This window comes from Kineothrix sp. IPX-CK, from assembly GCF_039134705.1.
GTDB lineage: Bacteria > Bacillota > Clostridia > Lachnospirales > Lachnospiraceae > Kineothrix > Kineothrix sedimenti.
Genome location: NZ_CP146256.1, coordinates 3114261 through 3171931, shown reverse-complemented (window position 1 = coordinate 3171931; position 57671 = coordinate 3114261). Strand labels below are relative to the sequence as shown.

Annotated in this window: 57 protein-coding genes, 2 tRNA genes and 1 pseudogene (2 of these 60 cut by a window edge); 42 read left to right on the top strand and 18 right to left on the bottom strand. The window is 40.7% G+C overall.

Annotated features, from left to right (window positions below; translation table 11 throughout):
* From V6984_RS15240 to V6984_RS15215, 6 genes are all read left to right on the top strand, one after another.
* A protein-coding gene (locus V6984_RS15240; RefSeq protein ID WP_342756464.1) for a TIM-barrel domain-containing protein crosses the window boundary here: on the top strand, window positions 1-877 show its 3' portion. Its footprint begins 995 nt before the window's first position; 877 of the gene's 1872 nt are visible here — the last part of the coding sequence; its start codon lies beyond the left edge, outside the window; it ends in the stop codon at window positions 875-877.
* Window positions 878-898: 21 nt separating this feature from the next.
* Entirely contained in the window at window positions 899-1912 is a 1014-nt protein-coding gene (locus V6984_RS15235; protein ID WP_342756463.1) for a LacI family DNA-binding transcriptional regulator, read from the top strand.
* Window positions 1913-1973: 61 nt separating this feature from the next.
* Complete coding sequence (locus V6984_RS15230; protein WP_342756462.1) at window positions 1974-3575, top strand: alpha-glucosidase; 1602 nt, start codon at window positions 1974-1976, stop codon at window positions 3573-3575.
* 371 nt (window positions 3576-3946) lie between these two features.
* Window positions 3947-4486 carry a PadR family transcriptional regulator gene (locus V6984_RS15225; protein ID WP_342756461.1) on the top strand — a complete coding sequence of 180 codons (540 nt, stop codon included), beginning with the start codon at window positions 3947-3949 and terminating at the stop codon, window positions 4484-4486.
* A gap of 86 nt (window positions 4487-4572) precedes the next feature.
* Window positions 4573-5289 (top strand): ABC transporter ATP-binding protein, encoded by a 717-nt coding sequence (locus V6984_RS15220; protein WP_342756460.1) that lies wholly within the window; start codon window positions 4573-4575, stop codon window positions 5287-5289.
* 60 nt (window positions 5290-5349) lie between these two features.
* A complete protein-coding gene (locus V6984_RS15215; protein ID WP_342756459.1) occupies window positions 5350-6129 on the top strand; it encodes an ABC transporter permease in 780 nt (259 codons plus the stop codon).
* A gap of 18 nt (window positions 6130-6147) precedes the next feature.
* On the opposite strand, the gene V6984_RS15210 is transcribed toward V6984_RS15215, so the two are convergent.
* A complete protein-coding gene (locus tag V6984_RS15210) occupies window positions 6148-6666 on the bottom strand; it encodes a ClbS/DfsB family four-helix bundle protein (protein ID WP_342756458.1) in 519 nt (172 codons plus the stop codon).
* 258 nt (window positions 6667-6924) lie between these two features.
* Here V6984_RS15210 and V6984_RS15205 point away from each other — a divergent pair, with 258 nt between their 5' ends.
* From V6984_RS15205 to V6984_RS15140, 14 genes are all read left to right on the top strand, one after another.
* Window positions 6925-7287: a VOC family protein gene (locus tag V6984_RS15205; protein WP_342756457.1), complete on the top strand. Its 363-nt coding sequence runs from the start codon at window positions 6925-6927 to the stop codon at window positions 7285-7287.
* 24 nt (window positions 7288-7311) lie between these two features.
* A complete protein-coding gene (locus V6984_RS15200; RefSeq protein WP_342756456.1) occupies window positions 7312-8163 on the top strand; it encodes an SDR family oxidoreductase in 852 nt (283 codons plus the stop codon).
* Window positions 8164-8341: 178 nt separating this feature from the next.
* Window positions 8342-8719: a PilZ domain-containing protein gene (locus tag V6984_RS15195; protein WP_342756455.1), complete on the top strand. Its 378-nt coding sequence runs from the start codon at window positions 8342-8344 to the stop codon at window positions 8717-8719.
* Window positions 8719-9522 carry a GNAT family N-acetyltransferase gene (locus V6984_RS15190; protein ID WP_342756454.1) on the top strand — a complete coding sequence of 268 codons (804 nt, stop codon included), beginning with the start codon at window positions 8719-8721 and terminating at the stop codon, window positions 9520-9522. Before V6984_RS15195 ends, V6984_RS15190 begins: the two co-directional genes overlap by 1 nt.
* Complete coding sequence (locus V6984_RS15185) at window positions 9519-9989, top strand: GNAT family N-acetyltransferase (RefSeq protein ID WP_342756453.1); 471 nt, start codon at window positions 9519-9521, stop codon at window positions 9987-9989. The genes V6984_RS15190 and V6984_RS15185 overlap by 4 nt, the downstream gene beginning before the upstream one ends.
* A 58-nt stretch (window positions 9990-10047) precedes the next feature.
* On the top strand, window positions 10048-10482 hold the full coding sequence (locus V6984_RS15180; protein WP_342756452.1) for a GNAT family N-acetyltransferase: 435 nt from the start codon (window positions 10048-10050) through the stop codon (window positions 10480-10482).
* 32 nt (window positions 10483-10514) lie between these two features.
* On the top strand, window positions 10515-11138 hold the full coding sequence (gene nth, locus V6984_RS15175; protein ID WP_342756451.1) for an endonuclease III: 624 nt from the start codon (window positions 10515-10517) through the stop codon (window positions 11136-11138).
* 231 nt (window positions 11139-11369) lie between these two features.
* On the top strand, window positions 11370-12311 hold the full coding sequence (locus V6984_RS15170) for a phosphate ABC transporter substrate-binding protein (protein ID WP_342756450.1): 942 nt from the start codon (window positions 11370-11372) through the stop codon (window positions 12309-12311).
* 121 nt (window positions 12312-12432) lie between these two features.
* Window positions 12433-13371 carry a phosphate ABC transporter permease subunit PstC gene (gene pstC, locus V6984_RS15165; protein WP_342756449.1) on the top strand — a complete coding sequence of 313 codons (939 nt, stop codon included), beginning with the start codon at window positions 12433-12435 and terminating at the stop codon, window positions 13369-13371.
* Window positions 13364-14233, top strand: coding sequence for a phosphate ABC transporter permease PstA (gene pstA, locus V6984_RS15160; RefSeq protein ID WP_342756448.1), 870 nt, complete (start codon window positions 13364-13366; stop codon window positions 14231-14233). Before pstC ends, pstA begins: the two co-directional genes overlap by 8 nt.
* Before the next feature lie 51 nt (window positions 14234-14284).
* On the top strand, window positions 14285-15043 hold the full coding sequence (gene pstB, locus V6984_RS15155) for a phosphate ABC transporter ATP-binding protein PstB (protein ID WP_342760023.1): 759 nt from the start codon (window positions 14285-14287) through the stop codon (window positions 15041-15043).
* Between the two features lie 36 nt (window positions 15044-15079).
* Window positions 15080-15742, top strand: coding sequence for a phosphate signaling complex protein PhoU (phoU, locus tag V6984_RS15150; RefSeq protein ID WP_342756447.1), 663 nt, complete (start codon window positions 15080-15082; stop codon window positions 15740-15742).
* A gap of 117 nt (window positions 15743-15859) precedes the next feature.
* Window positions 15860-16531: a response regulator transcription factor gene (locus tag V6984_RS15145; protein WP_342760022.1), complete on the top strand. Its 672-nt coding sequence runs from the start codon at window positions 15860-15862 to the stop codon at window positions 16529-16531.
* Between the two features lie 28 nt (window positions 16532-16559).
* On the top strand, window positions 16560-17897 hold the full coding sequence (locus V6984_RS15140; RefSeq protein WP_342756446.1) for a sensor histidine kinase: 1338 nt from the start codon (window positions 16560-16562) through the stop codon (window positions 17895-17897).
* Window positions 17898-17965: 68 nt separating this feature from the next.
* Here the strand turns inward: V6984_RS15140 and V6984_RS15135 are convergent, their stop codons facing one another.
* A complete protein-coding gene (locus V6984_RS15135; RefSeq protein ID WP_342756445.1) occupies window positions 17966-19213 on the bottom strand; it encodes an amino acid carrier protein in 1248 nt (415 codons plus the stop codon).
* A 256-nt stretch (window positions 19214-19469) separates the two neighbouring features.
* Between V6984_RS15135 and V6984_RS15130 the strand changes: the two genes are divergently transcribed.
* The 5 genes from V6984_RS15130 to V6984_RS15110 are packed head-to-tail and all read left to right on the top strand — an operon-like array spanning window position 19470 to window position 25788.
* Complete coding sequence (locus tag V6984_RS15130; protein ID WP_342756444.1) at window positions 19470-20729, top strand: HD-GYP domain-containing protein; 1260 nt, start codon at window positions 19470-19472, stop codon at window positions 20727-20729.
* A 12-nt stretch (window positions 20730-20741) separates the two neighbouring features.
* The gene (gene trkA / locus V6984_RS15125) at window positions 20742-22097 is read left to right on the top strand and encodes a Trk system potassium transporter TrkA (protein ID WP_342756443.1); all 1356 of its coding nucleotides are present in this window, start codon (window positions 20742-20744) and stop codon (window positions 22095-22097) included.
* Window positions 22094-23530: a TrkH family potassium uptake protein gene (locus tag V6984_RS15120; protein WP_342756442.1), complete on the top strand. Its 1437-nt coding sequence runs from the start codon at window positions 22094-22096 to the stop codon at window positions 23528-23530. The genes trkA and V6984_RS15120 overlap by 4 nt, the downstream gene beginning before the upstream one ends.
* Window positions 23531-23583: 53 nt before the next feature.
* Window positions 23584-24609 (top strand): nucleoid-associated protein, encoded by a 1026-nt coding sequence (locus V6984_RS15115; RefSeq protein ID WP_342756441.1) that lies wholly within the window; start codon window positions 23584-23586, stop codon window positions 24607-24609.
* A 12-nt stretch (window positions 24610-24621) separates the two neighbouring features.
* Window positions 24622-25788 carry an Mbeg1-like protein gene (locus V6984_RS15110; protein WP_342756440.1) on the top strand — a complete coding sequence of 389 codons (1167 nt, stop codon included), beginning with the start codon at window positions 24622-24624 and terminating at the stop codon, window positions 25786-25788.
* Here the strand turns inward: V6984_RS15110 and V6984_RS15105 are convergent.
* Together V6984_RS15105 and V6984_RS15100 are read right to left on the bottom strand one after the other, a co-directional pair.
* A complete protein-coding gene (locus tag V6984_RS15105) occupies window positions 25752-26441 on the bottom strand; it encodes a gamma-glutamyl-gamma-aminobutyrate hydrolase family protein (protein WP_342756439.1) in 690 nt (229 codons plus the stop codon). The genes V6984_RS15110 and V6984_RS15105 overlap by 37 nt on opposite strands.
* Before the next feature lie 212 nt (window positions 26442-26653).
* Window positions 26654-29191, bottom strand: coding sequence for a hypothetical protein (locus tag V6984_RS15100; protein ID WP_342756438.1), 2538 nt, complete (start codon window positions 29189-29191; stop codon window positions 26654-26656).
* Between the two features lie 306 nt (window positions 29192-29497).
* Here V6984_RS15100 and V6984_RS15095 point away from each other — a divergent pair.
* A pseudogene (locus V6984_RS15095) lies at window positions 29498-30740 on the top strand (IS256 family transposase).
* A 275-nt stretch (window positions 30741-31015) separates the two neighbouring features.
* Here the strand turns inward: V6984_RS15095 and V6984_RS15090 are convergent.
* Window positions 31016-32221 carry an ATP-binding protein gene (locus V6984_RS15090; RefSeq protein WP_342756437.1) on the bottom strand — a complete coding sequence of 402 codons (1206 nt, stop codon included), beginning with the start codon at window positions 32219-32221 and terminating at the stop codon, window positions 31016-31018.
* A gap of 214 nt (window positions 32222-32435) precedes the next feature.
* Here V6984_RS15090 and V6984_RS15085 point away from each other — a divergent pair, with 214 nt between their 5' ends.
* Window positions 32436-32885, top strand: a complete 450-nt coding sequence (locus tag V6984_RS15085) for a hypothetical protein (RefSeq protein ID WP_342756436.1) — start codon at window positions 32436-32438, stop codon at window positions 32883-32885.
* An 848-nt stretch (window positions 32886-33733) separates the two neighbouring features.
* On the opposite strand, the gene V6984_RS15080 is transcribed toward V6984_RS15085, so the two are convergent.
* From V6984_RS15080 to V6984_RS15035, 10 genes are all read right to left on the bottom strand, one after another.
* The gene (locus V6984_RS15080; protein WP_342756435.1) at window positions 33734-35020 is read right to left on the bottom strand and encodes a phage tail tape measure protein; all 1287 of its coding nucleotides are present in this window, start codon (window positions 35018-35020) and stop codon (window positions 33734-33736) included.
* A 50-nt stretch (window positions 35021-35070) separates the two neighbouring features.
* Entirely contained in the window at window positions 35071-35277 is a 207-nt protein-coding gene (locus V6984_RS15075; protein WP_342756434.1) for a hypothetical protein, read from the bottom strand.
* A gap of 343 nt (window positions 35278-35620) precedes the next feature.
* A complete protein-coding gene (locus tag V6984_RS15070) occupies window positions 35621-36400 on the bottom strand; it encodes a hypothetical protein (RefSeq protein ID WP_342756433.1) in 780 nt (259 codons plus the stop codon).
* A gap of 25 nt (window positions 36401-36425) precedes the next feature.
* On the bottom strand, window positions 36426-37148 hold the full coding sequence (locus tag V6984_RS15065) for a hypothetical protein (protein WP_342756432.1): 723 nt from the start codon (window positions 37146-37148) through the stop codon (window positions 36426-36428).
* Window positions 37138-37614 (bottom strand): hypothetical protein, encoded by a 477-nt coding sequence (locus tag V6984_RS15060; protein ID WP_342756431.1) that lies wholly within the window; start codon window positions 37612-37614, stop codon window positions 37138-37140. The genes V6984_RS15065 and V6984_RS15060 overlap by 11 nt, the downstream gene beginning before the upstream one ends.
* A 203-nt stretch (window positions 37615-37817) precedes the next feature.
* Complete coding sequence (locus V6984_RS15055) at window positions 37818-38702, bottom strand: hypothetical protein (RefSeq protein WP_342756430.1); 885 nt, start codon at window positions 38700-38702, stop codon at window positions 37818-37820.
* Complete coding sequence (locus tag V6984_RS15050) at window positions 38644-39258, bottom strand: hypothetical protein (protein ID WP_342756429.1); 615 nt, start codon at window positions 39256-39258, stop codon at window positions 38644-38646. The genes V6984_RS15055 and V6984_RS15050 overlap by 59 nt, the downstream gene beginning before the upstream one ends.
* A 52-nt stretch (window positions 39259-39310) precedes the next feature.
* Window positions 39311-39466: a hypothetical protein gene (locus V6984_RS15045; RefSeq protein ID WP_342756428.1), complete on the bottom strand. Its 156-nt coding sequence runs from the start codon at window positions 39464-39466 to the stop codon at window positions 39311-39313.
* A gap of 132 nt (window positions 39467-39598) precedes the next feature.
* A complete protein-coding gene (locus V6984_RS15040; protein WP_342756427.1) occupies window positions 39599-41539 on the bottom strand; it encodes an RNA dependent RNA polymerase in 1941 nt (646 codons plus the stop codon).
* Between the two features lie 72 nt (window positions 41540-41611).
* Window positions 41612-41932, bottom strand: coding sequence for a hypothetical protein (locus tag V6984_RS15035; protein ID WP_342756426.1), 321 nt, complete (start codon window positions 41930-41932; stop codon window positions 41612-41614).
* Between the two features lie 503 nt (window positions 41933-42435).
* Here V6984_RS15035 and V6984_RS15030 point away from each other — a divergent pair.
* Window positions 42436-43434 carry a hypothetical protein gene (locus V6984_RS15030; protein ID WP_342756425.1) on the top strand — a complete coding sequence of 333 codons (999 nt, stop codon included), beginning with the start codon at window positions 42436-42438 and terminating at the stop codon, window positions 43432-43434.
* A 278-nt stretch (window positions 43435-43712) separates the two neighbouring features.
* Here the strand turns inward: V6984_RS15030 and V6984_RS15025 are convergent, their stop codons facing one another.
* Window positions 43713-44936, bottom strand: coding sequence for a transposase (locus V6984_RS15025; RefSeq protein ID WP_342756217.1), 1224 nt, complete (start codon window positions 44934-44936; stop codon window positions 43713-43715).
* 264 nt (window positions 44937-45200) lie between these two features.
* Between V6984_RS15025 and V6984_RS15020 the strand changes: the two genes are divergently transcribed.
* From V6984_RS15020 to tnpA, 4 genes are all read left to right on the top strand, one after another.
* Window positions 45201-45512, top strand: coding sequence for a hypothetical protein (locus V6984_RS15020; RefSeq protein ID WP_342756424.1), 312 nt, complete (start codon window positions 45201-45203; stop codon window positions 45510-45512).
* A gap of 162 nt (window positions 45513-45674) precedes the next feature.
* Entirely contained in the window at window positions 45675-45944 is a 270-nt protein-coding gene (locus tag V6984_RS15015) for a hypothetical protein (protein ID WP_342756423.1), read from the top strand.
* A 134-nt stretch (window positions 45945-46078) separates the two neighbouring features.
* Window positions 46079-46162 (top strand) — tRNA-Leu (locus tag V6984_RS15010).
* Window positions 46163-46383: 221 nt separating this feature from the next.
* Entirely contained in the window at window positions 46384-46839 is a 456-nt protein-coding gene (gene tnpA / locus V6984_RS15005) for an IS200/IS605 family transposase (protein ID WP_342756422.1), read from the top strand.
* Between the two features lie 297 nt (window positions 46840-47136).
* Here the strand turns inward: tnpA and V6984_RS15000 are convergent, their stop codons facing one another.
* Complete coding sequence (locus V6984_RS15000) at window positions 47137-47913, bottom strand: hypothetical protein (protein WP_342756421.1); 777 nt, start codon at window positions 47911-47913, stop codon at window positions 47137-47139.
* A gap of 245 nt (window positions 47914-48158) precedes the next feature.
* On the opposite strand from V6984_RS15000, the gene mscL reads away from it, so the two are divergent.
* Window positions 48159-48566: a large conductance mechanosensitive channel protein MscL gene (gene mscL / locus V6984_RS14995; protein ID WP_342756420.1), complete on the top strand. Its 408-nt coding sequence runs from the start codon at window positions 48159-48161 to the stop codon at window positions 48564-48566.
* Window positions 48567-48631: 65 nt separating this feature from the next.
* Here mscL and V6984_RS14990 read toward each other — a convergent pair whose 3' ends face one another.
* Window positions 48632-48964, bottom strand: a complete 333-nt coding sequence (locus tag V6984_RS14990; protein ID WP_342756419.1) for a sporulation initiation factor Spo0A C-terminal domain-containing protein — start codon at window positions 48962-48964, stop codon at window positions 48632-48634.
* Window positions 48965-49270: 306 nt separating this feature from the next.
* Here V6984_RS14990 and V6984_RS14985 point away from each other — a divergent pair.
* From V6984_RS14985 to V6984_RS14945, 9 genes are all read left to right on the top strand, one after another.
* Window positions 49271-49354 (top strand) — tRNA-Leu (locus V6984_RS14985).
* 368 nt (window positions 49355-49722) lie between these two features.
* Window positions 49723-51393, top strand: a complete 1671-nt coding sequence (locus V6984_RS14980) for a 2-oxoacid:acceptor oxidoreductase subunit alpha (protein ID WP_342756418.1) — start codon at window positions 49723-49725, stop codon at window positions 51391-51393.
* Window positions 51393-52244: a thiamine pyrophosphate-dependent enzyme gene (locus V6984_RS14975; RefSeq protein WP_342756417.1), complete on the top strand. Its 852-nt coding sequence runs from the start codon at window positions 51393-51395 to the stop codon at window positions 52242-52244. Before V6984_RS14980 ends, V6984_RS14975 begins: the two co-directional genes overlap by 1 nt.
* A 540-nt stretch (window positions 52245-52784) precedes the next feature.
* A complete protein-coding gene (locus V6984_RS14970; protein ID WP_342756416.1) occupies window positions 52785-53888 on the top strand; it encodes a hypothetical protein in 1104 nt (367 codons plus the stop codon).
* A 27-nt stretch (window positions 53889-53915) separates the two neighbouring features.
* Entirely contained in the window at window positions 53916-54836 is a 921-nt protein-coding gene (locus V6984_RS14965; RefSeq protein ID WP_342756415.1) for a transporter substrate-binding domain-containing protein, read from the top strand.
* A 41-nt stretch (window positions 54837-54877) separates the two neighbouring features.
* Window positions 54878-55600, top strand: a complete 723-nt coding sequence (locus V6984_RS14960; RefSeq protein ID WP_342756414.1) for an amino acid ABC transporter permease — start codon at window positions 54878-54880, stop codon at window positions 55598-55600.
* The gene (locus V6984_RS14955) at window positions 55545-56294 is read left to right on the top strand and encodes an amino acid ABC transporter permease (RefSeq protein WP_342756413.1); all 750 of its coding nucleotides are present in this window, start codon (window positions 55545-55547) and stop codon (window positions 56292-56294) included. The genes V6984_RS14960 and V6984_RS14955 overlap by 56 nt, the downstream gene beginning before the upstream one ends.
* Before the next feature lie 13 nt (window positions 56295-56307).
* Entirely contained in the window at window positions 56308-57060 is a 753-nt protein-coding gene (locus tag V6984_RS14950) for an amino acid ABC transporter ATP-binding protein (RefSeq protein WP_342756412.1), read from the top strand.
* A gap of 18 nt (window positions 57061-57078) precedes the next feature.
* Window positions 57079-57671, top strand: partial view of an MmgE/PrpD family protein gene (locus tag V6984_RS14945; protein WP_342756411.1) — the 5' portion only. It continues 793 nt past the right edge of the window; only the first 593 of its 1386 coding nucleotides appear in the window; it begins with the start codon at window positions 57079-57081; the stop codon falls past the right edge of the window.

Here is a 57671-nt window from a genome sequence, read left to right as displayed (position 1 = left end):
AAAAGAAGTGAAGAATCTTTATCCTGCTCAGTATGAAAAAGCATATGCGGAATTTATCGGTAAAGATCGTATTTTGTTCAGCCGTGCCGGATATGTAGGAGCACAGACAACGCCTATGCACTGGGCAGGTGACCAGATGTCTAAGTTCTCCGAACTGCAGGCTGTCCTACGTGCGGGACTTTCGCTTTCTCTTTGCGGCGTGCCTTTTTGGAGCTTTGACATTGGAGGATTTGCAGGACCGATGCCCACTAAAGAGCTATATCTGCGGGCAACGGCACTTGGAGCCTTTGTACCCGCGATGCAGTGGCATAGTGAACCTGCAAGCGGGCAATTTGCTGAAGTCATGAAAGGAACAGTAGCAGTGAACGACAGAAGTCCGTGGAATATGGCGGCTTTTTATGGAGACGATGAGGAGATTTTACAAACCTCTTGTTATTTTGCAAACCTGCATATGAATTTTTTACCTTATTTTTATGCAGAAGCAGAAAAATGTGCGAAAAACCGGGAGCCCTTCTTAAAGCATCTGTATCTGGAATATCCCGGGGATAAAAACGTACTGGATATTGATGATGCCTACATGATAGGAGATCTTTTGGTGGCTCCGGTTGTAGAGGAAGGTGCTGCAGGAAGAAGTGTATATTTACCGGAGGGAATATGGTATGATTTCTGGGACGGCAGCAGAATGGAAGGAGGAAGAGAGATTTATCAGGAAGTTCCGTTTGGGAAAATAATGCTTTTCGTCCGCGGGAACGCTGCGATCACTTTGAATCTCGGCCCAAATGAGGAAATTGGACAGAAGGTAGGAAATGACGTGAAAAATAATACAAATCTGTGTATAATTAAATTCGGAGACAGTGAGAATCTTCACAGGAAATAAGTAGATGGGGCAGTGGCTGGGATGAGAAAAATAACGATTAAAGATGTTGCGACAGAAACAGGATTGTCTATCGCAACAGTATCTTACGCGATGAGCGGAAAAAAAGTACTTCCGCCGGAAACAGTACAACAGGTAAAAGATGCTATTAAGAAGCTGGGATATGTGAAAAACATATCTGCAAGCAGTCTGGCGAGCAATAAAAGCAGTCTGATAGGAGTCGTTATTCCACAAACAGAGCCGGGTAGTATGATGGTATTCCAGAATCCATTCTATAGTGAAATACTGTCCAGTATTGAATATAATGCCAGAATAAGGGGATATCACGTAATTGTGTCCGGGACGAACGCGGATGAGACATATTTTCATTTGGCACAGCAGAGAAATCTCGATGGCATTATTGTTATTGGTGCGTATTCCGAGGATTTCTACGAAGGTTTGAATGAAAGCAATATACCGGTGGTATTGGTAGATTCCTATATGGACAACCATGCCTATAAGGAAGTGAAGCTGGATGATATTTATGGCGGATACGCGGCAACGAAATATCTGCTGGAGCATGGGCACAAAAAGATTGCTTTTTTGTCGGGCAAATTAAAAACAGGGGGTGTCAGCGCAAAGCGGTATGAAGGTTATAGAAGCGCTTTGGAAGAAGGCGGAGTGCCAGTCAATCCCTCTTATCTTTTTCATGCGAACGTCGATTTTGAAAAGGCCAGAAAAATGGCGAGAAGAATTGTGACTGAGACAGATTGCACAGCGATCTTCTGTACGGCGGATGTGATTGCCATGGGCGCTATTAAGGAACTGAATATAATGCAGATTAAGATTCCTCAGCAGATATCTATCATTGGCTTTGATAATCTTGATATTGCAAACTATTGTACGCCTGGTCTTACAACAATCGGACAGGATATATTTGAGAAGGGAAAAAAAGCGGTGGAAATGCTGTGCTATACAATGGATGAAAAAGTAAAGGAGCCTGAAGAGTATGTGGTTCCCATCCAAATTGTAGAGCGTGAATCCGTTGCTTATATATAAGGTTATGGAACGAAAATGGTGGAAAGAATGTGTTATTTATCAACTGTATCCAAGAAGCTTTATGGACAGTAATCACGATGGAATCGGTGACTTAAACGGGATAATAGGAAAGCTTGATTATTTGAAGGAGCTGGGGGTCGGTGCTGTCTGGCTCAATCCTGTTTATGAATCTCCAAATGATGATATGGGTTATGATATCAGCGACTATCGGCAGATAATGAGAGAATTTGGTACAATGGAAGATTTCGATGTGCTTCTTAGGGAGGCACACGGCCGCGGTATCCGCATCATTATGGATTTGGTGGTGAACCATTCGTCCGACGAGCATTCATGGTTTGCCAAGTCACGTAAAGATAAGGACAATCCATATCGTGATTATTATATTTGGCGCAAAGGGGAAAACGGCAAAGAACCAAATAATTGGGGATCTTTTTTTACACCCTCCGCATGGAAATATGATGAAATCACAGATGAATATTATCTGCACCTGTTCTCAGAAAAACAGCCTGATTTAAACTGGGAGAACAGAAAGCTTCGGGAAGAGATCTATGACATGATTAATTGGTGGCTCGATAAGGGAGTGGATGGTTTCCGCATGGATGTCATTAATCTGATAGCCAAGAAACCGGGGCTTCCCGATGGAACAGGAGAAAAGACGATTTCCGGATACACCTTCTGCCCTGAGAATTTTGCGAATCAGCCGGAGCTCCATGATTACCTTAAGGAAATGCGCGCCGCTTGTTTTGACGGCAGAGATAGCATGTGTGTGGGAGAGACGCCCTTTGTAACGCCGGAAATCGGCAGGCAGCTAATGAACAAAGAGAACCGTGAACTAGACATGATCTTCCAGTTTGAGCTTATGGATATAGATAGCGGGAGAAGCGGAAAGTGGGAGATTGTTCCATATACTCTTGCAGATTTTAAACGTGTTATCAGTCGTTGGCAGGAAGCGACAAAGGAAGGCTGGGGAAGTTTGTTTTGGTCGAATCACGACCAGCCGAGGCCGCTTTCCAGATTCGTGTCACCGGATACGGAAGAGGAGAGAGTACGGGCGGCTAAGATGCTTGCCGCAGCAATGCACTTGTTAAGAGGAACCTCTTTTATTTATCAAGGGGAAGAAATAGGAATGACCAATGCGCCCTTCACCTCGATTATGGAACTGCGGGATATTGAGAGCATCAGGTATTATGAAGAAGCCGAAAAAGCAGGGGTAAAGGAAAAAGCATGGGATGCCATACTGAAAAAAGGAAGAGATAATGCCAGAACCCCTATGCAGTGGGAGGATAGCGTAAATGCAGGATTCTCGGATGCCGCTCCATGGCTGGCGGTTAATGAAAATTATCATAAGATTAACGTGGAAAAGGCACTGGCGGATACCGATTCAATCTGGTACTTCTATCAGAAGCTGATAGCTTTCAAATCCGGAAATGATACGGCTATTTACGGGGATTATAAGGAGCTTTACTCTGAAACGGAAGCCGTGTTTGCATACCGTAGAGAACTGGAGGAAGAAGCCTTTGACGTCATCTGCAATTTCACAAAAAAAGAAGTAGCATTTGACTGGAAGCAGTATAGTGGGAAGGAAATTTATTTCCATAATTATGACAATAGAAGTGAGTCCGTTCTGCGCCCTTATGAGGTTCGTGTAATCAGGATAAAGTGACTTATTTCTTTGCGCAGTCTGCTATAATGATTAGGGTGTCAAAAGGTCCTTTTGCGAACGTCTCTAGGCAATATGCTCAAAACAAAAAGACTCCTGCGCCGAATTCCAATATATAAGAAGTTCTAATTCTCAGTCTATTCGCGCCAAACATACCAGAAAAAAAATATCCAGAGAAAGAACTTCTAAATATTTACATAGGCGCAGTCGTTTTTTTTGTTTTGGTCATATTGACCAGAATGTATTTATAAAGGACCCTTTGACACCCTAATCCTATAATGTAATTGCGTGGAGTCTTTATAGAAGATAGCCTTGACAAAGTCCGTTATTCAATGATATAATATTCAACGTTGAGTAAGTGAGGTGAAATAAAATTGACACGGTTACTTGTACTTGGAATATTAGATGTTCAGCCAATGTCCGGCTACGATATTCAACAGACATTGCAGATGACGGATGCAGAACGGTGGGGCGGTGTTTTGATTGGCTCTATCTACCACGCGCTGAAAAAAATGGAGCAGGAAGGATATGTCATAGTTACCAGTATAGAACAGACAGGACACCGACAAAAAGCGGTTTACTCAATTACAGACACTGGAAGAGCTTATCTCCAAACGTTAATTAAAGACTCGCTAAAGGTTTCTTCTGTACTATATCCCTCCACATTATATTCCGGCTTATCATTTTATGAGAAGTTATCAGTTGATGAATGCCGCAAGGCACTTGAACAACAGCGCATTGCTCTAAAAGATGAATATAATGCTGTGAAATCCGGATTTGAAGCCAAAGACACTGCGATGCAACATAAAATCCCTTCAATGGTTAATCTTATCATGGATAATATGTTTTCCATAATAAAGCAGCAACAGGATTTTGTTGATAATGCTTTGGCACTTTTGGAGAAAGAGCACTAAAAAATCTCCCTCTATCATGAGGGAGAAAAAATAAACCGAATACTCAACATTGAATAAACAATATTAATTATAAGGAGAATTTGAGAATGATTTTAATGGAGGCTAAAGGCATACACAAGCAATTTCATAACCGCGAAGTTGTGAAAGGAATTGATGTAGAAATTCGGCAAAGTGAAATTCTCGCTTTGATAGGAACGAACGGAGCCGGGAAATCAACCACTATGGGAATGCTCTTAGGAATATTACCACCAGATGCAGGAGCAATTACACGATGGAGAGAAGATTATAAAGCACATATTGGAGTTCAATTGCAGTCTACTCCCTTTTTTGAAGGCTACACCACGGAAGAGAATTTACAACTGTTTGCGGCGCTTTACAATTTACGAATGGGTAAAGAGCAAATTCAGAAGAAACTGGAGGAATGCAACTTACAGGAAGCAAGAAAAACTCTTGCATCACGTTTATCTGGCGGACAGCAAAAAAGACTTGCGATTGCCGTTACCACTCTGCATAATCCGGATTTGATTATACTTGACGAACCGGCAGCAGGACTTGACCCCCGTGGCCGGCACGAAGTAAGAACTATGATAAAGCGATTAGCACAAAATAAGGTAACAGTGCTCTTTTCATCACATGATATGGAAGAAGTATCCCGTATTGCTGACCGTATTATTTTAATGCACGAGGGACTTATTGTTGCCCAAGGGGAACCGGAGAGTCTTTTACAGCAATATCATACCGAAAATCTTGAAAGTTTGTATCTTGAATTGACCGACAACACACAAGCGGAAGCGAATAGGTGAAGAAAAAGAGCTTTCAACTATTGATTTTTAGTCCGCCGAAGCGGACATGGAGGTATAAGGTTGAATAAAAATGCGTATTCAACTATTGATTTGAGTGCGCGACGCAACGCGCAGATGGGTATAAAAATGAAAATAATATTCAGTCTTACATTTAAATCTGCAAGCCGGGATCCTTTTTTAATACTATGGTCTATTGTACTGCCAATCGGTGGTGCAATTGGATTAGGAATTTTTATAAAATCTCCGGATTATCCGCAGCATATATTAACTGGGATGATGGCTATCAGTATCTTGTTCTACTCATTTATGACCACTTCTTTTGCTATCTTGATACAACGTCGGAGAGGTGTATATAATCTGCTTCGGGTAACACCTATGCCCCTTTGGAAATATATATGCAGCATATCAGGAGCCTGGACGTTGATTTCGTTTCTATGTGCCATGCTCGTATTACTGTCAGGAGTTTTTGTACTTAAGATAAATATTTCGTTGATGTCCTTCCTTGCATTAATACCTATCATTATTATTGCAACTGCTGGTTATATTTTCTTTAGTTTCTTTATAGCAAGTTTGAGCCGGACAGATAATAACGTAAGCATTTTAACCAATATTATCACTATGCCCCTAATGTTTTGCAGCAGCGCATTTTATTCCCTGAATAACACCCCGGAATTCATTAAAACAGTTAGTTGTTTTAATCCTTTTCAATGGTTTGTCAGTGGCTTGCGCAATGCGCTGGAATTGTCATGGCTTAGTTATTTAATACATCTGGGACTTGTATTATTGGTGGCGATCGTTGCTCTGATATTGGCGTTGAAAACATTTCGATATTCTGAATAAATCGAACAAATTACAAACCTATGTTAACGAACGAAGTTTTTTCCATTTCCGAATTTTACTGCGGAAAGACTTAAACGGTGCAACAGTGTTAATGTGCGTCCATTTCCATATAGGCCAGTTAGATGGGGTAGATGCGGCCCACTTTCTGCCGCCGGGGCGAAAAAGTTCCTCTTCGCTGAAGCCGCTGAGCCATTGGATCAGTTCATCAACGGTAGAAACAAATAATCCGGTTAACTGAGACAGCGATTCGTCTTGATACTGGTCATAAAAACTTTGGTATAACCCTCCTAATTGATTCCATTTATATCCGGGGGACGGTGTGACGACTTCTTTTCCAGCCAGCTCATTACTGTCCCAGCTGAGGAGCAGTTTCATCCAGCCAAGCTGATAGGCAATTATTTCCTGCGGTGTGCGGTCGACTTCTTCAAGACGTACCGCCTTGTCGGATTCGGGTATTCCATCAAATTCGGATATAAACATATTGGCTGTCTTTTTAATTTCAGTTATTAAAGCATCTTTGTCAGCATATTCCTGCATAATTTTATATTCCTCCAGATTTACTGTTTATTTTTATTATAATACACAGAACATGACAACATTATGTCGTATTATAACAGGTTCACTCATTCTTGTTACTGTTCACTCCGTTCCCGGTAACCATCCTTTTATCTCTATAATGATTTGTTACAGTAAACGGTTGTACATAATTGTAAAGATATGGTACAATGTCTGCACTATAATTCTTTTTCTTAGGCAGACAAAAATACAATTCCAGGGTGGATGTAGGAGGAAGTCATGAAATTAGGAGAGGTAGGGTTTTTAACAAATGATGTGATCCGACTGGCAGACTTTTACAAATTTTTGCTGGGAACTGATAACGGAAGTGGTGATGGCGTGCACCAGACTATCATTGCGGAAGAAACGATGCTGACTATCTATAACGATGGGACTGTCAAAAACAACCAGAATCAGAATATTTGTATTGCATTTACAGTAGATAACGTGGATGAGGAATACGAAAGATTGCTGGAAAAAGGTATGAAAATAATAGATAAGCCGATCACCCGTCCTTGGGGAGCAAGAAATATGAGTTTATTGGATCCTGATGGAAATACGGTGTATTTAAGAAGTTTCCCTGAGAATGTGAAAGAAGGATAAGGTTTAAAGGAGCATGGTTGTATAATGAGGATATTGTTAACCGGCGCTAACGGCTTTCTGGCTTCAAGGCTGTGTATAGCATTAAAAAAACATGAGGTTAGGGGACTGACTCGCGGGCAGATGGATTTTACAGATGGTAATGAAGTCGGGAATATAGTAAGTGAGTTTCGTCCGGATATTATGATTCACTGCGGAGCGGTGTCTGATATAGGTGCTTGCGAAAAGGAGCCTGAGCTGTCATATAAGGTAAATGTGCTGGGAACGGAGAACATAGCTAAGGTATGCGGAAGATTCGGTGTAAAATTGATATTCTGCAGCTCGGATCAGGTTTATTTGGGACATGCAGGGACTAGCCCGCATTCAGAAGAAGAAAATCTGTGTCCGCCTCATGTTTATGGTAAGCAGAAGCTTCAGGCGGAGAGGAAATGCCTGGAGTTTAATAAAGACAGCGTAATCTTGCGGCTCAGCTGGATGTATGATAAGGAAATGAGGATAGGAACAGAGCATGGTAGTTTGGTAACAAATGTCCTGCAAGCGGTACAGGAAGGGAAGGAAATCAGATATCCGGTGTTTGATTTCAGAAGCATTACCAATGTTTGGGAGGTTGCCGCTAATATGGAAAAGGCATTTAGTCTTTCTCCCGGGGTATATAATTTTGGAAGCGAAAATGACCTTTGTACCTGCGACGTGGTAAGGCACATGTTAAAGCTGAAAAATATTTCAGGGGTAAGCGTAGTGGAAGACAGGGAGTCGTTTGCGGACAAACACAGAAACCTACGGATGGATTTAAGCAAGATAAGAGAGTCGGGAATCAATTTTCTGAGTACGGCAGAGGGCTTGAAGGAAGCTTTGTCACATAATGCAAGCAGACTATAGCCATCACTTTATATAAAAAATAATTTATATATAGAACACCGTAATAAATGGCAGGCGGTCATTGCTTCTTTTCGGTGTTTTATTATTTATATTCAATGCAGAAGTCTTGTAATACCCCATTTCTTGATATAAAATCAGAATAAGGGATAGCGTTAAGTATAAGAAAGGGAGAATATAAATGAGTGAGAAGAGAAAAGACCGCAGAATGGAGTTGGAATCCAAGCTGATTATGAAACGCCTCGATAAAGACAGAGGAGATAAGGAGGTCGCAATCGACGTGGTGAATGTATCCAAGTCGGGAGTTGGCTTTCGGTGCGGCGAAGAACTGGAGATAGGGGCAGTTTATGAAGGCTTTTTGAGAATATGGACGAAGGAGACTATTCATGCTTTCATTGAAATCATTCGTATGGAAAGAAGCGGAGATAGCATAAATTACGGCGGACTGTTCATAGGAATGCCGGAAATGGAAAGCCATAGAATTGATGTTTACGATGTGGTGACTTCCGTACAGGAGAAGATGAAAAACGAATCCGAAAGCGGCTTGGAGGATAAATAGTGGAATTAGAAGAGATTACAATAGAAGAAGCATGCAGGGACGCTTTCTGGAAGAAGCATGAAGAATATTTAATAAGGGATATTTTCCCTAATGAGTCGATCGGTAGTCCGATTACGCAGGAGGATAAGGAGTATTTTCTTTCGGAGAAATACCGGAATGCGTTAATCGCCATATGCGACAGGACAATCGACAGGGCACATATGATATTTTTTAATAAAGGAGAAGTTCAAATTGGCTTTTGTTCCTATTGTGTTTATGCTTCAGAGGACGGAAAATGTTTTATTTTAGATTTTTGCATTTATCCGGAGTATAGAAGTGCAGGGTATGGAAAAGCCTGTTTTAGGCAGCTCCGGAAGGAAGTACATGATGCGAAATATTTTGAACTGAATTTATCCAATGAGGGAAATCGAAGATTTTGGATGTCCTTGGGATTTGAATATAACGGATATGACGAAGATGGAAGTATTTTATATACGTTAATGCAGGAAGGTACGGAAGCGGTCTTATGCGAGGAATTGAAAAAAGAGGATTATTGGCAGATTCTAAAGCTTCATAACGGATACATGGCCGAAGGAGAGATGGCTTTATTAACCGATGACAAACAGAATGAACTGATAAACAAAATAGAACGGGGTGAGCTTTGTTTCTTTGTGGGAAAGTGCGCGACGAGAGCTGTGGGAATGTATTGTGCGGAAACAAAAATGTTGTTTGTTGAGCCTCTGTTCAGAGATAGAGGAATTGAAAAGCAGCTGATGGATTTTGCGGCGGCTTTCCTGAAAGGAGCGGAGGAGAAGAAACGATGATAATAAGAAGTGCACAGGAAAAAGATGTGGAGGGTATTAAAAGACTTCTTTTGCAGGTGGCCGCGGTACATCACAAGGGACGTCCTGATTTATTCAAGGGTAACAGCAGAAAATATACGGACGAGGAAATCAGGGAGATCATTTGTGACGAAGGAAAGCCGATATTGGTGGCGGCCGACGAAGAGGAATATCTTATGGGTTACGCTTTTTGCGTATTCCAGCAGCATATAGAGGACAATATTCTTACGGATGTAAAAACGCTGTATATCGACGATCTTTGTGTGGATGAGAACATCAGGGGACTCCATGTGGGAAAGCATCTTTATGATGCGGTCATCGAATTTGCAAAAGAAGCGGGATGCTACAACGTTACATTAAATGTATGGAGCTGTAACGAATCAGCAATGAGATTTTATGAAAAATGTGGTTTGAAGCCGCAGAAAATCGGCATGGAGACTATACTTTAGAGAACATTACCAGAGAGTACATAGATGTATACAACTGCTAAAATAGAAAGGCGTTCAAATGAAACAGATAGAATACCGCGAGGAACTGGCGGCTGAAGATTATAACAGACTGCGGGAAATAGTAGGTTGGAAAAGGCTGACAGAGAAGCAGGCGGTAAGAGGTCTTGCAAATACGACTTTTCTTACATCCGCATGGTCTGATGGGAAGGCAGTAGGTATGGGGAGGGCATTGTTCGATTATGGATATACGGTATATATCGGAGATGTTATCATATTGCCGGAATACCAGGGCTGCGGAATCGGCGCTCACATTGTCCAGGACCTTATAAATAAAGTTAAAGAAGCAGCAGAAGAAGGCGACGACCTTATGTTTTGCCTCGTTGCTGCGGAGGGGAAGGAAGAGTTCTATGAACGGCTGGGCTTCCAAAGAAGACCTTGTGAAGGGCTTGGGGCCGGGATGTCTATGAGGGTGGAAGTACACAAGGAGTTATAAAACATCTTGAAACCGGACGGGAGACGAATAAAATGACAAAACAAAAGACAAAACAAATATTAGAAGCCTTGGACAAAGAGTATGGAGTGACTAAGGAGGGTTTTGTTCATGAAGCGGACTGGCAGCTGTTAATAGCGATTATGCTCAGTGCCCAGAGCACGGATAAGCAGGTGGACGAAGCGCTTCCGGGTTTGTGGAAGAATTTTCCGGATATGAAAAAGATTGTGGACGCACCAATTGAAGAAATTGAGAATTCGATAAAGAGTGTCGGATTATATAAGGTAAAGGCGAGAAATATGAAAAAGTGCTGTGAGCAATTGCTGGAGCGGCATGCAGGGAAGGTTCCGGTAACTATTGAAGAGCTTACGGCTCTGGCAGGAGTCGGACGAAAGACGGCGACCTTATTTCTGGCGGATGCTTATGAGATACCGGGGGTAACGGTGGACACACATGTGTTCCGTATTTCCAGGCGAATAGGATGGGCTAAAGGGAAAAATCCGGTTCAGGTAGAGCAGGAATTGATGGAAGCATTGCCGAAGGAGCATTGGAACCGCATTAATTTTCAGCTCATATATCATGGAAGAAGTATATGTACGGCGCGAAAAAGTCATTGTGACAACTGCATTTTAGTAAAATGGTGTGAAAAGCATCTTTAATAAAAACAGGATTATGTTCTTAGTAACATAGTCCTGTTTTTTTGAAAAATAATTTTACATAAAACTTACATATAAATTACCAAAGTATGATATTTGATATTTTTCGTGTGTGTTATGCTCGTATTACAGACATGAGGAAAGGCTTACATACGCCTAAAACGACCTCAAAAGCCATTTTGAAAATAAAAATGGTCTCAACTGTAAAAAATATATAAAGAGGAGAATGAGAAAATGAAGAACAGGACAATGAAGACTTTGGCCCTCATCGGAGCGGCAATATTGACAGTAGGTGCTCTTACAGCTTGCGGCAGTCAGTCAGTTGAGTCCACAGCACCGGAAGCAGACGTACAGACAGAAGCTGCGCCGGCAGAGGAAGCACAGACAGAAGAAGCAGCTCCTGCAGAAGAAGCAGCACCGGCGGAAGAGACAGCAGATTTGAGCGGTACGATTTCCATGTCGGGAAGTACCTCTATGGAGAAACTTGCAAATGCAGTGGCTGAAAGCTTTATGGCTAAATATCCCGGCGTAACGGTAACGCCTGAATTTACAGGTTCATCCGCGGGCATCGAAGCAGTAACCGCAGGCAGCGTAGATATTGGAAATTCTTCCAGAGCATTAAAAGACAGCGAAAAAGAGGCGGGTGTAATTGAAAATATTGTTGCTATTGATGGTATCGCAGTAGTAGTTGATCCTGCAAATACGGTAGCGGGTGTTACCAAGGATCAGTTGATCAGCATCTACAAAGGCGAAACAAAGAATTGGAGTGACGTAGGCGGAGCAGATGCACCTATCGTAGTTGTGGGACGTGAAGCTGGTTCCGGAACGAGAGGAGCTTTCGAAGAACTTCTTGAAATTGAAGATGCTTGTGCATATGCAAGTGAGTTGGACAGCACGGGAGCTGTAATGGCAAAAGTAGCATCAACCCCCGGAGCAATTGGTTATGTGTCTTTGGATGTACTGGATGACACGGTAATCGCACTGGCACTGGACGATGTAGCAGCTACGCCGGAAAATATCAAAGCAGGCAATTATTTACTTAGCAGACCTTTCGTAATGGCTACAAAAGGTGAGATTTCTGAGCAGAATGAACTGGTTCAGGCGCTGTTTGACTTCTTAGGTTCTGACGAAGGTAAAGAGGTAATTACCGGTGCGGGTCTTATCTTACCGGACTAATAATTAACAAAAGATAAAAAGTGATTTATATAATGGGTACGGGGTTTTCCTCGTACCCACAATCCGGTAGAAGATATATAGATCCGACATGCCGGAAAGTCATATAAAATAGGGAGAAGTTATGAGCAATCAGAAATCCTTCACAATTATTGGAAACAATGCAAACAAATCTAAGGTGGAAAAAACAGCGCAAATTATATTTACTATTTGCGCTTTTGTGGCAGTATTGGCCGTGGTGTCCATTACTGCTTATATGATTTTCAACGGAACTCCTGCGCTGTTTAAGGTGGGACTTACGGATATTTTATTCGGAACGGTATGGAAGCCAACGGCCGCAGAAGCGTCATTCGGCATTTTTTATATTATCCTTACTTCCATAGTGGGTACGGCTCTGGCAGTTTTAATCGGAGTTCCTATCGGTGTTTTTACGGCTATTTTTTTGGCAGAAATCGCGCCTAAGAAGTTAGCGGCGACGGTAAAGCCTGCAGTGGAGCTGCTGGCAGGTATTCCTTCGGTAATATATGGACTTTTGGGCCTGATGATTTTGAATCCTCTCATGTATAAATTAGAGCTGAAGCTATTTCAAGGTTCGGATACGCACCAGTTTACCGGTGGCGCTAATCTGGTATCGGCAGTGATAGTTTTAGCGATTATGATTCTTCCTACCGTCATTAACATAAGCGAATCGGCAATTAAATCGGTGCCGGACTATCTGAAAGCAGCATCGCTTGCGGTAGGGGCATCTCAAATACAGACGATATTCAAGGTAATATTGCCCGCAGCAAAATCAGGAATTATTACAGCTATAGTGCTCGGCGTAGGCCGGGCAATCGGTGAAGCGATGGCGATAAGTCTCGTATCGGGAAGCTCGGTAAATATACCCCTTCCGTTCAACTCCGTACGTTTTCTTACTACGGCAATCGTAAGCGAGATGGGATATGCGGCAGATGTACACAGACAAGTATTGTTTACGATAGGCCTGGTACTGTTCGTATTCATTATGCTGATTAACGTAACCCTGACGAGAATCTTGAAAAAGGGAGAGAAAAATAATGAATAGCCTTACGATAAAAAGAAAGAGAATTTCAGATACAGTTCTGCGCATACTAATTTATATTTCCGCATTTTTTTCTGTTCTGCTTTTAATAGGAATCATCGGCTATGTGTTTTTTAAAGGGATAAGGACGGTCAATTGGAGCTTTTTGACATCTGTGACCAGCAGCCTGAAAGGAACGGTGGGCATAGCGGGAAATATCGTAAATACTTTATACATTATCGTGATTACCCTGCTTATTGCAACGCCGCTTGGAATCGGTTCCGCAATCTATCTGAACGAATATGCTAAGCCGGGACGTCTTGTTAGAGCCATAGAATTTACAACAGAAACCCTTTCAGGAATCCCTTCCATTATATTCGGTCTGTTCGGTATGGTATTTTTTGGGAATGCGTTAGGACTGGGGTATTCCGTTTTAACGGGAGCACTTACGCTTACACTGATGATATTGCCTTTGATAACAAGAAATACGCAGGAAGCGTTAAAGACGGTGCCTGACAGCTACCGAAGCGGCGCGCTTGCTATGGGCGCAGCCAAATGGTACATGATAAGAACGATTTTATTGCCATCCGCAATGCCGGGAATTATTACCGGTATCATTTTGGCAATCGGCAGAATCGTAGGAGAATCTGCGGCATTGCTTTTTACGGCGGGAAGCGGGTACTTGCTGCCGAAGGCGGGTATGGGACTGATAGATAAGATCATGCAGTCGGGAGGTACCCTTACGATCCAGTTGTATTTAAGCATGTCCAAAGCCCAATACGATGTGGCGTTCGGCATTGCGGCAGTGCTTTTGATTATTGTGTTAGGCATTAATTTCCTGACCAAATATCTGGCGAAGAGATTCGATGTAAATACCGTTCGATGAGCGTAAGATAAGATTTTGAAAGGATAAAAGGAAGAAATTATGGAGAAAAGTATGGAAAACAGCAAAATCAGTACGAGAAAGCTGAATTTATATTACAGCGATAACCATGCTCTTAAGGACGTAGATATGGATATCAAAGCGAATGCGGTTACCGCTTTTATCGGTCCGTCGGGCTGCGGTAAATCCACATTTTTAAAGAGCCTGAACAGAATGAATGATTTGATAGATAACGTGCGCATTGAAGGGACAGTGACTCTGGACGGAGAGAATATCTATGATCCGAAGGTGGATACAACGCTGCTTCGTAAAAAAATCGGCATGGTATTCCAGCAGCCTAATCCGTTTCCAATGAGTATTTATGATAACATCGCTTACGGGCCGAGAGTACATGGCATTAAGAATAAAGCCAAATTAGATGAAATTGTGGAAAATAGTTTGCGCGGAGCTGCAATTTTTGATGAAGTGAAGGATCGCCTGAAGAAATCAGCACTGGGCTTGTCCGGCGGACAGCAGCAGAGGCTGTGTATTGCGAGGGCATTGGCCGTAGAGCCGGAGATTCTTCTTATGGATGAGCCGACTTCTGCGCTGGACCCTATTTCCACGCTGAAGGTGGAAGAACTGATGGAGGAGCTCAAGAAAAAATATACGGTGGTAGTAGTTACTCATAATATGCAGCAGGCAGCCAGAGTATCGGATTATACCGCGTTTTTTCTTGTAGGAGAAGTGGTGGAATTCGATACAACGGATAATATTTTTTCCAGACCCTCGGATAAGAGGACGGAGGATTATATTACCGGAAGATTCGGTTGATGATAAAGAAGTGAAAAGAAAAGAGAGGATAGCGATATGTCACCTAGAACAGTATTTGAGCATGAGTTAAAGGAATTAAAGGATAATGTAACGGCCATGGGCCTTCGGGTAGAGGAAACCTATGCGGAGCTGTTTCTTGCGCTGGAGTGCAGGAATGAGGAAGAAATATACAGAATTTTAAAAAGCGATCGTGTGGTAAACGAGATGGAAAGGAATATTGAATCCAGATGCCTGTCTCTCATTGCGAAGCAGCAGCCGGTGGCGAGAGATCTTAGGACGATTACGGCCAGCCTTAAGGTGGTTACGGATATTGAAAGAGTAGGAGATCATGTCTCCGATATCGCGGAGCTGCTGCTTCGGCTGAATATGAATCCTCTTTCTTCCTATTCGGGACATTTGGAGCCTATGGTAAAATCGGCGAAGGAAATGATCCGGGCGGCGATAGAGGCTTTTGTGAGCAGAAACGGAGACGCTGCCAAGGATGTCATTGAGAGTGATGATATCGTAGATGACCTTTTTAATAAGGTAAAACAGGATTTGATCGAATATTTGAAAAAAGAAACGAAAACAGCCGACGAATGTATCGATATACTTATGATAGCCAAATATTTGGAAAAAATCGGCGACCATGCGGTTAATATCGCCGAGTGGGAACTATTTCAGGAAACAGGAGAAATAGGGGATATGAGGCTTTTATAAGGATTATTTCCCTTTTGGGATTAAATTTTACATGGATTTTACATAAAGGGGTTTTTAATTTTACGCCGGTATTGTAAAATGATTGTAATAATGAAACAGATGGAGCAGGTGATTGAGATGGCGCTTATTTATGTGGTGGAAGATGATAAAAACATAAGAGAAATCGAAGTATTTGCGTTGAGAAATACGGGATATGAGATCAAAGATTTCGAATGTGCGAAAGAATTTTATCAGGAAATGGAAGAAAAAAAGCCGGATATTATTTTGCTCGATATTATGCTGCCCGATGAAGATGGTCTGGATATCGTAAGGAAGCTGCGTGCGGGTATAGAGACGAAGGACATTCCCATCATTCTCGTAACGGCAAAAACTTCGGAGATAGACAAGGTAAAAGGGCTCGATATCGGTGCGGATGATTATATGGCGAAGCCCTTTGGCGTAATGGAGCTCATATCCAGAGTAAAGGCGCTGCTTAGGAGAAGCAATAAGAACGAGGAGAAGATTCTGTACATCGGGAAAGTCTGTCTGGATGAAGAGAAGCACATGGTAACCAGCGACGGCAATCCCTGCGAGCTGACCTATAAAGAGTATGAGCTGTTAAAGCTTTTGATGAATAATGCAGGTATCGTCACGCCCAGAGATATGATTCTGGAAAAAATATGGGGAACGGATTTTGAAGGCGAATCCAGAACGCTGGATATGCACATCAAGACGCTGCGGCAGAAATTGAAGGAAGCCGGAAGCATGATAAAGACGGTTCGCAACGTAGGCTACATGTTTACGACGTAAGATCATTAAATGCTTGCAGGTATGGATTATGAAGAAAAAAATTAATTTTCAACTGATGTTTATAGCTCTCATTGCTGTTTTTTCCACAATGATTCTGGTGGCCGCCATCTGTTATGATTTATTCAGAAAGCAGATCATGGAGGATCTGGAGACTTATGCCCACCTTTTGGAGGATACCGACGCCTTATCGGACCTTATAGAGAAGAAGTATGATTCTAAGAAGGATAAGGTGAGGATTACCGTAGTGGATGATAATGGCGATGTGCTATACGAAAGCGATGCAGATGCGGAAAAAATGGATAACCATGCGAATCGTCCGGAAATCATCCAGACCTTAGCCGAGGGTGAGGGACAGGCCGTGAGAAAATCCTCAACCATGGGAAAGAGCACCTTTTATTATGCTATTCGGATAGAGGATGGAAACGTAATCCGCGTGGCGAAGGAAGCGGACAGTATATGGAGTATTTTTGCCGGAGCGCTGCCTGCCATTATCGCAATAATAGTGCTCATTATCCTCCTTTGTACGGCAGTCGCTCATGTGCTTACGAAAATATTGATCGAACCGATAGAAAAGGTTGCTAATAACGTGGATAATCTGGAGGCACTGGAGACCTATGAAGAGCTTGCTCCTTTTGTTGCTACGATAAAAGAGCAGCACGAGAATATATTAAAAAATGCCGGAATGAGGCAGGAGTTTACCGCGAATGTTTCCCATGAGCTGAAGACGCCGCTCACTTCCATTCTGGGGTATTCGGAGCTGATAGAAAGCGGCATGGCATCGGATCATGATGTAGAGAGATTTGCCAGAGAGATTCATCGCAATTCCGATCGGCTTCTGACGCTGATCAATGATGTGATACGGTTGTCCGAGTTGGATGTGGTGGACAGAGAAGAACCCTTCGAGGTGCTGAACCTGACTGAAATCGCGAGAACCTGTGTCAATATGCTGCAGATCAACGCGGAGAACCATGAGGTAATCCTGCTGTTTAGAGGCATCCCCTGTATGGTCCGCTCGGAGAAGCAGATGCTTGAGGAGCTGGTATATAACTTATGCGACAACGCTATCCGTTACAACAATAAGGGCGGAAGAGTTATGGTTACGGTAGAGCCGATAGACGGGAAAGCTGTCCTTACGGTTGATGATACTGGAATCGGAATACCTAAGGAGCATCAGGAAAGGATTTTCGAGCGCTTCTACCGGGTGGATAAGAGCCGTTCCAAGTCGACCGGAGGCACGGGACTGGGGCTTGCCATCGTAAAGCATATCGTTGCAAAAAACGAAGCGGAAATGAAATTGGAAAGCGAAGTAGGAAAGGGAACGAGAATATCGGTAGCCTTTGAATGTGTGGAAGCAGGAAAAGCTTAATAAAAATGCGTTTGCCGGGTTGTGAAGACTGCGGCGCAACGCATTTTTTTTATCTTATAGAAAAGCTCTTATGATGATATGCGGTCCTTTAGAAGAAACAGAGCCAGCACGTTGGGAAGCACCATCATAGCATTGATAAGGTCAGTGCATTCCCATACGACGTTTAACGGTATGACTGCGCCTATGTAAATCATAACGATATAGAGGAGCTTGTATAAGGAAATACTTTTTGTACCCCAAAGAAATTCCATCGCTTTTTCCCCGAAATATGACCATCCGATTAAGGTAGTTACGGCAAAAGCGGCGAGAGACAGGGATAAAAAGGTATTTCCGCCTACCGGAAGATAGGAGAATGCGGCGTCGGCAAGCCCTGCTTCGTTTACGCCAATAAGGGATTCCGGGTGTTTTAGCATATTGGCGATTATGACGAGGCCGGTGAGCATGCACATGACTACGGTGTCCCAGAAGACAGCGGTCATAGACACATACGCTTGTCTGGAAGGACTTTCCGAGGCGGAGGAAGCGGCAGCAATAGCAGCGGTTCCGATACCGGCTTCGTTGGTAAACAGCCCTCTTGCGATCCCGTATCTGGCGGCATGCTTTAAGGAATACCCCGCGACGCCGCCCAAAACAGCATTTGGCATGAAGGCGTGCTCCAGGATTACGAGGACAGCATCCCATAGAGCATCTCTATTTATGAACAGCAAGACGAAGCAGCTTCCGATATAAAGAAAACCGAGAGCAGGAACAAGCTTCATACATATGCTTCCGATGGAACGAATACCGCCCAGAATGACCAGTCCTACGACGAAAGCGGCAGCAATTCCTACAATATGAGGTGAAAGCCCCCATGTGGAGGAGGTAGTCTGGGTCAGAGAGTTGGCTTGTGTCGTGCATCCGACTCCAAATGCCGCAAATATTGTACATATTGCGTAAAATTTTGCTAAATATTTATTATGTAAACCATTTTTTAGGACATACATCGGGCCGCCGATATAGATTTGATGCAAATCTTTTTCCCGAAAGAGCATGCTCAGATAGCATTCGGCATAGGAGGTAGCCATGCCCAGGATACCCGTCAGCCAGCACCAGAAAATAGCTCCGGGACCGCCTAAGGCTACCGCGGTGGAGACACCGATGATGTTGCCGGTGCCTAGTGTCGCGGCAAGGGTAGTGGCGAGAGCGCCGAAGGCGGAAAGGTTGTGAGAGGGTTTGGAATCGTCTCTGGTTTCAGTTGAGATGGAAAGGCGGAGCGCTTTTCCTATGTGCCGCTGAGGGATGCGAAGCTTCAGTGTGAAGAATAAATGTGTTCCCATTAAAAGGAACAAAAGGGGATAGCTCCATAAAAAATTGTTAAGGGTAGATATGATTTTCACGCAGGGATACCTTGTTTCTATACTTAATTCTAATATATAAGAGTGGCTTGTAATATATGTTCCATTTTGATATTATGGTAAGATAGTGATAAGATAAAGCAGGAAGGAATATGACTGTAAGTGTTTTACAGGAATAGGCATTTGCAGAATTCAGCAGATAAAAGTTATTGTTGGAGAAACAACAGGTGATAAATAAATGGGTATAATAAACAGCCAGAATGTAATTACGATTATTCGGAAGACCTTGGGCATTTTAAATACCAATATTATTACTCATGGTGAAATCGTAGGCTATATCTTATATAAAATGCTTGAATATGGGCAAGAATATACCGAGCAGGAGATGCTTGAATATACTATGCTTGGGATGCTGCACGATATAGGGCTGTATAGAGTGGACGGTCTGGATAATGTGGCGGATTTTGAACTGAAAAATACATGGTCCCATTCCATATATGGTTTTCTTTTTTTGAAATATCTTTCTCCCATGGAGGACCGCGCGGAGATCGTGCTTTATCATCATTTGGACTACGAGCGCTATGGGCTGATAAAGATGAAATACGAGCGTGTGACGGCGTGTCTGGCGCTGGCGGATAAGATGGACAGCTTTATGCGCCGGGAAAAGATGGAGATGGAAGCGGATTATTTTACGAGGTACCGGGATATTAAGTTTTCGGGGAAGGCTCTGGACATATTTCTCGAGGCGGAAAAGAAGTTTTCGATTACTTCCAAGCTGGTCAGCGGAGAATATCTTGAAGAGCTTAATGCACTGTTGTCCCGTTATATAAGGTCGGAGCGATATAAAAAGAGTTTGTTGGAAATGCTTGTATATACCATCGATTTTAGAAGCGAATACACCGTGCTGCATACGATGGCAACAGTAAATTTCGCGGGACAGTTGGGAAAGCTGATGGGCGTTGGGACGATGGAACTCAAACAGATGTATTATGGAGCACTGCTGCATGATTTGGGCAAGATAGCCATACCACTTGACATTCTGGAGTCTCCCGGAAAGCTTTCGGATGAAGATATGCGCATTATGAAGGCACACGTCAGGATTACGGAGATGATCCTTTCAGGGCTGGTAGAGCCGGATGTATTGGAAATAGCGGCGAGACATCATGAAAAGCTGGATGGCTCAGGGTATCACAAGGGATTAATCGAAAGGGATCTGACCCTGCCCCAGAAAATAGTTGCGGTTGCCGATATGCTCAGCGCTTTATACGGGCAAAGAAGCTATAAGGATTCCTTTGAGAGCGCCGTTATCAAGAAGATACTGAGTGAGGATGCGGATAACTATAAAATCAGCAGGCCGGTAGTTGACTGTCTTATAAAAAATTATGATAAGATTATTATGAATTTCGAGGAACAAAAGGATGAGACCATAGGCCTCTACTTGAAAATTAAAGAACAGTATGAAGAAATTTGGAAAAAATTCGAAGGAATTATGCAGTAGCAGGAGGATATCATGCAGATCATTGTTGTAGGATGCGGCAATGTGGGAGCCACATTAGCGGAAGAGCTCAGTAGGGAAGGACATAATATTACAGTCATCGATATGAAAAGCGATGTGGTACATAATGTAAACAACAATTTCGACGTTATGGGAATCGTAGGCAACGGAGCCAGTTATTCCATACAGAAAAATGCCGGAATTGATGAGGCGGATCTGCTCATTGCAGTCACAGGCTCCGACGAACTCAATTTGTTGTGTTGCCTGATCGCGAAAAAGGCAGGTGACTGTCATACCATAGCGAGGGTTCGAAACCCCGTTTACAGCAGGGAAATAAGTTTTATTAAAGAAGAACTAGGGCTGTCCATGGTTATCAATCCGGAGGATGCGGCGGCGCTTGAAATAGCGAGGGTGCTTAAGTTCCCCTCAGCCATCAAGATAGATACTTTTGCCAAAGGAAGAATCGAGCTGGTAAAATATAAAATAGAAGAGGGCTCGTCGCTATGCGACCAGTCCTTAAAAAGTATATCCGCACAGATGAAATGCGGAGTGCTGATATGTGTAGTGGAAAGAGGCGACGAAGTGTTTATTCCTGCCGGAGATTTTATTCTTCGGGCGAAGGACGAAATCTCAGTAGTGGGCTCGGTGAAAAATACGGTTCTTTTTTTCAAAAAGTTAAAAGTTCCTACCACGCGGGCCAAGGACGCATTCATCGTGGGAGGAGGGGAAACGGCATATTATTTGGCATGCCAGCTTCTTTCCATCGGAATCGATGTTAAAATCGTGGAAAAGGACAAGAAAAGATGCAGCGAACTGAGTGAGCTTCTGCCGCAGGCAACACTGATTTTAGGTGACGGCACCGATAGGGACTTATTAATGGAGGAGGGACTCCCTCAGGCGGAGGCCTTTGTTGCACTTACTAATTTCGATGAGGAAAATATTATGCTTTCTCTTTTCGCTAAGAGTATATCCAGAGCGAAGCTGATTACCAGAGTGCATCGAATCGCCTATGATGAGATCATCGAAGAACTGGATCTTGGAAGCGTTATTTATCCTAAGTATCTTACGGCAGAGATGATTATCAAATATGTAAGGGCGATGCAGAATTCTATCGGAAGCAATATTGAGACCCTATACCGGATGAGTAACGATAAGGTGGAGATTCTGGAGTTTTTAGTGAGAGAGGAATGCCCTGTAGTGGGAATTCCGTTGGTGGAGCTTAACCTGAAACCGAATATCCTGCTGTGCTGCATCAATCATAAGGGAAATATCATCACGCCCGGCGGACAGAGCCGGATTGGTGTAGGAGATACCGTGGTATTGGCCACAACGATAACTGGTTTGCAGGATATAAAGGATATTTTGGTATGAATTATTCGATGATACGTTACATACTATGCAGGGTTTTGGAGTTTGAGGCATTGTTCCTGTCGCTGCCTTGTCTGGTGGGTATAATATACCATGAGAAAAGTGCCGTTTTTTTTGCGGCCGTCATGGCGGCCTGCTTTGCGGTCAGTTTGATAGGAAGGCGGTTTAAGCCGAAGAATAAAGTGTTTTATGCGAAGGAAGGTTTTGTCACCGTATCCTTAAGCTGGATTATATTGAGTCTGGTAGGTGCGATGCCCTTTTATTTAAGCGGGGAGATTCCTTCTTATACGGATGCTTTATTCGAAACGGTTTCGGGCTTAACGACTACGGGGGCAACCATTCTTACGGATGTGGAGGTTTTATCGAGAAGTGCTCAGTTTTGGAGGTGCTTTACCCACTGGATAGGAGGAATGGGTGTCCTGGTATTGATTATGGCAGTTCTGCCCTTGTCCGGGAGCTATAATATGCACCTTCTCAGAGCGGAAAGTCCGGGTCCTAAAGTAGGAAAGCTGGTGCCCAAGGTAAAGAATACGGCGATGATACTTTATGGCATTTATATGGGCATCACGCTTGCAGGAACGATTTCTTTAATGTTAGCCGGGCTGTCTGCTTATGATGCGGTTACGCTGGCTTTTTCTTCGGTGGGAACGGGAGGCTTCGGACTTCTTAATTCCAGTGCGGGAAGCTATTCCGTAGCAGTTCAGGCGGTGCTTACAGCGCTTATGCTTATATGCGGCGTTAATTTTCAGGTGTTTTATCTGCTGCTCATAAGAAAGCCCAAGGAAGCATTTGCCAGTGAAGAAATCCGTTATTATTTTATTATTGTGTTGCTGTCGGCGGTAATGATCACTCTTAATACAGAGAATTTTTTTGATAACATATTTCTTGGTTTTCACCATGCACTGTTTCAAGTGGCGTCGGTAATAACCACTACGGGATTTTCATCTGTGGATTATGATAAATGGCCGGAGTTTTCCAAGACGATCATGTTTCTGCTTTCTATGCTTGGTGCCTGCGCAGGAAGTACCAGCGGAGGCTTCAAGATATCACGGTTTATTATTTCGCTTCGTTCTATTAAGAATGAGATTTCTTATGTCATACATCCCAGAGGGTTTAAAAAGATTTATATGGATGGACATGTGGTGGAGAGTAGCGTGACGAAATCAGTTCAGGTATATGCAATGATTTATATATTTATCTTTTTTGGATCTTTTTTGGTACTTTCTTTGAATGAATTTGATTTTACAACGAATATGGCGGCAGTGGCGGCAACCTTTAATAACGTGGGGGCGGGCTTTAGCTTGGTAGGACCTTCAGGAAACTATTCGATATTTTCGGGGTTATCCAAGTTTGTACTTATATTTGATATGCTTGTGGGAAGACTGGAGCTTTTGCCGATTCTTATACTTTTGTCGCCGGGAACATGGAAGAAATAAAAAGGGACGAAGAAAATATAGAAAGAGTAAGGTAGATAGGAGAGATACGATAGATGATGGTGAAAGAGGATATAAGGATAAAGAAGGTTATATTACATATTTTGGATTCTACGATCGGGATGCCGGTGCTGTCGGATGAGGAGATTGAATTTGGGTCGGAGTTTGCGGATTTTTTGAAGGAGCATATTGCGAAGATTTCTTCGGGGGATGATGGGAAGACTTCTCAGTTCTATAAGGAGGAATCCGAAGTTTACAAGATGCTTGAGCAGTATTCGGATGATTTTTTTGTGGAAATAAGCAAGGATGCGGCGGAGTTGTTATATAGCATTATGAATAGTAATATAGATATTCCTCCGGCAGATCTTGTGGTGGTAAGGTTCAAATATGGCGAAGAGGAGTATCTGGCATTTTTGAAGATGAATTATAAATCGCTTTATACTCATCGGACGCTGTCTTCACAAGAGGGAGGTAATACGAATGAGGTCATGAGGCATAAGTCAATATTGCCCTCGGAGTCACAGAGGCTGAGCGAAGCTGCGATTATTTGCCTGAAAGACTTATCGGTGCAGGTGATAGAAAGAAAATATGAGGTAAACGGAGAAAAAACAAATTATTTTTCATATTTATTTCTTAAATGCAGCAGCCATATGTCACATAAGTCGAAGCTGTCGATCGTGACGAAAGCGGTGGAATCGGTGCAGAAGGAGGCTTATGACGAGCTGGATCAGTATGAGGCCCAGATGAAGGCGAAAAGTATCATACAGGAAGAACTGCAGGAAAACGGCGGTTTTGTGGTGGAGGTGCTTGCGGATAAGATATTTGAAGAGAAACCGGAGTTAAAAGTCGCATTTCAGGATAAAATGGAAAAGTACGATTTGGTAAAGGAAGAAATATTACCCCAAAGTGAGGCGACAACGAGAAAGTACCAGAAGCAGCATTTGTATACGGATACAGGAATCGAAATAAAGATTCCGATGGAGCAGTATAAAAATCCAGGAAGCGTTGAGTTTATTACGAATCCGGATGGCACGGTATCGGTGCTCATTAAGAATATCGGACACTTGGAGGCGCGTTTTTAGAGGAGATGCGGCATGGGAACGATTATTGATTATCTGAAGGAATATGGAGATTATACGTTTGAAAAAAGGCCGATGAATGAAGTGGACAGCCTGGTGCTGTGCCAGTTCAGCTATTTGAAGTTTGACGGTATTGTTCCGGATGTTTCGGATGATAAGCCGTTTGTCACAATAAAATATCTGGATATCTATCAGGATAAGGAGAAGCTTTTCGCGGATGAGAGATATAAGGAGGAGAATATGGCGCTGTTTGCCGGAATGTTAAATAGCGCTCGTTATGGTTCTCTTAAGATGAATTATTATGTAAACTTGATCGAGCCGGAACGGGAAACGCAGTTTTCGGCAATTACTTATATTCTGGAGGATCAGACGGTTTATCTCGCATATCGGGGGACGGATGAGACGATTATCGGCTGGAAGGAGGATTTCAATCTGGCCTTTTCCGAGCCGGTGCAGGGGCAGCTTTACAGTGTAGAATATATGAAGGCGGTTGCCCGGAAATTTTCTAAGGAATTCTATGTGGGAGGGCATTCCAAGGGGGGGAATTTTGCCGTATTTGCGGCGATGAATTGCGGTCCGGAAATACAAAAACGAATCGTCAAGGTGTTCAGCCATGACGGACCGGGCTTCCGCCCGGAAATCAGAGAGAGGGGACAGTACGAAAAAATAGCGGATAAAATAGTGCGGATCATTCCCCACTCGTCGCTGGTAGGGATGCTGTTAGGAGCCCATGAGGACGGCTATATCGTGGTTGAAAGCAAGACTTTCGGTCTGCTGCAGCATGACCCCTATACGTGGCTTGTAAAGGACGATGCCTTTGTAAAGGCAAAGGATATATATAAAAGCAGAAGATTCATGGACGATGCATTGAACGAGTGGATTCTATCCTTAGATGATGAACATATTCATTCCTTTGTGGATACGCTGTACGAGGTGGTATCCGCTTCTCAGGCTACAACATTAATCGATTTTACTGCGGACTGGAAAAAGAGCATGTTGGCGGTAGTAGGAGCAATAAAGGGACTGGACACCGAGACGGCAGGAATGATGAAAAAAATCGTTGTATCTTTATTCGAAGTTGCCGGAGCAAAAGCAAAGGAAGAGCTTCAGGAGCGGGCGGAAAAACGCCGGAGAAGAAAGGAAATTCAAACTCCGGCGGTGTCACATAAGGATAAAAAATAAGAAAACAGCAATCGTCCGTCTACGGTACTGCCAGAGGCCGAGTCATCGAAAAGCCGTTCGGGATGCCATTGAACGCCGATGACAGGAAGGGTATCGTGAACGATTCCTTCGATGATGTTGTCATCGGAGGTCTGGATGACGCTGAGACTGTGTCCTACCTTGCCGATGCCCTGATGATGGGCGCTGTTAACGTTGAAACGCCTTCCGTACAATGAAAAAAGCAGAGAATCGGGGAGGGCGGCAGAGGAATGAACTTTGTCTCCATTATCCCACGCATGATGAGGGGCCTGTTTGAGATCCTGAATGATTGTTCCGTTAAAATAAACGTTGATGATCTGGATGCCCTTGCAAATGCCCAATACGGGATATTCCCGTTTTACGAAGAAATCCAGCGACTGGAGCTGTATGATGTCTAATTCGGTGTCCATATTCCTGGACCCCTGATTTTTTTGTCCGAAAAAGGCAGGAGTAATATCCCCTCCTCCCGGAAGCAGGAGTGCGTCGAACTCTGATAAATGGGCAAGATCCATTGTGGTCAGGCAGGAGACTCCCATTGAGGTCAGAGCTTTTTCATAATTAACGGTATCCTTTGCCCTTCCTACTATTGCCACCTTTAGATCGCCGCGGTAGGGCAATGTATTGTCTTGATACATGATGAAATCCTCTCAGGAGAAAATCTCTTTTGTTAATTTAAATGTATGTGACGAATAAGAAAAGTATACAAAAAATGTCGTAATAATAGTTGAAGAGGGAACTACTTCATTAAAATCTCTGGAAATATATGAATCTGTAAAACGTCTTCTTCAGTTTGGGCCAAAAGTAGAATGGCCTGGTATGCTATAAGGTATAAATCGGATAGGTTTTATTATTCAGCATATTGAAACCACTCAACCTCCACATTCTTTTCTAGAGCATCAAGACCAATGCCACTAAATTGAATGGATGAAATCTTAGTATAATCTTCTGTGTTTAATACAAGTGATACGTCTTCAAGATTCTGAGGAACATAATCCAGTGAAAACCCAGAAGTCATATTCGGAACGATAATTACACCCGAACAACTTGAACCATCTTTATAGTTAATAGTCATGTATGTCATTCCGGTTCTCCAGAAAAAGTCCTTTATTTCTCCATAAAATGAGTATCTTAAATGAATTTTCACATAATCAGCATTTTCTGGACATTTTATAGAATCATTTGTAGAGTAAAGTTCAGAGCGGATTAGCGTAAGTTCACTTTTAATAATATTATCTTGTCTCTCTAATAAACAAAATCCTTCTTGTGTGATGATAGAATTATATCTATCCTTGATTGCCTCCCAAGTCAAAGGATTATCTAAATATTTTATATGAAAATAGATAGTTTCGTCCTCCAGTATAATGTACTTAGGTGCTTGTTCTGAGTAAAAATAATCCGCAACTTTTTGATCAAGCCATGGAATGAATTCATTACAATTTTGAATAGAAGGGCTATAAACCATATTTAAATTAGTATAAACAGCTTTATATCCCACTTCCCATGGATAAGTAGTAACAGTGTCATTACCTATTGTCTCAATAATATTTGATGGAATGTAGGTATTGTCATATAACTCGGGAAGCAGGGAGCTGTCTTTTAAAGTTGCAAATGTAATTACTTTATTTTTTAGACTATCCTTAATTTGTCCCCAATTATTGTGGAGATTTATACATAATAGTGAAGCAATGGATAAGCATCCAACTATTGAAGCGGCATAGTAAAACGCATATTTTTTCTTTGTTCTAATCAGCGAATACATTGCTCTAAAATCAATAGATAGAACAATAGCAGAAAATAGCATGGAAACTAGCCAAATTCCCATAGCAATTCCATGTGCAGTAACGGAATATTTGTATGCAAAAAATAGTGAAACGCTGCAAGAAATTAAAATAGTTGACTTATGATAATCGACTAAAAGAGATATAATTATAAGCATGATATACAACAAAACAATTATAAGCAAATAACGATATTCTTGATTCGTTATTGCATCATCCCATTGTTGTGTTTTCATCCATCCGCTAGATATTCTCAATATTCCCGTAACATATTCGTATAATCCCTTTAAAGAGGGGTTATAAACTAAATATGAGATAGGAGCAATTATTAAAGAAGGAAGCATTAATAAAATGCATTTTTTATCTTTATCAAAGAAAAAACGCAGAATAATGAATATAGTAATGAATGCAACGCCGCTGGTAAAAGTTGAAAATTTACAAAAGAACATTAAACTTAGAAGTAAATTTGTTATTATGATACTTTTACTATTACCTAAGAAATAAATTACAACTGATAATAATAATAAATATAATTGGTAGTTATCTCGTTCAGATTCATACATTGTAGATACGTAAACTAATACAGATAAAACAATAGCAGTCAATGATAATTTGTTTTCTAAGTATAGCTTGTATAGCCAAATTAATAGTATAATATGGATAACGAAAATAATTCCCCAAATCCCAATACCAAACCAGTAGGTTGATGAATTGTCCAAATTCATAAGATAGCATATATAACCTAGCGGTCCATATGTAAAATAAATGTCAGTTCCATATTTCAAATTTAAGGAATTGGCTATATTTAAAAAATAGCGCCATGATGGATCCAAGTTGAATCCCCCTACTTTATAAACAATATTTGGAATTATTAGAAAGAACTGTATGACGAACAAAACTATAACAAGCATTTTTCTTATAGGTATGGAATTATAAGATTTCAAATTATTTAATACAGAACTCCATTTCTTATTTCTTGAAACATTAATGGTAAATAGGATAGTAATAAGTGAGAGAGTAAATAATGATAAAACGACAACATTTATGTAGGTGCTGTTTAATTTCGCGAATTCGTAACTAATTAAAACATTACCATTAAGAAGTTCATTATTTTGATATGCTTCTAAATTGGGAGAGTTTTGATCATACCCTCCCATTACGACTAAATACGGATAATTATTATTCGTACATTTTTCAGCAGAGATGTCTATTCGATATATATGATTTTTTTTCAATGTAAGGGAAAAATAATCAGAGTACCACTCAGCATTTTGAATGTCTGTAAATGGTACTTCTCTATCTAATATTAAATTTCTGTCATTATCCATTATTGATACATGTAAAGAGCCAGTAATTTCTGATTCTCCTTTGATTACATAATATTTTAATCCTTTCAAATGAATATTTTCAGAATTGAAGTTTTGTGAAACAGTGGTATTTTCGTTCAATTCAATTAAAGAATGTTCACTTACAACCGGATAGAAAGCTTCGCTGTCATATCTTAAACCCTGATATGGAAAGAGATAATAACATAATGTAAATATACTTATAAATAAAATTGAAATACAGCAAATTATAAATAATTTGTCCTTAGAATTGAATTTCATTATTTTCTCCTAATTAATATTATTTTCCAAGTAAATATAACATAAATCTCTTTATACGGCAATCAAAGTATAAGGGATTTATCAGAAATCAATTGAAGGAAAAAATATTGACAGGGAGAAGTTTAGTTTCTAGCCTGCAAACAAAAATCAAATCGAATTTGAGAGAGTCGAAAAGCCCTATGTACCCAAAATAAACTAAAGGATTAATTCAATAGCGTAATTAATGAGTCTGTGAAAGTTTTTCTGTAAATAAGATTTTATAAGTTCTTCTATGGTAAAATAAAAAATCATAGGAGGCCTTTTATTATGGCAAGAGAAAAGAAAACAGTACACAAACTACAAATGACAGATGGAAAGCGAAACATCATTCAGCAGCTTCTGCAGGAGTACGACATCCAGTCTGCAGAAGATATCCAGGATGCACTTAAGGATCTGCTTGGCGGCACCATTAAAGAAATGATGGAATCAGAGATGGGGGAACATCTTGGCTACGAAAAATCAGAACGTTCCGACAGCGATGATTACCGCAATGGTTATAAATCAAAACGTATCAACAGTAGCTATGGAAGCATGGACATCCAAGTTCCCCATGACCGCAAATCCACCTTCGAACCAAAGGTAGCCAAGAAACGTCAGAAAGACATTTCTGACATCGACCAGAAAATTATCTCCATGTATTCAAAAGGTATGACCACCAGACAGATTTCTGACACACTGGAGGATATCTATGGATTTGAGGCCTCAGAAGGGATTTATTTCAGATGTTACCGATAAGATCATGCCCCAGATTGAGGACTGGCAGAACCGCCCTTTTTCTGACGTTTACCCCGTGCTCTATATTGATGCGATTCATTACTCTGTGCGGGATAATGGGATCATCCGTAAGCTTGCAGCTTATGTCATTCTTGGCATAAACAAGGATGGCTGTAAAGAAGTACTGACCATTGAAGTGGGAGAAAATGATAGTTCAAAATATTGGATCTCTGTTCTAAATAGTTGAAAGAATCGTGGTGTGAAAGATATTTTAATTATCTGTGCAGATGGATTGAACGGAATAAAAGAGGCCATCACTGCTGCGTTTCCGAAAACAGAATATCAACGCTGTATTGTTCATCAGGTAAGGAATACCATGAAATATGTGGCAGATAAGGACAGAAAACCTTTCTGCGCGGATTTAAAGACCATCTATCAGGCACCAACCGAAGAAAAGGCATTGGATTCCTTGGAGCGTGTCACAGAGAAGTGGAACGAAAAATATCCGAATTCCATGAAAAGCTGGAAGCAGAATTGGGATGCCCTATCTCCCATTTTCAAGTTTTCCACAGAGGTCCGCAAGGTCATTTATACGACAAATGTGATAGAAAGTCTGAATGCCACCTATCGGAAACTGAACCGTCAAAGAAGCGTATTCCCCAGTGACAGTGCATTACTGAAAGCCCTATATTTATCCACCTTTGAGGCCACAAAGAAATGGAGTTTGCCCCTGCGAAATTGGGGACAGGTCTATGGGGAGTTAAGCATTATGTTTGAAGAGCGATTACCAGAATAGGGGGGAGCTTATAGACTTTTTACGGGCGGAATTTCTTGCCCGTACTTGACATGCATAAGCAAGTGCTGTTATATATAACCGGGAGTATCCCAAAGTTTGTGTAAACCTTCAAACTGATGTAAGATAAAACTACTCAGTTTGGAGGTTTATTTATGGCAAGGAAAAATGACACACCACAAAAAGCCGCACTGCGGGTGCATATTCCAGCCAAACAGCATAACCGTCCCGAAGGGACGGCATGCTATTCCGCTTCAAACTGCACGTTGTAGATTTTGTTACTTTCTCATGTCTCTTCCATTGCACTCAAGGCGGTACGCCTTAGATGTCATCCTGCTTAAGCAGGCATCCGCATAGGTGTTATCTTTGAAGAGGTCCCACCACTTGATGACGGGAAGCTGAGATACAATCATTGTTGCCTTTTTACAATCTCTTGTTTCAATGATTTCAAAGAGGTCACGGCACTTATCCATGCTTAGTTCCATAAGACCGAAATCATCAATTACCAGCAAGTCATAAGCTGCCATCTGATTTGTATAATCGTAGGCATGACCAAGTTGACGTGCCTTTTCACTTTCTAGAAGAAGTGCATTGGCTCTGATATATTTTACTGTTCGTAGCTGTTGTAAAGCGGTAATGCATAGTGCATTCGCGATATAAGTTTTGCCTGCCCCAGCGCTACCAGTAATCAATAGATTTTTAGGTTCGTCAATCCATTCACATTTTTGTAGTAACTCAATGGTGTGAGTATCCAGCATACGATCTGATTCGTAAAGACCAGAATCAAAGTCTGCAGTCGGATATTTCAAGGACGCTTTCTTAAGTAGCTTGTTGAACTTTGTGTTCTGACGCTGATCCCATTCATAGTGAATAATCTCAGATATACGGGTATGAAAGTCCTCGAGTGCCGTGTTGGGGTTAAGGAACTGCTTCTCCAATGCCTCCGACATGTGGGACAGGCGGAGTTTAAATAGTTTGTCCAATAACAGATTTTCATCAGTGCTTAGCTTGTCATTGTATGTATAGTTTTTTTGTGTATAAGCCATAATTCTCACCTTACTTATAGAAGCCCTTCTTGCACTAAGTGTCATCTGCTTTAAACTATTGTTATATTTGATATCAGAGTCACGAGCTGCATTTTGTGCTTTTATTACATCTTCTGTGCTTGCTGTCTGAAGAACTGTATTTTTGACAAAATCAATTTGCCATCTTTCATCTTCTTTAAAACCATTAAAATAATTATGCCAAGTTCTTTTTCCTTTTTGAACTTGCATATCTATTTTTTGTAATTGTGATAATATACTATTTGCGTCAAAATTGTTTAGTGGCTTATATAATTCATCCACTTTTATTAATTTATCTTGTATATCATTTTGTGTAACAATGAATTTACTGGATAAATCTTTTTTACTACCTGTATTTTTCCACATATTTGCAATACTAGAAAGAGTATAATTATTAGTTAATAATAATTCATCAGTCATTTTCTTAAAACGGTTTCCAAAATCATCGAATGAAGTTCCCAGTATGCCTACTTTTGATGTCCATTTATCGATATTGCTTTCAAATGTATTAAATATCGTACTATAGTTGAAATACAGACGTTTGGAATCTGTATATACAATTAAGTTGAATGCTTGTTTATTATTATTTTTTATGATAAGATATATAAAAATTAATATGTATATGGGGAGAATTATGGCATTATACTATTGTAAAAAGTGTGGTAGAATAGCACATGAAGTTTTTTCTGAAAAACGGCAAATATGTGATTGTTGTAAATCAATAATGTTTACTGTACCACAAAAGTATTTAGATGATGAACTTGATTTTATGATAAAAAACGATTTATCAGAAGATCTTCTTCGTGAAGAACTCGTCAAAACATCTCTAGAATATGACCAATACCTTTTCGACCATAGGGACGAGATACTTTCAAAACAATCAGCTGAATTGGACGCTAAGCGCGCTATTGGCAGGGCAATATTGGAAGAGCAGAATAGAACCGTAAATTGTTCTTATTGTGGCTCTTCTAATGTAAGAAAAATTGGATTATTTAATCGTGCGGTGTCTACCGAATTATGGGGACTTGCCAGCAAGAAAATCGGCAAGCAATTTCATTGTAATAACTGCGGGGCCGATTTTTAATATATCAAATCATACCATAAACAAAACCAGCTGTGGCCGCAGAGGACCACAGCTTTTAATTTTATTCCTTATGAAGTATAAGTTGACTATGAAATTGAATTACCGAAGCAGCACTTTAGTATCATGCTACATATCAATACTTAATATAGTATAATTATCATTTCTGATATACTTGTCCTTAAACTCATTGATTTTACTCTCTTCATCACATCCAAAGTTCCTTTCATCAATAATCTCGGAGTTAAAATGATCAACCTTAACTACGATTAATTTTAAATATGATTTATAAACGATGTTCATATGCATACCCCTTCTTTCTATAATTAGTTAAATAAGTTCCAATCGCGCGAAAATCAAAACTTATAGAGCTCTATATAAAAAGTATAACAAAAGATGAGTCCCATTGTACGGACTCTGACTCTCAAATAAAAATAAAATTATAAATTGCCATTTCTTATCATAAAACACTCAAATGGCGTGAGTGCCAAACATGCAGCAAAGATAAAGGATAAGTCTTTGTCTAATAATTTCACTGTGCTGCTCAGCGTAGTCCCGAATATCTATTGAATCACAAACGTTGCTGCTAAATGATTCCGGCTATGTTATTACAGTGGGGGTTCACCTGCGAGAGTGTGCTTCCCTGCTGACCACACGAGCTCATACATTGTTACTATAGCCTGATATGTCGCCATAACAGGAGAGTAGTATGAGGTTGACGTGCTTCCCAGAATAGGCTATTTTTACCTATTATCTATTCAGACCATATAAGCCGTTTACCTTTATGTATTTCATAAAGTGTATGGTAGAAACTTTTGTATCCAAAAGAACATCCATACTGTCGTGCATATTTAAATTTTGAGGGCAAACATTCTGGCCCCACCGACGTTTTTAATGCTTAATGCGGCGCCGATACCTGCCGATAGCGTTGGAATAACACCTAGTTTTCCTATATTTGCATCAAAAATATTTATTAGAGATGTACCGGATTCGATAATGTCCTTTAAAAAATCTGAATCGAGTACAGTTGTTGAAAGGCCGATAAATGCGTTCTTAAATTCTTCCGTTTTGCTTGTGAGAGACTCTTGATAAACGGAAAATTTCTCCATGGCCTGCCCCGATGAATCCAAGGAGATTTCCGCATATTTCATTGCGTTATCGTAATTTCCCATGAGAATTGCAAAGTTGTCAGAATGTTCGCTGCCGGCAAAGGCACCGGCGACAGCACTTTGAGAAGCTTCCGAGTAGGAATTCCATTTAGAGCCTACCTCATCCAAGACTTCGCCTAAATCTCTGAAGGAATCGGAGGAATCTCTTAATGATATGTTTTCTTTGCCAAGAACTGCTTCAATTCCAGATAGACTTTCTCCATTATTTTCATAATCCTCCAATTTGGAAAGCTCGATATTTTCCATTCGGGATAATACAGCATTAATGGAACCGCTTAGATTTGTCGTTGCTGCCTGGGAACTATCTCCGACAGCGGCAAAATACCCGATGAGCTTATCGAATGATATACCTGCCGAGTCTGCGTTTTTTGCCACCTCGCTAATGCCTGCGGCAAGTCCGCCGATATTTGCGCCGGAGGCCACGTCAACGGAAGATAATTTATCTACAATGTTCATCGCGCCTTCGGCGGAAATTTTATAACCGTCCATAATGGAAGCAAGATATTTAGTGCTTTCAGCAGAAGATAAATTTCCTATTTTAGATAGTACCATAGCATCTTTAATAAGAGTGGTGGTTTCGGCTACGGTTTTACCGTGCTTTAGCCATTCCGTTCCTAGCTGGGTAATATCGGTTACGGTGGCTTTCAGTTCAGCGCCCAGCTTTGAATAGGAAGAGATTAAAGCCGTCATTTGCGGTTTGGTCATATTGGCGGCCATGGCAAGATCGGTTTCGGCCGTATTTAATTTTATGACCTGATTCGCCATGCTTTTGATAGCTATGTCGGCAACTTTTATTATTTTGGTCATATTGAGCCACTTTGATAGCATGGAAGACTTCTCTTTGCTGTTTTCGCCCAGGGATGCTTCTATTTTTAAGTTTCTTGCGGCTTTGCTTAATTTTTTTTGTATTGTTTCCTGAGAGTCAGTAATTTGTATACTGACATCAATTTTATTATCATTTTTGCTCATGCGACGCCTCTCTATACTGTAAGGAAATGTCTACTGTAAATAAAAGCAAGTCATTCCTTACTCCGTTCCATATTACTTACAATCTGCTCGATAAGCTTTTCCTGCAGCTCTTCCGGGGGTACATCCTTTAAAGCTGTTACCAGATTAACAAATACCTTGAGGATGTCCTCTTTTTCTTTCACAAAATTTAGAGCATAGCTATAAAGCAATGTTTTCAACTCGATTTCTTTCTTCTTCATTTTAAAATATTTGATCATATCTTATCCTTTCTTCTTAGGAAATATATTCCCATGCAAATGCCTTGTGTATAGGCAGAATGTTATAAAAAACGGGGACATAAAATCGAATTTTCACAAATTAGATCTTTACATCCCCGTTTTCCAGTCTTGTCTGTACTCAGATTTTAGTTTATTTCATCTGCCCTTGCTTTTTCCACTTTAGAAAAATATGCCAAGGCGCATTCCTTTGAGCAGGCTACCGTTCTCCAATGAAAAGCGGAAGAGTCACTTTCACAATTATGGCATGGTGTGTATAATTTTCCGCATATCCTGCATGGTTTTTGTATTTTATTTAACAATTTCATACCTCGTTTAAGAAGCTTTACTGAAAGATGATTAAGTCCCAAAGATTGGAAGAACCGGTGCATCCGCCTGCGAGAGATTCGGCTTCAAATGCCTGAGTGGTAGGCTCTGTGCCGATTGCCAAATCGAATGTTCCGTTAAAATCAGCTCTCTGGATAATAAACTGTCCGTGGTATACGTTATCGCAATTGTCCTGAGCTGTAATATCGATATAAAGCTTCAGCGTTTTGCCATATTTTTCGGAATCATTGGAAATCTTTGCCGATTCTACCTCTACATCATAGAAAGCCACAACTTCCTCGCCATTCTTCAAATCTCCGGCGAAGAAAGTGATTTCTTTCGCAGCGGGATCATAAGCGAATTCACCATTCTGGGAGGCAGTAGCATTCTGAGATAATTTTCTTCCCAGAGAGCCGTTCGCATTTTTAATATAGATTGTGCCGATTTCAGCGCCGGCAGTTCCTACTGCGATATCTTTTGTTTCGCCTTTGTCGTTATTTACAACGATAATATCCGTAAAACGGACTTTGTATGTACCGCTTTCTACTTCCGTACCGGTGATAGCAGCAATGGCACCGCCTACGACCAGCGCGTTTGTTCCGGTGATTTTTACCGCCTTATTCTTTTTCAGCGAAGCGATTTTACGGCCGCCCTTACCGGTAATGTCTGTTTTTTCCTCACTGTTGGAAATAGTAGTAGCGGTAAGCTCATCAAGTATGAACTCCAATTCGTTCGCGTTGTTAAAAGCCGTAATCTGATCCACCTGCGTGATAATTAATTTGTTTACATCAATAGCCATTTTTATATTCTCCTTTTAAATAATATTAATCTTCGGAAATCCAACTTAAACTTGCCTTATCGGTAATCTTCGATATATCGATGGTGCCGGCATATATTCCCCGCATAGTATTATGAAAATTAATTCCCGTTCTAATCTGGTTAAAGCTTTGATTGAATTTATATATGGATAAGTCCATGACTTCTTCATAGTTATATTTGAATTCAGCACGGTTTACCAAAGCGATAACTAAATTTTCCAATTGAGATTTATACGGTTTATTCGCATTTCTTTTTAGGCGTTTTCTTTCTTTTTCGAGTAAATATCTTTTTGCCTCATCGTTACCGGGTTTTACAACATGTTTTTTTAATCCATTTATTAATCTTAAAGTATCGGTTATTTGGGAAGTAATAAGGCTATCCAGCATAATACCGGACATTTCGTCATACAGTACCTTTTCCTGCGTTTCGCTGTTAGAGCATATCTGAAAACCGCTCATATCCAGTTTCGGGAAGAGAAGTGAAAAATCCTGAGCCTTATGCATCTGAAATAGCATTAGAAATAACTCATAATCTGTAATTTTAGTATAATCTATTCCTGCGTCATCTAGCTGTACCATGTAATCGGAAGGGGTAGAGCACAGTGAAAACACCAAATTATAATAATATTTCTCATCCTCCAATATTTCCCCCACCGTAGGAATATATAGTTCGATTTGGGGTGTGATGGGAAGGGCGGATGAATTCAATAAGCTTTTCTTATGTTCCATTGCTTATACCGTATTGGAGCTCTTTTACGGCAAAGGATAAGAGCCTTCCCTTGAATTTCTTATTTGGAGCATAAGCTATATTGCTTATGAAAGATGTTTTGCCGATGCCAAGATTGCCTCCTGCAAAAACATTTTCCAGCTCGCAGGATACGCTGTCATACCATAAGCCTTTTGCCGTGCGCACCTCATCGGCATGGCATAGGATAAAAAAGGAAACCGTTATACTTTTAAACAGTTTGTTCCTTTCATCAGTTGTAGCGTGGAGTTCAAAGCTGATGTATTTACCGCTTTCGGCCGCTTCATCGGGTATGTATTCATATGGATAGGCTTTACTATATGGGATGGTATCCTCCGGATGGCCTGTCGGGTCTTCCTCTAAAAGCCTTACCATATTTTCGTTTGATACAATAGCATGCATTATTTTGTTCCGATATTCGGACATATCATAATTTTTTGTGTTTTCCAAACGCTCACCTCCTGACAGTATCGATAGTTTAATGAATTTATAATCTTCAGAATGTCAGCGGCAACACCGCATTTTGGATTTGCAGTGCTGCCGCCGACTAGAAATGAGAAGGACTTTATGAAAAGTAAATGGATTCTCTGTATTTCCATATATGATATATAAGAAAGAAAAATTATCAATAAATAGCTTAAATCTGGGGAGAACTACGATTTTAAAACAGTCTTAATATAATAATTTCGATTAATTCTTTTTCTTATTTCCTTTTTACAAGACTTGCAATATTGTCTGTTTTTACTGTCATTCTCTATGATGCATCGGCATGACCGGCATCTTTTAAGCGGTCTGTGCTGTCTTACTCCATAATATTTCCTTTGGTAATTGCGCATAAGACCGTCTAAGCTGTGATTGATATACCTCACGTAAAAGTGATCTTCGGTCAGGAAATCGAACATGGATGAAACGACTGACTTATCCTCGTAGCTTTCGATTAATTTACAATTATGAAAAGCGGTATGTAAAAATCCCTCCATTACCTTTTTATAATCTTCCCATGATAAGGACATTTTTTCCGATTGCAGCCTTCTTTTGACTTTTAGGGAGTCGTCGATTGCATTATCGATAATGGAAGTAACCCCTTGGGCATCTAATTCAGAGCCGGAGATCCATTCATAATATAAGCGTTTTGGCGTTGTGATCAAATGCAAGTATTCTTTACCGAGAACGATTTCTTTATCAAAATACCTGGTATAAATATTATTTATTTTTTGCCTGATAATACTGCGCCAATTTTCGTCCTTCGTGGTTGCTTTATAATATTTATATTCGATGAGAGACCACGTATTAAAAATCTGCCCGAGCTCGGTATTCAATAAGTCCTTTCTTATTTTGAAGCGGATGCACTTGGTATAGGTTCTTCTTTTGTTGTCACAGGACCAGATGGAAGAGCAGAAAGCGCGGAAAATCTCCTCTTTTTCCTCTTGAGAGGATGCGTCCTTGTAATCTTCTATGATCTCATAAAGATACATTTCATCACAGTTGTAAATAAGTATCACCTTCCTCGAATTCAAAATATTTACCCAGATATTCATAGGTACCTTCCGTTTGGAACGGGACCTCTTTTATGCTAATGTTTCGTTTGATATTTGTGTTTCGCCTCAGATTGTCTGCGATATAATCGCCGTATGCGGACCATGCCAAGGCCTTGCTGATAGACATGCTGCCATAGGAAACCTTGATAACGTAGTTAGCAATAGTTTTCTCTGACAGTCCGGTTTCATCTCGCAGCTTTTTCCTGAATTCTCCGGCAACAGCTTCCATGTTGAATTTATGATCTTCGTTATCCGATTTTTCCCGTTGCATATTTATGTGCTTTTTGATCTCCTGTGCGTAGTCGTTGATGTATCTGCGGCATATTCTCATAATATGCCTATTCTGCAGCTCTAAGGTATGATTGAGAACAATCTCCTTTGTATCTGCCAAGCCGCTTATGTCATTGCTCCATAAAATATTCTTTTTTTCCCAAGCGCATATAAAAGCACATAGTTCATTCATGGGAGAAGGAGAGTGGTAGCAGTTTAATTTCAGTTTGTCGCTTTCTTCTTTTTTATCTTTGTTTTTGAGGCGGACCTTTTGATAGATGTCCATTTTTTTCGGATAGTTAAAAAGCAAGAAATACGGAATTTGCTTTAGGTGTTTTTTAAGGCTGCCGCTCATATTCCAGCGAAGTCCGGTTTTCAAAAAATCTATTTCTTTCCTTGATACCCTCGGTTTCCCGATATTTATAAGGGGAGTAGACCATATCTTTATCCATGGAAAAAATGGATATGCAGCGCTTCCATACAAGGAATTTCACCTTGTATGTACTTCCTCACGGAATGGTCGTTGCACCTTCCTCCCAAGACGGGAGGCTTGGCACAGGATTGCCTTATCTTTTTGGACTTAGGTTTTTCCTGTCAGCCATTCGATTCGTCTTCATTTCCTAAGATTACCGGACGCAGCCGGTTCGAATGACACCCCGGATTTCCAGGTTCACTGCATTTGCAATACACATCGCTGTGTAAAGGGGCCGGTTTTGACCCTGAAAGATTCGTAGAAGACTGGCATAGTCTGAATATAATTTCCTGATATTTCCATCGTCGGTATACTTGTTTTCAATGCTGGTGGCCGCATTTGTGATTTCTCCGATACGGCTGTCCCTTGTCATCAATTCATATTCGATAAGGTTTTCCTTGTTATATTTTTGGGGGATGGCCATTGCTTTGTCGTTTATGTCAATAATGACAGACTTTTCTATTTTCGATGAAACGATGGTGGGATCATTACATAGAAAAACGATATCCCCGTCACAGTCGGCACCTCCCTGCTGAGGTAATGAGAGGTCGTACATGTTGAGCATCACCACGTCCTGATCCTTAAAGTGAGAGAGCCATTTACGGGTAATTTCGTTGGTTACGATTGTTACCTTGTTCACCTCGGACGGATCCACTAAGGGAGAGCGGAAGGATAAGCAATCGCCCTCGGTCATTGTTTCACAAAAAAATTCATGCGCTTTCAAACAACCAATTGGAGATTCTCCGACGGCATATTGCAGATACCCGATCATATCTCCAACAAGCGTATGATAAAATCCGTCGGCATAAATCTTACCTACCTTTGCTTCATCGATAGATTTTTTCAGCTTGCGGTAAATAAATTGTTTTACGGCAGGGTCTTTTAACATAACATCATTGATGAGTACAGCCTCAAGATACTTGCTTTCCGGCTCATAATCCTCGGTATTTTGCACTCCCATAAATTTATAGGTATAGAATTTATCGCCTTTAATTATTTTTTCAAATAAATCGGCGGTATACCTGGCGATAGAAATTATTTTTCCGGCGTTTTCCTTTGCTAAAATATCGTAGGAACCGATTTCACCGTGTTGGTAATAATCGATGTATTTTGGGTTCCATAGATCTAAGCATTGAAGATACTGAAAATTCATACGCGTCTTTTTATTTAGATTTTTAATATGGTGGCTGTACTTGTTGATTCCAAGCTTGTACTCATATTTATCAACCGTTTCCATATATTTCGTCCAGGCCTGATTTCCATATTTTTCCTGAAACTGCTTATGTCCCTTGAACATAGATGTGTTCCAAATACAGTCAATGGTATCGATATTGTGCCTTTTTCCATAAATATCTGTAATATATTCATATCCCCATTCATGCAGCAGTGCCTTGAACGGAATATATACGGAATATCCCTTCATCATGGGCATGCGGATCTGCGAACCGATAGGTGAATAATCTAAACAAAGGGTCTCCTTTACCTTTTCCATAAATTCTTTTTCATGACAGCCGCAGCCGTCAAAGGGAGATAATTTTATATCCTTATAACCTTCCTCGATTTCCCGGCTGTTATAGGTTCCCTTCTTTCCGGTATCTTTATCCGTAAATTCTCTCTGCCTTTCCACAACATATTTAACCAGTTGGCGTTCTAAAACCTTTTCATATTCGCCGATGATGACAATATTTGGCATATAATCGGGAAGAATGGTGCAGGAGCTGAACGGGAGACAGCGCTGGGCCTCGTATTTTGATATAACACAATTATGAATCTCCATGTCCATCTGAGTAATCGTATACAGCTCTTCAAAAATATCATCGCTGACAAATGCGGTGATGCCTTGTTTACCCTGGGAAGCAGATTTCCCAAAGCGGGAATAATGTATTCCGTTATATGTAAAGCCGCCGTATAATAATTGCTTTAATTGATTTGCTTTTTCTTCTTTTTGTTCTTTTTTGGCAACGACCAGTATCAATTCCTTCATATGGTGATTTTGATTCTTGGCGCGCAGCCTTAGTATCTGGTCGAATAGAAGAGAGTACCCCTGGGCAATTAAATATTCATTTTCGATTTCTGCCTCTCTGGTAATCTGCACGTTATAATTTTGCTTTACAATTTCTTTGATAGGTATCTTGATAAGTGTATATTGTGTTTTATCTATGACTGATTACCTTCTTTCATAATTCCAGGCGCCGAACTCCATAAAGCTGACAAGATATTCGTATTTTTTAATAATGGCTGAAAAAAAGCCCTCCTGATATATCCTTAGGATATAATCCGCCACGTCTCTGTTTATACTATCCGATTCCATCCGGTAAACCTCATCGCCGGGCACGCAGTGGTATTGCCCGATATTATTCTGAGATATTTCTAGTGTGAAATCATAGATATTGGGTTTATCAGTATCTGCCTTTAATATGTTGGCTCTGACTGTATAATCCTCATTTACCGGCACCGAAATGGCGAAGCCTTGTTTTATATATTTCATAAGCTATGGTTCCTTTCCTTATTAGTGAAGTTCGAATAATTTATTTTTTTTCTGCATTCATCATTAAATATTAAAACATTAACAGTTTCCTGGATTGCCGAACCTGCCGGACGGTTCGGAGTGAAATCACGAGGACTTATTTCTCCTGCATATGCGCGGTGAAACTCTTCCCGCGTCGGTATATGCAGCATGTTACGTTGTGATTCTTTCATTTATTGTTTTGATGATCCTCCTTTTTTATTTGATTATTATGTAATAGGAAAGTGCTGCCAAAACACTTGGCTGCAGAAGTGTGTGAAGCATACTTTCATTCTATTAAGTTGTCAAAGAGCGTTCGACGTACTGCCATATACAGATAATAACACCCGAACATATGTTCGTCAAGGAATAAATAGATTATGTGAAAGGCAACTGGTCGCGAGTTCAACATAATAAAAATATTCCTTGACACAACTGTCATAAATATAGTATATTTACCTCATATGAGAAAAGAGGTACAACGTATGCTGAGACAATATACCCCTGAAGAATATAAGAAAATGGTTCTGGATTTCATTCAGATCAACAAAGCGGCAGCACAGGCCTTAAATAAGGAGATTGTATGGACCTCAGACGTATTCGGTATGTCCAGAGAGGAATTGGTGAATTTCATTATTTATAAAATCTGTGGGAATCCAAAATCAATCAAGTATGTTTTAAATCAAAAGAATAAACTGAGTCTATTCTTAGATTGGTGCGTCAGCAACGGATATATAAGCAGCAATCATCTTCGAGATGAGGAATTCGATGATGAGGCTTTTATTTTTAAAAGTATTGAAGCGATGGATATTACGGTCTTTTACGATGATACGGTAGAACACCTGATAGCCAGCCTCCAACTTAACAAACTGTTTTATGAGCTACTGATCAGAGGATTTTATGAAGGCATAAGGACGATCGATGATTTTATAAGACTTAAATACAACGATGTAGACTTTGATAATCGCACAATATATACGGGCGGAGTCTGCAAGCAGATGTCAGACAGATTTTTTGAATTGCTGATTCAATATAAAAGCTGTTATACTTGGGAAGTATGCTGGACGAGAAAGGAATTTATCGGAGATAATAATAAAATAAGTGTTCAGGACATGAATCAATATAAAGATTATATTATAAAGATAAAGGAAACAGGAGACCTGACCGATGAACTGTACAAATCCAGAATGGCGGCAATTATCGGGAAGTATTTCATTCGCATATCTCAATATGCGGGTTATAGCGTATCCGCGGATATGCTGTATATTTCGGGCTTTGTTAATTATGTAAAAGAGGTATGCGACAGAGAGAACAAACCGGTTGAATATTATATTAAATTGTTCTATGTGAGGCTGAACCAAAGAGGATTTACGAGAATTAAGGATTTATCTGATGAATATGGGTTTTCTGCGGGAAATACGACACCCTTAGAAATAAGAAGAAAATGCCTGCCATATATAGTGAGAGGAAAATACTATCGTTAAAGCGGATAGTATTTTTTTGTACAAAGAGAAATGCGCAGGGCGCAATACCCAGAGGATACGGTGCATTATTCTTTACTTGCTAACATATTAAGAATATTCCCATATATGTTCTGAACATTAGCTTGAGTTTCCGTAAAATGTAATTTTTAAAAAATATAACTTCTCCTAAAGTACCAATCTGTCTTTTTTTTGAAAAATAAAAGGACAATACTTCGAATAGAGTCACCGAAACAAGCCCCGTGGGAACCGGACTTTGGGAGAAATATTATGTTATCTATTTATGCGATCAGCTTAAAGCAAAGTTGACGGTATGCAGGACGTTTTGTTCTGAACCAAAGCCTGACACCTTCTTTTGCATACGACAGTATACCAGAGATACCTTTCGCTAATCGGTAATAGCAGAATTGAACTTTTTCCTTTATAGGAGCTGCTGTCTGTATGATTGAAACTTTTAGGGCATTTGTTTCTGCTTTCATTGAAACCAGCGCAAGAAATGCCATACACATGGTAATGTAAAAATTTAGAGCATTGATTGCTTTCAGTTTCCGAACTCGGAAGTTTTCGAACTGGAAGACCTGTTTCTTGCAGCGGAAATATTCCTCGATGCGCCAGCGGGAGAAATAAAGTCTTGCAATCCGGATTACATCATCTCTGGATTTTAATTCTTTGTTCGTTGCGAGCATCATCGGATACTCTGTGATGCCATAGACAAGAACCAGAAAAATGTCTTTTCTGGATGCGGTGATCTGAACCTTCACATGGGATAGATAAGCCTCCCGTTTTTTACCTTTATAGAATACAGGTGTCGTGATTTTACCTTTCCGACGATTTCGAAGTTCTGTGGCAGCTACCCATTTGTTATGGAAAAGGAGCTTTCTTTTAGCAGTAAGCCGAATCACATAGTCCTGTTTTAATTCATCAAGCTTAAGGAACATCTTATTATCATCATAGCCCCGGTCCATAACAAAAGTAGCTTTTCCAAACATTGCTTTTCCACGCTCCATGGCATCGAAGGTAACGCTATTGACAGAGGTGAAGGTCTTTTCTTTTGAAGAATGGATTTTGGAGTAAATGCTGACAGGATGATTGTCTTTTGTCATGACACAGGCCTCTGTTACATGGTAGCCTTTCTCGTAGACATTTTTTGTTTTAGTACTTTTGGAACCATCCCTTACCATACCAAGAGCCTCAAACTTATATCCGTCAGGCTTGATGACGTCACTGTCATCGATATGGATTACCGGATCATCGGGCACCCATTTACGAACAGTTTGAAGATAAGAAAGTAAGGCTTGTTTGGAAGTCCCTTTATTTAAATGTCTGGTAAGGCGCTCAACACTGTTGACCTTTTTAGAGTCTTCGTGAAGTTGATCTGCAATATCAGTCAGAAGACAACTACCAGAAGCTAACATGCCATAGGTCATGTCCGAAGTAAACTTTTTGTCCGGTTTGGAAAGCTTACGGGATATTTTGTTTGAAAAAGATAAAATTTCACGTTTCAAAGTGTAGGTTTTTGTAGTAGAATTAAGCATGAGGAATCCCTTTCTTTATTGTTTAGTGTAGATTTTGTTTCGCAACTTAATTCTACTACAAAAGGACTGGTGATTCCTTATATTTTGGGCATTTTCTGAAAGTTGTTCATTGCATTACTAGTGAAACAAGGGGTTTGTGGATAAAACTACGAAAACTCAAGAACATTAGATATTGACAGCCTCTCTTAAATGTAATAACATGGAAAAAGAACAGGTGTTCGAACGGAGGGGAGCATGGAAACGAATGACTTTTTAGATGAACTCGATGAATATATAGGACAAACTCTGGCTGTGAAAATTTTACCCAAAATGACTAACTTTGAGATAAAATCCCGTAAAGCGATATTATATAAAATGCTGCATAAACGAGAAGGCAATCGGCTGCTGTTATATGCCGGAGGGTATTCCTGTGCTGAAGAAATTGATCTATGTACTATTGATAGAATTGTTAAGCTGCAGTACGGCAGCAGGCTGCTTAATACTTACACGGTAAGCTACGAGCTGATATTCGGTGAATACAGCATATTTCTGACGATAAAAGAATGAACATTATGCGGCATACTGCGGGGAACGTAGCACCACTACGCACCCCCAATCACGCCTAGTTTCCCACAAAGTGAAGCGTCTTGCTGGGTACGGGCAGTTTTCAGACACACTATGGGATAATCTGAAGAGATTTATGTAAAAAGAAAAAGAGGTATTGAAATTATGGCAAAAGTAATGATGAAAACGGCAATAGAGGGGAATATAGATAAATTTGACGCATTTAGGGCATTATGCGAAGAACTTGGGCTTAACATGCTGACGGGAAGTGAGCTGAATGATTATGGAGTAGAAGCAGGAGTTTTATACAAATATACAGATTCGGAATGTGAAGGAGAAGATGAAGCGTGTGAGAAGGATAAAGAGCTGGTGAGCAGTGACTATAGAATGGTAACCTTATTTGAGAGCTTGCTTATTGTAAAAAGTTTAATATGATTCGAGGGCCTGTGATTCACCATCCGCTCATTATAAAATGGGATGACGTATTTTCAGGTGCATTTGGATATGTTCTAAAATATTAATTTAACTGTTGACAGAATGCAAAAAAGCATATAAAATAATCTTTGCGTGCAGGAATGGCGGAATTGGCAGACGCGCACGGTTCAGGTCCGTGTGATAGCAATATCATGAGGGTTCAAGTCCCTTTTCCTGCACTTATCGCTTTTATGAAACTTCGCTTTTCATAAAGGCGATTTTTTATTATGGGCTTTAGCCTGTTGAGTGTGACGGAGTTTCTCAAAAGAGAAACGTAGACATACGAAACAAAAATCCCCCTGCTTTGCGGGGGGAGGCAGATTGTTATACAAAAAAATCACCTTTCCGTTATGATAGAGTTGTTCAAGCTACTACAATAACGAAAGGAAAGGTGATTTTAATGGCAAACAAAAGTAATGACATGGCACATACAAAGTGGATGTGCAAGTATCACATTGTTTTCACTCCAAAGTATAGACGAAAAATAATATATAATCAATATAAAGAAAGTATCAGAGATATTCTGAAACAGTTATGTTCTTACAAAGGAGTGGAGATTATCGAAGGGCATCTTATGCCCGATCATATCCATATGTTAGTGAGCATACCGCCTAAGATGAGTATTTCAAGTTTTATGGGATACTTAAAAGGCAAGAGTGCACTTATGATTTTTGATAAGCACGCAAATTTGAAGTATAAATTTGGGAACAGACATTTCTGGTCAGAAGGATACTATGTGAGCACAGTAGGACTTAACGAGGCAACAATAAAAAAGTATATACAGGATCAGGAAAAAGCAGACATACTACAAGATAAAATAAGTGTGAAGGAGTATGAGGACCCCTTTAAGGGGTAGCCGAGTAATACAAGCGCTGCTTCAGCGGCTGCGACGAGTCAATGGCGTAGTGGCTTGAACAAAGTGAAAGCCAGCGTCTTTAGGCGCTGGCCGGTAACAGAGGCTTATAGCCTCAGAGCAAACCACGTCTTTTAGGCGTGGTTCTGATTTTCATAAGAAGGACTTTGTTGCGTTGTAATAGTAAAGTTTCGGTTTCCTATAAAATAAAAGCACTCTGTGCGGGATGCGTTATCATTAAAACAGCGGGCCGGCTTCATTTTGCCGACCCGCTGATGTTATGTACTTGAATCTTTAACGTTACAACAAGCTGTCAAGTAAATTACCTACGGAATAATTGCTGCTGTAAGAACCGGTATAATTGTAAGTATTTGCTTTCAGAGCCTCGCGGCTTGCAGCATAGTCGATATAGGAAGCCTGGGTTGAAATGCTGTAAGCAAATGAAGGAGAATTATTGAATACGGACTTCAGAGTAGAAATATCAGCCGATTCAAAAGCCTCTTTATCGAGTGTAAGTCTATTATCACTTCCTACCGTAATCCCGACTTTCTCCAACGTCTTAGAATATAAACTTGTGATATTGGTCATATTGGACGCGGCCTTTGAAACAGAAGAAGAATCCGATTTCGATACCGAATCAATAAGAGAATTATAGTTGGTAACAAAGGTAGATACGGCTTTATAAATAGCCTCCGTATCATACTGCTTTGTGGTAGTAGTAGTGCCGTCGTCATTTTTTGTAGTTACATTTTTTTCTTTAAATAAAGAATCTGAGCCTTTGTTAATCAAAGAATCGGCGGACTCTTTCAGCTTGCCGGCAGAGCTTTCGATGGCAGTCAGAGTCTTGACGGAGTCTGCGGCCAAAGAAGTAGAAAGCTTCGAGGAATTGCTCGTTGAGGTGCTCGAAGAATCGCTGCCTACTTTATTATAGTATGCTTTTAAAAGTTTTCCATAGCTTCCGTTCTTAATGCTGGCATAGTCGGATAAATAGTTCAGATTACCGAGACTAGAGCTGGAACCGGAAGATGATAAATTGGAAAATAAATAAGAAACATCAGATCTTACATTAATATTCATATAATCACTCCTTTGATAGTTACAGAGGCATCCGTGCCTTCTTTTCGCTTTTGTAAGATGGTTAAATAGGGTATAATATCTCTATGATTGCTTATATTATAGCAGGAGAAGACATGGAATACAATGGTAAAAGTGGATAATTCTCCGATATTTGCGGTTTTTATCTTTTAAAACTTTTATATTATGGTATACTCGTGCGTATGAACCTGAAAGAAAATTATTAGCTTAGAAGGAGAATTCTTACGATGAAAAAATTTTTTAATGAATTCAAAACATTTATTTCAAAAGGAAACGTTATGGATCTGGCTGTCGGTGTTATTATCGGTGCCGCTTTTCAGGGGGTGGTAACAGCTCTGACAGACAACATCCTTTCACCGATTATCGGTCTTTTTGCAGGGCAGAATTTCGATTTGCTGAAGCTGGAGGCTTTCGGGGTAACGATTGCATACGGCGCATTTTTGACCAGCCTTGTAAATTTCATCATAATGGCGTTTGTTATTTTTTTGATTGTCAAATTTATGAACAAGCTCATATCAGCAGGCAAGAATCAGGGGGAACAGGCTCCGGCAATGAAGAAATGTCCGTATTGTTACAGCGATATTCATATGAAAGCAACACGTTGTCCTTCTTGCACTTCCCAGTTGGGAGAATAAGAGGCACAACTGCGCCGTAGGGAAACCTATGGCTTTTTTGTGCCTGCTTTAGCTTATGCGGTATATTATTGCTTTCTTCGTATGTAGTTGGATAAAACAGAGATGAATTCCTTGGGAGGCAGAGGCCCGTGTACCGGATATTTGACCGTATCATAGAAATATTTGGTGTTGTCCTGATTCCAGTATGCGTCCAGAAGAGTTCTCACGCTGTGCTGTATGGAATCCGGAGACACGTTGAAATGCTGGGAAGTATCGGCGTAAAGTCTTTTTAGAGTAAGAAAAGTCCCGTCACCTTCTGATGATGCGAGATAAATGACGTGAATGAGATAAGAATATCCTTTATATGCCGGATTGATTCCTATCTGGGCTAAAAGTTCTGAAATTTGGTTTTTGTTCATGAAGTATCCTCCTTAGTGTATTAACAGTATTATTACTCGTAATAAGAATATATGATTGGAAGAAAAAACCAATAAAAAAGATGAAATTAGAAAAAAATAGAGTAAAAAAGACGATAAAAGACAAAGCGGCATAGAAAATACGCTGTACCAAAGCAATATGGGTATGATTAGGACGGATAATAAATACAAGGCAGAAAAATTAGTGTATTATAACAAAGAATAATTTTTATAAAATTGTTAAAAATATATTGACTTTTTTCTTTCAAAATGATACTATCCTACTTGCGGCGTAAGTAATTGCGCTATGCGGAAGTGTCGGAATTGGCAGACGAGCAAGACTAAGGATCTTGTGATGGTTACATCGTGAGGGTTCAAGTCCCTTCTTCCGCAGTAAGCTATAAGCTATATTTTTATTGGCAGTAAACCAATGAAAATGTAGCTTTTTTATTTCATAGAAAAGACCTTTTTATGTTGCAGTAGTAAAGCTTCTGTTTCCTATGAAATAAATGCACTCCGTGTAGGATGCACAGCTACGTACGCGGAACAAAAACTGTGCTGCCGAAGTATTTTAGCGCGAGAGTGAGCGAAACACACTTTTGTTCTATATAAAATAGTAAATAAAGTTTGAAATCACAAGTAGTTAAAAAGGCGTTTCTTTAGAACAATCTTTAACACTTTATAATACTTAATGTTTCTGATATAATCTTCATAAGCACTTCAAACTTTAAGGCTAAGGAATAAAGGAGGGCATTGGCATTATGTACAATCTTTTGATTGGCGGCGCTGCAGGCCAAGGCGTGGATACTACTGCGGCAATATTGGAACGTTGGATTAAGCAGTCGGGCTGCAGCGTATTTACCGTGCGCGATCTGATGTCGCGTATTCGAGGAGGGCATAACTTTTCGCGTATTCGTTTTGGTGAGCAGGCCCCCCGTTGTCACAGCGAAAGGCTGGATGGCATCGTCGCTCTCAATGAAGAAACCGTCGCTATCCACCGGGAACATTTACGGGACGGCGGATTTATTCTCTGTGACAGTGCCGTCGAAACAGATGATGATTTTGTTATTAAACTGGATATGACAGCTATAGCGAAGGAACTGGGTAACGCGCGTGTGGCGAGCAGTGTGGCTATCGGTGCAGTGTTGAAGCTGTTCGGTATTCCGATGAGTACCGAGCAGGCGGACAGTGTTTTCCGAAAATCTGTGAAAGCGGAATATGTCGATATTAATGTTCAGGCTGCACAGGCCGGATATAATGCCGTGCTTCAGAAATTTGAGCATGCCGGAGGGGATGCATCCGACCACATGATCATTTCCGGCAACCAGGCGCTGGCGCTGGGCGCCCTGACAGCAGGAGTGAAGTTTTATTCGGCATACCCTATGTCACCCTCCACTTCCATTATGGAGTACTTGTCACTGAAATCTGCGGAAACAGGAATTGTTGTGGAGCAGGCTGAGGATGAAATCGGGGCAATTAACATGGCCATCGGAGCTTCTTTTGCAGGCGCGCGAGCAATGACAGGTACCTCTGGCGGTGGCTTCAGCCTGAAGGTGGAGGCCCTTGGTTTAGCCGGCATGGCTGAAATTCCGCTTGTCGTGGTGGATGTGCAGCGCCCTGGTCCTGTTACCGGCTTTCCTACGCGAACGGAGCAGAGCGATTTGAAATTTGTTATTTCTGCTTCGCAAGGGGAGTTCCCACGCATGGTTATCGCGTTGCGTCATCATGAGGATGCGTTTTACCAAACCATTCGTGCTTTCAACATGGCAGAAAAATATCAAATCCCGGTGATTCTGCTCAGTGACCAGTATCTGGCCGACTCTACGGCTGCTATTCCGAAGCTGGATTCTCGAAAGATCGCTCTGTACGAACCGGAAGACGTATCTGCCGGAGGGGATTACGCCCGTTATCGTTTTACGGAAAGCGGCATCTCTCCGCGCAAATTCCCCGGAACGAGCGAAGGGTTTGTTGCCGCTGACACTGACGAACATGATGAGTATGGACACATTGTAGAGGATAGTGAGACTCGTGTCCGTATGATGAAAAAACGTATGGGCAAGCTGGCGCTGATGGAGCAGGAGCTTCTGGAGCCCGAATTACTGGGAGAACAGGATCCCGATGTATTGCTTCTGGGCTGGGGCTCTCTGTACGGTCCGCTGGAGGAAGCCGTACAATTGCTCAACCAAAAAGGTGGAAAGCGTTATAGCGCATTAGTGTTTGGCGACATCTGGCCTCTTCCCCAAAAACTGCTGAAGCAAATGGCAGCATCAGCCAAGTACATTATTCATGTTGAACAGAACTATACCGGTCAGCTTGCATCGCTGATTGCCGAAGTTACAGGGATTAAAACGGATGCCGGAATATTGAAATATGACGGCAGACAGCTAAACGGTGAGGAGATTGCGGCTCGAATCGTAAAGGAGGGATTTTAATGGGAGGACATATATTCGACACCTATGAAACAGCCTGGTGTCCGGGCTGCGGAAACTTCAGTATATTGAATTCTCTCCAAAAGACACTGGAGGAATTGAAAAAGGACCCACATGATGTGCTGATCGTGGGCGGCATTGGGCAAGCCGCAAAAACTCCCCAATATATCGGCGCAAATAGCTTTTGTGGCCTTCACGGACGCGCGGTGCCGCCTGCGGTGGCGGCAAAAATCGTGAACCCCAGACTGACCGTCATTATTGATAGTGGAGATGGTGACAGCTACGGTGAAGGCGGCAATCACTTTATCCACAATATCCGCCGCAATGTAGATATTGCTCATTTCATCCATGACAATCAGGTGTATGGTCTGACAAAGGGGCAGGCTTCGCCTACCGCAGACGAAGGCGCTGTAAACGGCGTACAGGTGGATGGAAACAATAATATTCCGTTCAATCCGGTTCTTATGGCCATCGCATCCGGAGCCGGCTTTGTGGCGCGCAGCTTCAGTGGTAAACCGCAGCATCTGGAAGAGATGATGAAGCGGGCAATTTTGTTTAAAGGCTATGCCATGGTAGATATTTTGCAGCCGTGCGTCAGCTTCAACAAGATCAACACCTTTGCATGGTATAATAAACGTGTTTATGAATTGGATGATACCCATGATGCAGGCAACCGCCTGACAGCTATGGAGAGAGCCATGGAATTCGGTGATCGCATCCCTATTGGTGTATTGTATGAAAAGGAGCAGCCCACCTATCATGAAAAGCACCGTTCATTGAAAGACGGGCAGGTTTTAGTGGGTCAACGCAACAACCTTGCTCTTATCGACAAGTATATGCAGGAAATGGTTTAATAATTGAAAAGACCGCCGACTTTTGTTGGCGGTCTTTAATGTTATTCATATGTCCTCAAGCTTTCGTTTAAATATAATGATTCCAATGAGAATATACGCTTCTCAATATTATGCCGGATGGCAGAAATCTGTTCGTCTTTTTTTCTCCAACTTTTTCTCTTCTTCCCATTTTTTTGTAACATTATAATAAAAGCCTATAGCCAGTTCAAGTTAATCGCTCTAGTCAAATTTGTAAAAATGATTGACAAAGGATAGAGAGATGTTTATATTTATAATTGCTAAAACATACAATGCCTATTAAAAAAGTATGAAATAAAAGGGACGATACATATGTTAAATAATATTATGGAAGGAAAAACGGATATGTTCTGGTGCTGCTGTATGGATTTGAAAAATACAGTTTAGTTTTTGTGTGCATTATAAGCCTGTAAGTGTAAGTGTAGCTTAGAGCAGATGCCAGATGGCAGCTGCTTTTTCTTTCTACATATAAACAGAAAGTAATAAAAAAATAAAACAATAAAGGAGTGAGAAAAAAGAATCATGGTGAAATCTGCAGCAATCAGGAAGTTGTACGAACCATATGAAATTAAGAGCATTCAATTCAAGAATCGGATTACTATGGCACCAATGGTCCCCTTTGGCGTTCCCGGAGGAGAAGAGAATTCCCTTGGCGAAGATGTTTTAGATTATTATAGGGAGAGAATAAAGGGGGATTTGGGATTAGTCGTTACTCATTGCTTTTCCGTTTTGGAACAAGATGTGGGATTAAGAGCCTTTGGCCTTAATAATGAAAAGCAAAAAGCGGATTTGAAAAAGCTTGTAGATATGTGTCATGGTAACGGTACAAAAATTATCGTACAAATCGGTTATCCTTCCAAGGGACATCACAGACATGAAAAAATAAATTCTTGGACGGCAGAGCAGTTGCATCACATCGAAGATTTGTTTGTGGAAAGTGCAAGGGCGGTAAAAGAACAAGGAGCCGATGGGATTGAACTTCATGGTGCTAATATGTTTTTTTTAAATCTGTTCAGCTCACCCATAAGTAATACGAGAACTGATGAATATGGAGGGAATTTAGAAGGGCGGCTCCATTTGGCAGGAAACATCATAAGAAGAATCAAGGAATTTTCTGATGATGACTTCATCATAGGCTACAGATTAGGGTTCAACAAAAATGTCAGGACAGATATTGATACGGCGGCAGCACTTGAAAAGACGGGCGTTGAGTTATTACATGTATCATATGGAATACGGGAAGCAGACAGATATTTGGCTCCGGACTATCCGCCTGTAATTACATACCCGGGCTCCAGCAGGGCTAAAATTGAAGGGCCCGAAAGTTTTGACTTCAATGATGTTGTTTTTACCGGGACTTCTGTTCATACATTTGTAAATATTCCGGTCATTTTAGTGGATGAAATATGGAATTTATCGAGAGGAGAGGAGCTTCTCAATAAGAATGCCGGAGAATTTATAGCGTATGGAAGACCATTCTTAGGAGATCCGGACTTCTTGGAACAGTCAAAAGAGAACCCGCAATATGAAGGCTGTCTAAGGTGCAAGGCCTGTGCATGGTTTCATGATTACAGCAAATGTCCCAAAGTGATAAGAAGAAAAAAAGAAAACATAGGAAAATTTTAAATTAATATAAAAAGAGGAGAAAAGTAAATGAAAAAAAGAATAATAGCAGTGATTTTAGGAGCGGCACTTTTTACGTTAGCAGCATGCGGAAATACAGCAAATACAGAAAGCGCGGAAAATACGGAAAACCCAGCAAATACGGAGGGCACAGCAGATGCTGAAAATACGGAAGAAGCAGAAGCAGCCTCGGCCACGGAACAGAAAGTAATTACCTTCGCATACAGGAATACGGGAAACTGGCCCGTATCAGGAGAAGATGAGAGCGGTAATCCCTCGGGATATGACATTGAGGTGCTTAGAGCAGTGGATGATTTGCTTGAGGATTATACCTTTGAATATGTGGGTACATCTTATGATGATGCGTACATTGGAATCGAAGCAGGCAACTATGATGCGGCACTTACAAATGCTTTCTGGACAGAAGAGAGAGCGGAAAAGTATTTGATTCCGGAAGAGCCTTTGGGAGCATCTGTTCTTGTTCTTGCAGTTCGTGCGGAGGATGCAGATATTAAAAATCTTACTGATTTGTCCAAATCAGGAAAAGAACTTGCACCTATTTTAGCCGGAAATGGCATGTATTATGTGGTAAAACAGTATAATTCTGATAATCCGGATAATCAGGTAGAAATCAAAGTTACTGATGATTCCACCTATGTTGCCGGCTCCGTGGAAGAAATTGTAGCAGGAAAATATGCTGCGGGTATTTTCACAAAGCCGAGTTTTGATAATACGGTAATCGCGGAAGATGGAGATCTTCATCAGTTCCTTACTGAAATTTCCTATTCTGAGTTTACATTGGCGAATACATACCCTATGTTTTCCAAGAATGTCGGGGAGGATTTCGTAAATAAGCTTTCTGATACATTAAAGCAGGTTAAGGACAGCGGGAAAGCTTCCGAAATTTCAGAGCAGTTTTTTGGATATGATATTTGGAATTATGAATTTTAGATAAGAGATTTATTGAAAGCTGCGGTGCGGAGGACAGATGTGTGAAAGCATTTAATTATGATAAGATACCGGAATTTTTTCTAATAATTTTTCCGGCGCTCAAGATAACGCTTGAATATGTATTTTTGGCATTCTTGATAGGCATTGTGCTGGGGACATTATTGGCGTTTGCGAAAATCAGTAAAAATAAATTCATAAAAAAGCTTGCTTATGGATATACAACAGTCATGCGCTGTACTCCATCCATCGTATTGCTATTTATTGTATATTATGGACTTCCCAAATTTATCAACAGTTTATTCGGTATTCAAATGGACACGTTGAATAGAACAAAATATGTGACGATAACGTTAGCTTTGTTTTGTATTTCTTCTTTATCGGAAGTTATCAGAGCTGCCTATGAGTCATTGGACAAGACACAGATTGAAGCGTCAGCCAGTATAGGAATGACCAAAATGCAAAGCTTCTTCCATGTACTGTTACCACAAATGTTTTCCGCAGCAATTCCGAATTTTTGTAATACGATCCTGATGTTGATTAAGGAAGGCGCATTGGCTTACACAATTGGACTTTTGGACTTATTCGGAAAGGGAAATTATGTCATAGGACAGCATCATGGCGGGTATGCCGTAGAGGTATATGCTATACTCATCATTATTTATTGGCTGTTATCACTTTTCATTACATCGCTCTCGCATTATTTTGAAAATGCATTTGATTATAGCAGTGGTGGAAGAAATAAAAGGAGAAGGAAAAATGCTTGACTGGAACTTTATAGGGAAGACCATCATAGCCTGTTCAACAGGCATTCCGGAAACACTTCAATTAGTTATGGTGCCATTGCTCTTCTCCATACCGATAGCTTTTTTTATGGCTATTGTTAACTTAAAGCCAAAGAGACTACTCAGCAAAATAATACAAGTTTATTTTTCGTTTGTCCGGTCAATACCGATGATTGTTATCATTTTTTTGCTATATCATTTTTTGCCATTGTGGATTAAGCAGATATGCATATCATTGAATATACCTTTTAATGTATATGATATAAACGATATGAGCTATGGATATATAGTGTTTACATTTGTATCCATCCCGTCTTTGTCGGAAGTGTTTCGTTCAGGCCTTGTGGCAGTTCCCAAATCCCAGATGGAGGCTTCGCTGACCATCGGAATGACACCGTTTCATGCATATACCAAGATTGTGATTCCACAGGCCATAGATGCTACATTACCAATTATATGTAATTTTGTCACTAGCCTTGTAAAAATGACATCACTGGCCTTCAGTATGTCCATCAGAGAAATAACAGGGGAAGCGAGGGTGGCTGCTGCCGATAGTATAAGATATATTGAGTGCTACATTGTTATTTTTTTCATGTATTTGATTATTAATATTCTGATCGAGCAATTATTTAAGTATTTGGAGCGCGACAGGAAAAAGTATTTGATAAAGACATAGGAATGGAGACGAAATGTTAGAGATAAAGGGAATTCATAAGAGCTTCGGCAAATTGGAAATCTTAAAAGGTGTAGACCTTACCCTCAATAAAGGAGATATTAATGTTGTTCTGGGACAAAGCGGTTCTGGAAAAACAACCCTGTTACGATGTATAGATTTTCTGGAAAAACCTGACGCAGGAGAAATTACTATTGGAGATATTCATGCGGATTATAAAAAGGTAAGTGAAAAGACAATTATTGAAATTCGAAGAAAAATGAGTTTTGTTTTCCAGAATTACGGATTGTTTAGAAATAAAAATGCGCTGGAAAATGTAATGCTGGGACTTACGGCAGTAAGAAAAATTTCTAAAAACGAAGCGAAGGATATGGCAATAGAGGCCATAGAGAAGGTGGGATTGGCAGATCGGCTGGATCATTATCCATCACAGCTATCCGGCGGACAGCAACAGCGGATAGGAATAGCGAGGGCTATTGTTACGAATCCGGATGTCATTCTTATGGATGAACCGACTTCCTCACTCGATCCCGGCCTGGTAGGAGAAGTTCTTCAGACGATTTCGAAGCTTGCTGAAGATGGCGCAACGATGATTATCGTCACCCACGAATTGGAATTTGCAAGAAAAGTTTCTACAAAAGCTACGTTTATGCACCAAGGGCAAATCATAGAAAGTAATGACACAGAGAAGTTTTTCCTCAGTCCAAAAGATGAAAGAGTCTTGAATTTCCTCAGAAATTCAAGTATGGACTACGATTTTAACATTTAACCTATGGAGGTAAACATAATGGGAAATACACAGAAATTATCCGATTTTTTGGCGGCAGTTAAGTATGAAGATCTTCCGACAGAGGTGATAGAACAGGTAAAGAGACTGACAATCCATACCGTTGGAGTCTCCATTGCGTCTGATATTATCGGAACAACGCAAAAAGCTAAAAAATTAGCGGAAAATAAAGGAGGTACTCCTGAAGCGACCGTATGGGGTGGCTCCGGCATAAAGATTAATGCGGAAGATGCGGCATTTGCAAATGCCACGCAGGCAGATGTCCTCGATTGGGAAGATTGCAGCTGGACAGGGCATCCTTCGGCAGGCGTTATTGCGGCAGCATTTTCTACGGCGGAAGCCAGGAATAAATCAGGCAAAGATTTTATTACAGCTGTCGTGGCAGGATATGAAGGATATCAAAGAATTGCCATGGCGGTACAGCCTTCCCCCGTTTATCTCGAAAAACATTCATGGGGATTGAGTAGTTGGCAAATCTTCGGTTCTTCTCTTGCAGCTGCGAAAATATATGGTTTTGACGGGGATAGGTTTAATCAGACGATAGGAGCCACAGTATATGTAACGCCTGTGGCGGTCGGCCTTCATGCAGCAGG

Bases quoted from the DNA above. Each gene is read 5' to 3' on its own strand.
- tnpA (WP_342756422.1), top strand. From the start codon at position 46,384: ATGGCAAACAAAAGTAATGACATGGCACATACAAAGTGGATGTGCAAG.
- V6984_RS15065 (WP_342756432.1), bottom strand. From the start codon at position 37,148: ATGGAACATAAGAAAAGCTTATTGAATTCATCCGCCCTTCCCATCACA.
- V6984_RS15015 (WP_342756423.1), top strand. From the start codon at position 45,675: ATGGCAAAAGTAATGATGAAAACGGCAATAGAGGGGAATATAGATAAA.
- V6984_RS15235 (WP_342756463.1), top strand. From the start codon at position 899: ATGAGAAAAATAACGATTAAAGATGTTGCGACAGAAACAGGATTGTCT.
- V6984_RS15090 (WP_342756437.1), bottom strand. From the start codon at position 32,221: ATGACTGATGAATTATTATTAACTAATAATTATACTCTTTCTAGTATT.
- trkA (WP_342756443.1), top strand. From the start codon at position 20,742: ATGCAGATCATTGTTGTAGGATGCGGCAATGTGGGAGCCACATTAGCG.
- V6984_RS15120 (WP_342756442.1), top strand. From the start codon at position 22,094: ATGAATTATTCGATGATACGTTACATACTATGCAGGGTTTTGGAGTTT.
- mscL (WP_342756420.1), top strand. From the start codon at position 48,159: ATGAAAAAATTTTTTAATGAATTCAAAACATTTATTTCAAAAGGAAAC.
- V6984_RS15205 (WP_342756457.1), top strand. From the start codon at position 6,925: ATGAAATTAGGAGAGGTAGGGTTTTTAACAAATGATGTGATCCGACTG.
- pstA (WP_342756448.1), top strand. From the start codon at position 13,364: ATGAATAGCCTTACGATAAAAAGAAAGAGAATTTCAGATACAGTTCTG.
- V6984_RS15180 (WP_342756452.1), top strand. From the start codon at position 10,048: ATGAAACAGATAGAATACCGCGAGGAACTGGCGGCTGAAGATTATAAC.
- V6984_RS15070 (WP_342756433.1), bottom strand. From the start codon at position 36,400: ATGGCTATTGATGTAAACAAATTAATTATCACGCAGGTGGATCAGATT.
- V6984_RS15140 (WP_342756446.1), top strand. From the start codon at position 16,560: ATGAAGAAAAAAATTAATTTTCAACTGATGTTTATAGCTCTCATTGCT.
- V6984_RS14970 (WP_342756416.1), top strand. From the start codon at position 52,785: ATGGTGAAATCTGCAGCAATCAGGAAGTTGTACGAACCATATGAAATT.
- V6984_RS15200 (WP_342756456.1), top strand. From the start codon at position 7,312: ATGAGGATATTGTTAACCGGCGCTAACGGCTTTCTGGCTTCAAGGCTG.
- V6984_RS15075 (WP_342756434.1), bottom strand. From the start codon at position 35,277: ATGATCAAATATTTTAAAATGAAGAAGAAAGAAATCGAGTTGAAAACA.
- phoU (WP_342756447.1), top strand. From the start codon at position 15,080: ATGTCACCTAGAACAGTATTTGAGCATGAGTTAAAGGAATTAAAGGAT.
- V6984_RS15210 (WP_342756458.1), bottom strand. From the start codon at position 6,666: ATGCAGGAATATGCTGACAAAGATGCTTTAATAACTGAAATTAAAAAG.
- V6984_RS15080 (WP_342756435.1), bottom strand. From the start codon at position 35,020: ATGAGCAAAAATGATAATAAAATTGATGTCAGTATACAAATTACTGAC.
- V6984_RS15195 (WP_342756455.1), top strand. From the start codon at position 8,342: ATGAGTGAGAAGAGAAAAGACCGCAGAATGGAGTTGGAATCCAAGCTG.
- pstC (WP_342756449.1), top strand. From the start codon at position 12,433: ATGAGCAATCAGAAATCCTTCACAATTATTGGAAACAATGCAAACAAA.
- V6984_RS15230 (WP_342756462.1), top strand. From the start codon at position 1,974: ATGGACAGTAATCACGATGGAATCGGTGACTTAAACGGGATAATAGGA.
- V6984_RS14950 (WP_342756412.1), top strand. From the start codon at position 56,308: ATGTTAGAGATAAAGGGAATTCATAAGAGCTTCGGCAAATTGGAAATC.
- V6984_RS14980 (WP_342756418.1), top strand. From the start codon at position 49,723: ATGTACAATCTTTTGATTGGCGGCGCTGCAGGCCAAGGCGTGGATACT.
- V6984_RS15035 (WP_342756426.1), bottom strand. From the start codon at position 41,932: ATGAAATATATAAAACAAGGCTTCGCCATTTCGGTGCCGGTAAATGAG.
- V6984_RS15135 (WP_342756445.1), bottom strand. From the start codon at position 19,213: ATGGGAACACATTTATTCTTCACACTGAAGCTTCGCATCCCTCAGCGG.
- V6984_RS15185 (WP_342756453.1), top strand. From the start codon at position 9,519: ATGATAATAAGAAGTGCACAGGAAAAAGATGTGGAGGGTATTAAAAGA.
- V6984_RS15020 (WP_342756424.1), top strand. From the start codon at position 45,201: ATGGAAACGAATGACTTTTTAGATGAACTCGATGAATATATAGGACAA.
- nth (WP_342756451.1), top strand. From the start codon at position 10,515: ATGACAAAACAAAAGACAAAACAAATATTAGAAGCCTTGGACAAAGAG.
- V6984_RS14955 (WP_342756413.1), top strand. From the start codon at position 55,545: ATGCATTTGATTATAGCAGTGGTGGAAGAAATAAAAGGAGAAGGAAAA.
- pstB (WP_342760023.1), top strand. From the start codon at position 14,285: ATGGAAAACAGCAAAATCAGTACGAGAAAGCTGAATTTATATTACAGC.
- V6984_RS15115 (WP_342756441.1), top strand. From the start codon at position 23,584: ATGATGGTGAAAGAGGATATAAGGATAAAGAAGGTTATATTACATATT.
- V6984_RS15050 (WP_342756429.1), bottom strand. From the start codon at position 39,258: ATGGACATCTATCAAAAGGTCCGCCTCAAAAACAAAGATAAAAAAGAA.
- V6984_RS14990 (WP_342756419.1), bottom strand. From the start codon at position 48,964: ATGAACAAAAACCAAATTTCAGAACTTTTAGCCCAGATAGGAATCAAT.
- V6984_RS15030 (WP_342756425.1), top strand. From the start codon at position 42,436: ATGCTGAGACAATATACCCCTGAAGAATATAAGAAAATGGTTCTGGAT.
- V6984_RS15130 (WP_342756444.1), top strand. From the start codon at position 19,470: ATGGGTATAATAAACAGCCAGAATGTAATTACGATTATTCGGAAGACC.
- V6984_RS15170 (WP_342756450.1), top strand. From the start codon at position 11,370: ATGAAGAACAGGACAATGAAGACTTTGGCCCTCATCGGAGCGGCAATA.
- V6984_RS15055 (WP_342756430.1), bottom strand. From the start codon at position 38,702: ATGAATATCTGGGTAAATATTTTGAATTCGAGGAAGGTGATACTTATT.
- V6984_RS14965 (WP_342756415.1), top strand. From the start codon at position 53,916: ATGAAAAAAAGAATAATAGCAGTGATTTTAGGAGCGGCACTTTTTACG.
- V6984_RS15085 (WP_342756436.1), top strand. From the start codon at position 32,436: ATGGCATTATACTATTGTAAAAAGTGTGGTAGAATAGCACATGAAGTT.
- V6984_RS15100 (WP_342756438.1), bottom strand. From the start codon at position 29,191: ATGAAATTCAATTCTAAGGACAAATTATTTATAATTTGCTGTATTTCA.
- V6984_RS14975 (WP_342756417.1), top strand. From the start codon at position 51,393: ATGGGAGGACATATATTCGACACCTATGAAACAGCCTGGTGTCCGGGC.
- V6984_RS15145 (WP_342760022.1), top strand. From the start codon at position 15,860: ATGGCGCTTATTTATGTGGTGGAAGATGATAAAAACATAAGAGAAATC.
- V6984_RS15000 (WP_342756421.1), bottom strand. From the start codon at position 47,913: ATGAATATTAATGTAAGATCTGATGTTTCTTATTTATTTTCCAATTTA.
- V6984_RS15105 (WP_342756439.1), bottom strand. From the start codon at position 26,441: ATGTATCAAGACAATACATTGCCCTACCGCGGCGATCTAAAGGTGGCA.
- V6984_RS15220 (WP_342756460.1), top strand. From the start codon at position 4,573: ATGATTTTAATGGAGGCTAAAGGCATACACAAGCAATTTCATAACCGC.
- V6984_RS15110 (WP_342756440.1), top strand. From the start codon at position 24,622: ATGGGAACGATTATTGATTATCTGAAGGAATATGGAGATTATACGTTT.